The 56510-nt window shown below is 72.6% G+C and carries 50 protein-coding genes and 3 pseudogenes (2 of these 53 cut by a window edge); 34 read left to right on the top strand and 19 right to left on the bottom strand.

Translation table 11 applies throughout. From position 1 onward, the window contains the following. Together IPK37_00805 and IPK37_00800 are read left to right on the top strand one after the other, a co-directional pair. Nucleotides 1-952: the 3' portion of a tyrosine recombinase XerC gene (locus IPK37_00805; GenBank protein QQS01072.1), read on the top strand. It extends 68 nt beyond the left edge of the window; 952 of the gene's 1020 nt are visible here — the last part of the coding sequence; the start codon falls outside the window, past its left edge; its stop codon occupies nucleotides 950-952. Nucleotides 953-1103: 151 nt separating this feature from the next. Beyond that, entirely contained in the window at nucleotides 1104-1796 is a 693-nt protein-coding gene (locus IPK37_00800) for a DUF3152 domain-containing protein (GenBank protein ID QQS02585.1), read from the top strand. Nucleotides 1797-1855: 59 nt separating this feature from the next. On the opposite strand, the gene IPK37_00795 is transcribed toward IPK37_00800, so the two are convergent. Together IPK37_00795 and IPK37_00790 are read right to left on the bottom strand one after the other, a co-directional pair. Beyond that, nucleotides 1856-2464 carry a M23 family metallopeptidase gene (locus IPK37_00795; GenBank protein QQS01071.1) on the bottom strand — a complete coding sequence of 203 codons (609 nt, stop codon included), beginning with the start codon at nucleotides 2462-2464 and terminating at the stop codon, nucleotides 1856-1858. 148 nt (nucleotides 2465-2612) lie between these two features. Next, nucleotides 2613-3773, bottom strand: a complete 1161-nt coding sequence (locus tag IPK37_00790) for an aminotransferase class I/II-fold pyridoxal phosphate-dependent enzyme (GenBank protein QQS02584.1) — start codon at nucleotides 3771-3773, stop codon at nucleotides 2613-2615. Between the two features lie 304 nt (nucleotides 3774-4077). On the opposite strand from IPK37_00790, the gene rpsB reads away from it, so the two are divergent. The 5 genes from rpsB (at nucleotide 4078) to IPK37_00765 (ending at nucleotide 8459) form a co-directional block, all read left to right on the top strand. Further along, nucleotides 4078-5073 carry a 30S ribosomal protein S2 gene (gene rpsB, locus IPK37_00785; protein ID QQS01070.1) on the top strand — a complete coding sequence of 332 codons (996 nt, stop codon included), beginning with the start codon at nucleotides 4078-4080 and terminating at the stop codon, nucleotides 5071-5073. Between the two features lie 46 nt (nucleotides 5074-5119). Continuing rightward, the gene (locus IPK37_00780) at nucleotides 5120-5950 is read left to right on the top strand and encodes an elongation factor Ts (GenBank protein ID QQS01069.1); all 831 of its coding nucleotides are present in this window, start codon (nucleotides 5120-5122) and stop codon (nucleotides 5948-5950) included. A gap of 202 nt (nucleotides 5951-6152) precedes the next feature. Continuing rightward, nucleotides 6153-6875 (top strand): UMP kinase, encoded by a 723-nt coding sequence (locus IPK37_00775; GenBank protein QQS02583.1) that lies wholly within the window; start codon nucleotides 6153-6155, stop codon nucleotides 6873-6875. Between the two features lie 131 nt (nucleotides 6876-7006). After that, nucleotides 7007-7564 (top strand): ribosome recycling factor, encoded by a 558-nt coding sequence (gene frr / locus IPK37_00770; protein ID QQS01068.1) that lies wholly within the window; start codon nucleotides 7007-7009, stop codon nucleotides 7562-7564. A 49-nt stretch (nucleotides 7565-7613) separates the two neighbouring features. After that, complete coding sequence (locus IPK37_00765) at nucleotides 7614-8459, top strand: phosphatidate cytidylyltransferase (GenBank protein ID QQS01067.1); 846 nt, start codon at nucleotides 7614-7616, stop codon at nucleotides 8457-8459. A 103-nt stretch (nucleotides 8460-8562) separates the two neighbouring features. Here the strand turns inward: IPK37_00765 and IPK37_00760 are convergent, their stop codons facing one another. Next, nucleotides 8563-9324 carry a hypothetical protein gene (locus IPK37_00760; protein QQS01066.1) on the bottom strand — a complete coding sequence of 254 codons (762 nt, stop codon included), beginning with the start codon at nucleotides 9322-9324 and terminating at the stop codon, nucleotides 8563-8565. Nucleotides 9325-9389: 65 nt separating this feature from the next. Between IPK37_00760 and rlmN the strand changes: the two genes are divergently transcribed. Next, nucleotides 9390-10568, top strand: a complete 1179-nt coding sequence (rlmN, locus tag IPK37_00755; protein ID QQS01065.1) for a 23S rRNA (adenine(2503)-C(2))-methyltransferase RlmN — start codon at nucleotides 9390-9392, stop codon at nucleotides 10566-10568. Here the strand turns inward: rlmN and IPK37_00750 are convergent. After that, the gene (locus tag IPK37_00750; GenBank protein QQS01064.1) at nucleotides 10544-11494 is read right to left on the bottom strand and encodes an EamA family transporter; all 951 of its coding nucleotides are present in this window, start codon (nucleotides 11492-11494) and stop codon (nucleotides 10544-10546) included. The genes rlmN and IPK37_00750 overlap by 25 nt on opposite strands. Before the next feature lie 91 nt (nucleotides 11495-11585). On the opposite strand from IPK37_00750, the pseudogene IPK37_00745 reads away from it, so the two are divergent. Further along, a pseudogene (locus tag IPK37_00745) lies at nucleotides 11586-12597 on the top strand (LysR family transcriptional regulator). Between the two features lie 69 nt (nucleotides 12598-12666). Continuing rightward, entirely contained in the window at nucleotides 12667-15585 is a 2919-nt protein-coding gene (locus tag IPK37_00740) for an FAD-binding oxidoreductase (protein QQS01063.1), read from the top strand. Here IPK37_00740 and IPK37_00735 read toward each other — a convergent pair. Then, nucleotides 15575-16144, bottom strand: coding sequence for a hypothetical protein (locus tag IPK37_00735; GenBank protein ID QQS01062.1), 570 nt, complete (start codon nucleotides 16142-16144; stop codon nucleotides 15575-15577). The genes IPK37_00740 and IPK37_00735 overlap by 11 nt on opposite strands. 547 nt (nucleotides 16145-16691) lie before the next feature. Here IPK37_00735 and IPK37_00730 point away from each other — a divergent pair. Next, nucleotides 16692-18608, top strand: a complete 1917-nt coding sequence (locus IPK37_00730; protein QQS01061.1) for a propionyl-CoA synthetase — start codon at nucleotides 16692-16694, stop codon at nucleotides 18606-18608. A gap of 84 nt (nucleotides 18609-18692) precedes the next feature. Here the strand turns inward: IPK37_00730 and IPK37_00725 are convergent, their stop codons facing one another. Both IPK37_00725 and IPK37_00720 read right to left on the bottom strand, forming a co-directional pair. Further along, nucleotides 18693-18932, bottom strand: coding sequence for a DUF1684 domain-containing protein (locus IPK37_00725; protein QQS01060.1), 240 nt, complete (start codon nucleotides 18930-18932; stop codon nucleotides 18693-18695). After that, nucleotides 18929-19165 carry a hypothetical protein gene (locus IPK37_00720; GenBank protein ID QQS01059.1) on the bottom strand — a complete coding sequence of 79 codons (237 nt, stop codon included), beginning with the start codon at nucleotides 19163-19165 and terminating at the stop codon, nucleotides 18929-18931. The genes IPK37_00725 and IPK37_00720 overlap by 4 nt, the downstream gene beginning before the upstream one ends. A 51-nt stretch (nucleotides 19166-19216) precedes the next feature. On the opposite strand from IPK37_00720, the gene IPK37_00715 reads away from it, so the two are divergent. Then, nucleotides 19217-20512 (top strand): hypothetical protein, encoded by a 1296-nt coding sequence (locus tag IPK37_00715; protein QQS01058.1) that lies wholly within the window; start codon nucleotides 19217-19219, stop codon nucleotides 20510-20512. Nucleotides 20513-20533: 21 nt separating this feature from the next. Here the strand turns inward: IPK37_00715 and IPK37_00710 are convergent, their stop codons facing one another. Then, entirely contained in the window at nucleotides 20534-20707 is a 174-nt protein-coding gene (locus IPK37_00710; protein ID QQS01057.1) for a hypothetical protein, read from the bottom strand. A 278-nt stretch (nucleotides 20708-20985) separates the two neighbouring features. Here IPK37_00710 and IPK37_00705 point away from each other — a divergent pair, with 278 nt between their 5' ends. The 10 genes and pseudogenes from IPK37_00705 (at nucleotide 20986) to IPK37_00660 (ending at nucleotide 31237) form a co-directional block, all read left to right on the top strand. Continuing rightward, complete coding sequence (locus IPK37_00705; protein QQS01056.1) at nucleotides 20986-21282, top strand: hypothetical protein; 297 nt, start codon at nucleotides 20986-20988, stop codon at nucleotides 21280-21282. Continuing rightward, complete coding sequence (locus IPK37_00700) at nucleotides 21282-22532, top strand: WXG100 family type VII secretion target (GenBank protein ID QQS01055.1); 1251 nt, start codon at nucleotides 21282-21284, stop codon at nucleotides 22530-22532. The genes IPK37_00705 and IPK37_00700 overlap by 1 nt, the downstream gene beginning before the upstream one ends. Further along, nucleotides 22529-23416, top strand: a complete 888-nt coding sequence (locus IPK37_00695) for a hypothetical protein (GenBank protein ID QQS01054.1) — start codon at nucleotides 22529-22531, stop codon at nucleotides 23414-23416. Before IPK37_00700 ends, IPK37_00695 begins: the two co-directional genes overlap by 4 nt. Further along, entirely contained in the window at nucleotides 23404-24627 is a 1224-nt protein-coding gene (locus IPK37_00690; GenBank protein QQS02582.1) for a 1-deoxy-D-xylulose-5-phosphate reductoisomerase, read from the top strand. The genes IPK37_00695 and IPK37_00690 overlap by 13 nt, the downstream gene beginning before the upstream one ends. Nucleotides 24628-24707: 80 nt before the next feature. After that, on the top strand, nucleotides 24708-26063 hold the full coding sequence (locus IPK37_00685; protein ID QQS02581.1) for a site-2 protease family protein: 1356 nt from the start codon (nucleotides 24708-24710) through the stop codon (nucleotides 26061-26063). Nucleotides 26064-26142: 79 nt separating this feature from the next. Further along, nucleotides 26143-27306: a flavodoxin-dependent (E)-4-hydroxy-3-methylbut-2-enyl-diphosphate synthase gene (gene ispG / locus IPK37_00680; protein ID QQS01053.1), complete on the top strand. Its 1164-nt coding sequence runs from the start codon at nucleotides 26143-26145 to the stop codon at nucleotides 27304-27306. A 28-nt stretch (nucleotides 27307-27334) separates the two neighbouring features. Then, complete coding sequence (locus tag IPK37_00675; protein ID QQS01052.1) at nucleotides 27335-28180, top strand: GNAT family N-acetyltransferase; 846 nt, start codon at nucleotides 27335-27337, stop codon at nucleotides 28178-28180. Between the two features lie 371 nt (nucleotides 28181-28551). Then, entirely contained in the window at nucleotides 28552-29676 is a 1125-nt protein-coding gene (locus tag IPK37_00670; GenBank protein ID QQS01051.1) for an MFS transporter, read from the top strand. A gap of 43 nt (nucleotides 29677-29719) precedes the next feature. Next, a pseudogene (locus IPK37_00665) lies at nucleotides 29720-30834 on the top strand (IS3 family transposase). A gap of 79 nt (nucleotides 30835-30913) precedes the next feature. Further along, a complete protein-coding gene (locus IPK37_00660; protein QQS01050.1) occupies nucleotides 30914-31237 on the top strand; it encodes an MFS transporter in 324 nt (107 codons plus the stop codon). Nucleotides 31238-31355: 118 nt separating this feature from the next. Here the strand turns inward: IPK37_00660 and IPK37_00655 are convergent, their stop codons facing one another. The 4 genes and pseudogenes from IPK37_00655 to IPK37_00640 form a co-directional block, all read right to left on the bottom strand. Continuing rightward, complete coding sequence (locus IPK37_00655; GenBank protein QQS01049.1) at nucleotides 31356-32009, bottom strand: hypothetical protein; 654 nt, start codon at nucleotides 32007-32009, stop codon at nucleotides 31356-31358. Between the two features lie 53 nt (nucleotides 32010-32062). Next, nucleotides 32063-33856: a serine hydrolase gene (locus tag IPK37_00650; GenBank protein ID QQS01048.1), complete on the bottom strand. Its 1794-nt coding sequence runs from the start codon at nucleotides 33854-33856 to the stop codon at nucleotides 32063-32065. Between the two features lie 29 nt (nucleotides 33857-33885). Continuing rightward, the gene (locus IPK37_00645; protein QQS01047.1) at nucleotides 33886-34305 is read right to left on the bottom strand and encodes an SRPBCC family protein; all 420 of its coding nucleotides are present in this window, start codon (nucleotides 34303-34305) and stop codon (nucleotides 33886-33888) included. 35 nt (nucleotides 34306-34340) lie between these two features. Further along, nucleotides 34341-35521, bottom strand: a pseudogene (locus IPK37_00640) (ATP-binding protein). A 174-nt stretch (nucleotides 35522-35695) separates the two neighbouring features. Between IPK37_00640 and IPK37_00635 the strand changes: the two are divergent. The 3 genes from IPK37_00635 to IPK37_00625 all read left to right on the top strand — a co-directional run bounded on the left by IPK37_00635 (nucleotide 35696) and on the right by IPK37_00625 (nucleotide 39439). Beyond that, nucleotides 35696-36127 (top strand): hypothetical protein, encoded by a 432-nt coding sequence (locus IPK37_00635; GenBank protein QQS01046.1) that lies wholly within the window; start codon nucleotides 35696-35698, stop codon nucleotides 36125-36127. 66 nt (nucleotides 36128-36193) lie between these two features. After that, on the top strand, nucleotides 36194-37999 hold the full coding sequence (locus IPK37_00630; protein QQS01045.1) for a proline--tRNA ligase: 1806 nt from the start codon (nucleotides 36194-36196) through the stop codon (nucleotides 37997-37999). A 24-nt stretch (nucleotides 38000-38023) separates the two neighbouring features. Further along, the gene (locus IPK37_00625; protein QQS01044.1) at nucleotides 38024-39439 is read left to right on the top strand and encodes a Fic family protein; all 1416 of its coding nucleotides are present in this window, start codon (nucleotides 38024-38026) and stop codon (nucleotides 39437-39439) included. Between the two features lie 53 nt (nucleotides 39440-39492). Here the strand turns inward: IPK37_00625 and IPK37_00620 are convergent, their stop codons facing one another. Both IPK37_00620 and IPK37_00615 read right to left on the bottom strand, forming a co-directional pair. Continuing rightward, a complete protein-coding gene (locus tag IPK37_00620) occupies nucleotides 39493-39828 on the bottom strand; it encodes a hypothetical protein (GenBank protein QQS01043.1) in 336 nt (111 codons plus the stop codon). Nucleotides 39829-39974: 146 nt separating this feature from the next. Then, on the bottom strand, nucleotides 39975-40844 hold the full coding sequence (locus IPK37_00615; GenBank protein ID QQS02580.1) for an ArgP/LysG family DNA-binding transcriptional regulator: 870 nt from the start codon (nucleotides 40842-40844) through the stop codon (nucleotides 39975-39977). Nucleotides 40845-40936: 92 nt separating this feature from the next. Between IPK37_00615 and IPK37_00610 the strand changes: the two genes are divergently transcribed. The 4 genes from IPK37_00610 to IPK37_00595 all read left to right on the top strand — a co-directional run bounded on the left by IPK37_00610 (nucleotide 40937) and on the right by IPK37_00595 (nucleotide 44036). Further along, the gene (locus IPK37_00610) at nucleotides 40937-41518 is read left to right on the top strand and encodes an amino acid transporter (GenBank protein ID QQS02579.1); all 582 of its coding nucleotides are present in this window, start codon (nucleotides 40937-40939) and stop codon (nucleotides 41516-41518) included. A 66-nt stretch (nucleotides 41519-41584) separates the two neighbouring features. Beyond that, nucleotides 41585-42412, top strand: a complete 828-nt coding sequence (locus IPK37_00605) for a LamB/YcsF family protein (protein QQS01042.1) — start codon at nucleotides 41585-41587, stop codon at nucleotides 42410-42412. Beyond that, nucleotides 42412-43047: an allophanate hydrolase subunit 1 gene (locus IPK37_00600; GenBank protein ID QQS01041.1), complete on the top strand. Its 636-nt coding sequence runs from the start codon at nucleotides 42412-42414 to the stop codon at nucleotides 43045-43047. Before IPK37_00605 ends, IPK37_00600 begins: the two co-directional genes overlap by 1 nt. After that, nucleotides 43044-44036 (top strand): biotin-dependent carboxyltransferase family protein, encoded by a 993-nt coding sequence (locus IPK37_00595; GenBank protein QQS01040.1) that lies wholly within the window; start codon nucleotides 43044-43046, stop codon nucleotides 44034-44036. Before IPK37_00600 ends, IPK37_00595 begins: the two co-directional genes overlap by 4 nt. Before the next feature lie 67 nt (nucleotides 44037-44103). On the opposite strand, the gene IPK37_00590 is transcribed toward IPK37_00595, so the two are convergent. Further along, a complete protein-coding gene (locus IPK37_00590) occupies nucleotides 44104-45429 on the bottom strand; it encodes a guanine deaminase (protein ID QQS01039.1) in 1326 nt (441 codons plus the stop codon). A 1-nt stretch (nucleotide 45430) separates the two neighbouring features. Then, complete coding sequence (locus IPK37_00585; GenBank protein QQS01038.1) at nucleotides 45431-46864, bottom strand: purine permease; 1434 nt, start codon at nucleotides 46862-46864, stop codon at nucleotides 45431-45433. A 334-nt stretch (nucleotides 46865-47198) separates the two neighbouring features. Between IPK37_00585 and IPK37_00580 the strand changes: the two genes are divergently transcribed. Continuing rightward, a complete protein-coding gene (locus tag IPK37_00580; GenBank protein ID QQS02578.1) occupies nucleotides 47199-47963 on the top strand; it encodes a TSUP family transporter in 765 nt (254 codons plus the stop codon). Nucleotides 47964-48022: 59 nt separating this feature from the next. Here the strand turns inward: IPK37_00580 and bluB are convergent, their stop codons facing one another. Further along, a complete protein-coding gene (gene bluB / locus IPK37_00575; GenBank protein ID QQS01037.1) occupies nucleotides 48023-49825 on the bottom strand; it encodes a 5,6-dimethylbenzimidazole synthase in 1803 nt (600 codons plus the stop codon). 91 nt (nucleotides 49826-49916) lie between these two features. After that, nucleotides 49917-51851: an alpha-amylase family protein gene (locus tag IPK37_00570; protein QQS02577.1), complete on the bottom strand. Its 1935-nt coding sequence runs from the start codon at nucleotides 51849-51851 to the stop codon at nucleotides 49917-49919. Between the two features lie 148 nt (nucleotides 51852-51999). Here IPK37_00570 and IPK37_00565 point away from each other — a divergent pair, with 148 nt between their 5' ends. The 4 genes from IPK37_00565 (at nucleotide 52000) to IPK37_00550 (ending at nucleotide 55259) form a co-directional block, all read left to right on the top strand. Further along, a complete protein-coding gene (locus IPK37_00565) occupies nucleotides 52000-53400 on the top strand; it encodes a ferric reductase-like transmembrane domain-containing protein (GenBank protein ID QQS02576.1) in 1401 nt (466 codons plus the stop codon). Between the two features lie 134 nt (nucleotides 53401-53534). Next, on the top strand, nucleotides 53535-54062 hold the full coding sequence (locus tag IPK37_00560; protein ID QQS02575.1) for an FMN-binding protein: 528 nt from the start codon (nucleotides 53535-53537) through the stop codon (nucleotides 54060-54062). 17 nt (nucleotides 54063-54079) lie between these two features. Further along, the gene (locus tag IPK37_00555; protein ID QQS01036.1) at nucleotides 54080-54904 is read left to right on the top strand and encodes an FAD:protein FMN transferase; all 825 of its coding nucleotides are present in this window, start codon (nucleotides 54080-54082) and stop codon (nucleotides 54902-54904) included. A 16-nt stretch (nucleotides 54905-54920) separates the two neighbouring features. After that, nucleotides 54921-55259 carry an MmcQ/YjbR family DNA-binding protein gene (locus IPK37_00550; GenBank protein QQS01035.1) on the top strand — a complete coding sequence of 113 codons (339 nt, stop codon included), beginning with the start codon at nucleotides 54921-54923 and terminating at the stop codon, nucleotides 55257-55259. Nucleotides 55260-55270: 11 nt separating this feature from the next. On the opposite strand, the gene IPK37_00545 is transcribed toward IPK37_00550, so the two are convergent. After that, nucleotides 55271-56510 carry the 3' portion of a thioredoxin domain-containing protein gene (locus IPK37_00545; protein ID QQS01034.1) on the bottom strand. 776 nt of this gene lie beyond the right edge of the window, so only the last 1240 of its 2016 coding nucleotides appear in the window; the start codon falls outside the window, past its right edge; it ends in the stop codon at nucleotides 55271-55273.

Here is a 56510-nt window from a genome sequence, read left to right as displayed (position 1 = left end):
AGCAGTGAGCGAGGCGCAGATCGTGCAGCCGGGGGACGGCCCGCCGGCGCCCTGGGCGGAACAGGTGGCCGACTTCTGTCGGTACCTGGCCCTGGCTGCCAACGCCTCGCCGCACACGGTCCGCGCCTACCGTGCGGACCTGCGCTCGCTGGCCGAATTCGCCTGGCGACATGACGTCCTCACGCCCGACGCGGTGTCGGTGCGGGTGCTCCGGGCGTGGCTCGGCGAACAGTCCGGCCAGGGGGCGGCCCGCGGCACGATCGCCCGGCGGGCGGCGTCCGCCAGGGCCTTCTACACGTGGGCGCGTCGGACCGGGCTGGTCGAGGTCAACCCCGCCGAGCGCCTGGCCGCCCCCAAGCGCCACCGCACCCTGCCCGGGGTCCTGAAGGTGGACCAGGCCGGCGCCCTGCTCGACCTGGCCGAGGTCGCGGCCGACGACAACGACCCCCTGCACCTGCGCGACCTGGCGATGCTCGAGCTCCTCTATGGGTCGGGCATCCGGGTGGGGGAGTTGACCGGACTCGACGTCGACGACATCGACCTCGACCAGCGACTCGCCCGCGTGCTGGGCAAGGGCGGCAAGCAGCGCACCGTGCCGTTCGGCGTGCCCGCCAGGGCCGCGGTGGCCGACTGGCTCCGCCGCGGTCGGCCCCGACTCGCCGCGCCGGCGTCCGGGCCCGCGGCGTTCCTGGGGCGGCGCGGCGGCCGCATCGACCAACGGGAGGTCCGCCGGGTGGTGCACGCGCTGCTCGCCCACCTGCCGGACGCCCCGGACCTCGGCCCGCACGGGCTGCGCCACAGCGCCGCCACCCATCTGCTCGAAGGCGGGGCCGACCTGCGCTCGGTGCAGGAGCTGCTGGGGCACGCGAGCCTCGGCACCACCCAGATCTACACGCACGTCTCGCCCGAGCGGTTGAGGAGGTCCTATGAGCAAGCCCACCCCCGGGCCTGACCGCGACCGTCCCGACCTGCTCCGGGCCGTCCGGCGGCTCGGGCCGTGGACCACGGGGAAGGCGCTCGCGACGACCTCGGCGGGCCTCGTGCTCGTCTCCGTGCTGGCGTCCGCCGTGGGGTGGGGGCGCACCGAGCCCGCGCTGGCCGGTATGTCGAACCCCGCGACGTCTACCTCGGTGGCGGCGCCCAGCACCGCGCCCGTATCCCCGTCGGCGAGCACCACCGCACCGGCAGCCACCAGCAGCGCCGGGCTCGCCAGCCGCCCGGCGACATCGGCGACCGCCGTCCCCACCAGGGGCGCCGGCACCACCCGCGTGCTCACCGTCCCGGGGTCGGACTCGGCGGCCCGGGGGCGCACGGTCCGCTACACCGTCGAGGTCGAGGACGGGGCGGGGGTGGACGAGGCGAACTACGCGCACGTGGTCCACGACGTCCTGACCGACCGCCGCGGCTGGGAGACCCAGGACAACGTGCACTTCGTCAACGTCTCACCCGAGCAGGCCGCCGCCGGCGAGCACGTCGACGTCCGCGTCACCCTCGCCAGCCCCGACACCGTCGACGAGATGTGTGCGCCGATGGACACGGAGGGCCAGGTCAGCTGCAACAACGGCGAACGCGTGGCGCTGAACTCGCTGCGCTGGACCCAGGGCGTGCCGTACTACCCCGACGATCTGCTGCATTACCGGATCTATCTCGTCAGCCACGAGGTCGGGCACGCCATCGGCCACGACCACGAGACGTGTGCCGGCCCGGGCCGGCCCGCGCCGGTGATGCTCCAGCAGACGCTCGGCCTGGACGGTTGCACGCGCTATCCCTGGCCCGTGCCGGGCCAGGAGCCCTGACCACGCCCGGCCAGGCGCGTGACCGCTCCCCGAAAGGGGCGTTAACCGGCCGGGTTGGGTCAGCGCATCGGCAGCAGGATCGGTGGGGCGGCGTCGAGAAGCCGCAGCGGGTCGACGTACGTCTCGCCCCGCCGCGCGCCCCAATGCAGGCAGGTCGGGGTGGGGCAGTCATGCCCCGCCTCCACCGTGCCGATGATCTGACCTGCGGAAACGGTGGTCCCCTGGGTCAGGGTGGAGAGCACCGGCTCGTACGTCGAGCGGATCCCGCCCGCGTGGTCGATCGAGAGAACCGGCCGTCCCGTCACCATGCCCCTAAACGCCACCACCCCGGCGGCGGGGGAGCGGACCGCCGCACCCGGCGCGGCCCGCAGGTCCACGCCCCGGTGGCCCGGCAGCCACGGTTGGGCCGGTGCGTCGAAGGCTCGGACCACGGCGGGGCGCGGTGTCAGTGGCCACGCCCACCGCCCGGTCTCTGCCGGACGGGCCGACGGCGCGGCCGTCTCGGGCGGCGCGTCGATCGGGTGGACCGCAGCGAGCTCGCCCGCCGGGATGCGGGCCGAGGCAGGAGCCGGGACAGGATCGGCCGCCGGCGGGCGCGTCACGGCCCAGGCCGCCGGGCCCGCGAGCAGCAGCGCGCCGGCCAAGACCAGAGCGGGCGCGTGGGGCATGCCGTCAGCCTGCGTGCGACGTACGGTGTCGCGGGCGAACCCGTCGCCCGCCTGTGGAACGCCGGCGACCGGGACCGGGGTGTGGACGAACCCGCCGCGCTCTCACCGCTCCGGCCTACCCATCAGGCCGCTGCGTCAGGCCGCTGCGTCAGGCTTCTGCGCGGAGCGCCCCCAGCCGGCGGATCCCCTCCCGGAGCACGTCCTCGCGCTTGCAGTACGCGAACCGCACCAGCCCGGGCGCCACCGACGGGTCGTCGCAGAAGGCCGAGACGGGGATCGCCGCCACCCCGACGCGCGCGGGCAGCTCGCGACAGAACGCCTCCGCGCCGCCGCCGCCGACGGGTCCGGCGTCCGCGAGCAGAAAGTAGGTGCCCTGGCCGCCGAGCGGCGCCAAGCCCACCGCAGCCAGCCCCTCGGCCAGCAGATCCCGGCGGCGCCGCAGGCTGGCGGTGAGCTCGGCGTACGCGTCGTCCGGCTGACCCAGGCCCACCGCGACGGCGGGCTGGAAGGGGGCACCGCCGGTGAAGGAGAGGTACTGCTTGACCGCCGCCACGGCCGCCACCGCCGCCGCCGGGCCCGTCAGCCAGCCCACCTTCCAGCCCGTGACCGAGAACGTCTTGCCCGCCGAGGAGATCGTCAGCACGCGCTCGGCCAGACCGGCCAGGGTCGGATCGGTGCGCGCGAGGGCGGCGAGGGGCACGTGCGGCACGTCGTACGTCAGGTGCTCGTACACCTCGTCGCAGATCACCCAGCAGCCCGCCGCCAGCGCGACGGCCCCGATGGCCGCCAGCTCGGCGGGGGAGAACACCTTCCCGGTCGGGTTGTGCGGGCTGTTCAGCACGATGGCCCGGGTCCGCGGCCCGACGGCCGCGCGCAGGGCGTCGACGTCGAGTTCGAGCCCCGGAAAGGCGAGCGAGACCGTACGCCGGGTGGCGCCGGCCATCGCGACCGCGGCCGCGTAGGCGTCATAGGACGGCTGAATGAGGACCACCTCGTCCCCCGGCTCGCACAGCGCCAGCAGCGTCACGGCCATGGCCTCGGTGGCGCCGGCGGTGACCAGCACCTCCTCGTCGGGGTCGACGGCCAACCCGTAAAACCGCTCCTGGTGCGCGGCGATGGCCGCGCGCAGCACGGGGGCGCCGACCAGCGGCGGGTACTGGTTCTCGCCCGCCTCGATCGCGGCCACCGCGGCCGCGAGCACCGGCGCCGGGCCATCCTGGTCCGGGAACCCCTGGCCCAGGTTGACCGCGTCGTGCTCGACCGCGAGCCGGCTCATCATGGTGAAGACCGTCGTCCCGAACTCGCGCATCCGCCCCACCAGCACCGGCTCCATGTCGGTGAGATTAGGCGATTGGGTGCGCGGGCGGCCCACCCCGTACGATGGGGGCACCGCCACGGCTCGCCGGGGTGGAATTCGCGTGCCCACTCACCCGTCTGACGAGGACACCCTCCGAAACGGGGGCGCAGCGCCGCAGTCCGGTCGCCCGACCAGCGTGTTCACCTCCGTGTTTCACGATAGGGCCCCGGTGGCGCCGCGTCGGGGGCACCAGGGGCACCGCCGCACCCCCGCGGTCGGCGCCGACAACTGGAACCAACGAGAGGCAGACCTCGGCATGGCCGTCGTCACCATGCGCCAGCTCCTGGAGAGCGGCGTCCACTTCGGGCACCAGACCCGTCGCTGGAACCCGAAGATGAAGCGCTTCATCATGGCGGAGCGCAACGGGATCTACATCATCGACCTGCAGCAGTCGCTGACCTACATCAACGACGCGTACGAGTTCGTCAAGCAGACCGTGGCCCACGGCGGCTCGGTGCTGTTCGTCGGCACGAAGAAGCAGGCCCAGGAGCCGATTGCCGAGCAGGCCACTCGCGTGGGGATGCCCTACGTCAACCAGCGGTGGCTCGGCGGCATGCTCACCAACTTCAACACCGTGCACAAGCGCCTGTCGCGGCTCAAGGAGCTCGAGGAGATCGACTTCGACGACGTGGCCGGCAGCGGGCGCACCAAGAAGGAGCTGCTCGTCCTGCGTCGCGAGAAGGAGAAGCTCGAGCGCACGCTCGGCGGCATCCGAGACATGAACCGGGTGCCCTCGGCGGTGTGGATCGTCGACACCAAGAAGGAGCACCTGGCGGTCACCGAGGCGCGCAAGCTCCGACTGCCGGTCATCGCGATCCTCGACACCAACTGCGACCCGGACGAGGTCGACTACAAGATCCCGGGCAACGACGACGCGATCCGCTCCGTCACGCTGCTCACCCGCGTCATTGCCGACGCCGTGGCCGACGGTCTCATGACCCGCAGCCAGGTCCGCGCCGGCGAGGGCGAGGGGGCCCCCGTGGCCGACGAGCCGATGGCCGAGTGGGAGCGCGAGTTGCTCGCCGGTGAGCAGGCGGCGGCCGCGACCGACGTCGAGACGGGCCCGACGTCGGTGGCCGAGGCCGCCGACGAGACCGCAACCGCGGACGTGGTCGACCCGGCCGAGGAGGCCGCCGTCGCCGAGGCCACCGAGGCCGCCGCGGCGGAGGTCGCCGGAGTGGACCCGGTCGCGGCCAACGCGCCCGCCGTCGACGCCGCGATGGCGTCGGACGACGCCGCGGCGCAGGGCTGACCCGCGCCGCTTCAGACCTTCCGCATCGAACAGATAGGGAAATCGCATGGCGAACTACACCGCCGCTGACATCAAGGCGCTCCGCGAGGCCACGGGCGCCGGGATGATGGACGTCAAGAAGGCCCTCGAGGAGGCCGACGGCGACGCCGCCAAGGCCACCGAGATCCTGCGCGTCAAGGGCCTCAAGGGGGTCACCAAGCGCGAGGGTCGCTCCGCGAGCAACGGCCTGGTCACCGCCAAGGTCGACGGAGGCGTCGGCACCCTCGTCGAGGTCAACTGCGAGACGGACTTCGTCGCCAAGGGCGCCAAGTTCATCGAGCTCGCCGACAGCGTGCTGCAGGCCGCCGTCGCCAGCGGCGCCAAGAGCACCGACGAGCTGCTCGCGGCGACGATCGACGGCAAGCCCGTCAAGGAGGTCCTCGACGACGCCAACGCGACCATCGGGGAAAAGATCGAGGTGCGCCACATGGCGCGCGTCGAGGGCCCGAAGGTCGTCAGCTACCTGCACAAGACCAGTCCCGACCTGCCCGCCCAGATCGGCGTCCTGCTCGGCTACGAGGGCGACGACGCGGCGGCCAAGGACGTGGCGATGCACATCGCGGCGTTCTCCCCGACCGTGCTGACGCGCGAGGAGATCCCGGCCGAGACGGTCGAGAACGAGCGGCGGATCGCCGAGGCGACGGCCCGCGAGGAGGGCAAGCCGGAGCCGGCGCTGCCCAAGATCGTCGAGGGTCGCGTCAACGGCTTCTTCGCGGAGAACGTGCTGCTGGAGCAGAAGTTCGCCAAGGACCAGAAGAAGACCGTGCAGCAGGTGCTCAAGGACGCGGGCGCGCAGGCCACCGGCTTCGCCCGGCTGCGCGTCGGCCAGGGCAGCTGACCGGCCGCACCGGCCCAGGTCCAGCGCCACGACGGGAGCCCGTCACCCGGCAGGGTGACGGGCTCCCGTCGTCGTGCGGTGGCACCCGCCCTCGTCAGGCCGCTTTTCGCGGTCGGTGGCGGTTATGCGAGGATTCCACCGACCCCGGTTGGCCCCATGAGGAGGCTTTGTGACGAACCCGAGCAGCACCGACATCAGCGAGATCCCCTCCGCACCGCGCTACCGCCGGGTCCTGCTGAAGCTGTCCGGGGAGGCGTTCGGCGGGGGCGCCATCGGCGTGGATCCCGACATCGTCAAGGGCATCGCCCGGCAGATCGCCGACGCCGCGAAGACCGGGGTCGAGGTCGCCATCGTCGTCGGCGGCGGCAACTTCTTCCGCGGCGCCGAACTGCAGCAACGCGGCATGGACCGGGCGCGGGCCGACTACATCGGCATGCTGGGCACCGTGATGAACTGCCTCGCCCTGCAGGACTTCCTGGAGAAGCAGGGCATCGACACGCGGGTCCAGACGGCGATCACGATGGGCCAGGTCGCGGAGCCCTATATCCCGCGGCGGGCCATGCGGCACCTGGAGAAGGGCCGCATCGTGATCTTCGGGGCCGGCGCCGGCATGCCGTACTTCTCCACGGACACCGTCTCCGCCCAGCGCGCCCTGGAATGCCGCTGCGACGCCGTCCTCATGAGCAAGAACGGCGTCGACGGGGTCTACGACGCCGACCCCCGCAAGAACCCCGACGCGCACAAGCTGGACCGGGTGACCTACTCCGACGCGCTCAGCCAGGGCCTCAAGGTCGTCGACGCGGCGGCATTCAGCCTCTGCATGGAGAACAAGCTCCCCATGATCGTCTTCGGCATGAAGGGGGAGGACACGATCCGCCGCGCGCTGCAGGGCGAGCTGATCGGCACCGAGGTGTACGCCGGCTGAGCGGGCCCCGGCCATCGCAATCTCTGACACGATGAGCCCCAGGCCCGCGTGCGGCGGGGGTCGGCCCGGTCACCTGGTCCACCGTACGGCGGACCAGGTGACCGGCCGAGGAAGGACGACGAGGAGCAGCCATGCTGGACGAGACGATGTTCGAGGCCGAGGAGAAGATGGAGAAGGCCGTCGAGGTCGCGAAGGAGGACTTCGCGGGGATCCGGACCGGCCGAGCCAACGCCGGGATGTTCACCAAGCTCCTCGTCGACTACTACGGCGCACCCACCCCCCTGCAGCAGCTGGCCAGCTTCCACACCCCGGAGGCGCGCACCATGCTCATCACCCCGTTCGACAAGGGGTCGATGCACAACATCGAGAAGGCGATTCGGGACTCCGACCTCGGGGTCAACCCGAGCAACGATGGCAATGCCATCCGGTGCGTCCTGCCCGAGCTCACCCAGGAACGGCGCAAGGACTACATCAAGATGGCGCACCGCAAGGGTGAGGACGCCAAGGTCTCCATCCGCAACATCCGGCGCCACGCCAAGGACGCCATCGACAAGCTCATCAAGGACGGCGGCATCGGCGAGGACCAGGGAGTGCGCAGCGAGAAGGAACTCGACGCCCTCACCAAGAAGCACACCGACCTCGTCGACACCCTGCTCAAGGGCAAGGAATCCGAGCTCCTCGAGGTGTGAGGACGCGACCCGGACGCCACGACACGCCACGACGCGAACCCTGTCCTCGATGACCCAGGCGCACCCGGCGCCCGCGAAGGCGCCCAAAGCCGGCCGCAACCTGCCCGTCGCGATCGGGGTCGGGTTGTTCCTCGGCGCGCTCATCCTCGCCAGCCTGTTCCTCGTGCGATGGGGCTGGGTCCTGCTCTACACGGTCGCCCTGCTGGTCGGCGTGTTCGAGCTGCGCCGCGGCTTCGCCGAGGGCAAGGTGAAGCTGCCGTACATCCCGTGCCTCATCGCCACCGCCGTCATGGGTCCGGCCGCCTTCCTCGGCGGCGCGGGCGCCCTGCTGCTCACCATGGCCGGCACCCTGCTCCTGTTGGTCCTGTGGCGCGCGGCCGGCGGTCTCGACGGCGCCGCTCGAGACGTCAGCGCCGGAGCGTTCACCGTCGGCTACGTCCCCTTCCAGGCCGCGTTCACAGCGCTCATGCTGCACGACGCCGCCAACGGCCCCACCCGCGTCCTCGTCTTCGTGATGATCACGATCGCCAGCGACATCGGCGGGTACGCCGTCGGAGTGCTCGCCGGCAATCACCCCATGGCACCCTCGGTCAGTCCCAAGAAGTCCTGGGAAGGGTTCGCCGGTTCGACCGCCACGTGCGTAGCCGTGGGCGCGATCGCCGTCCCGGCGATGCTCGGCGGTACGTGGTGGGCCGGCGCCGTCATGGGCTTCGTCGTGGTCTGGCTCGCCACGCTGGGCGACCTCGTCGAATCCATGATCAAGCGCGACCTCGGCGTCAAGGACCTCGGCCGGATCCTGCCCGGCCACGGCGGCATCCTCGACCGGATCGACAGCCTGCTCGTGGTCGCGCCGATGGCGTGGCTCATGTTCACCCACCTGCTGCCCCCGAGCTGACGGGCGCTCCTCGTCAGTCCTTGGGCTTATCGGTGGCCTTCCTCGGACTCCGCTGCGGGCGCCCCCTCGCTGCGCTCGGGGCCACCCTCCGCTGCGTCCTTCGTCAGTCCTCTTCGACCAGGGCGGTCAGGGCCGCCGGCACGTGGATCTCGATGCCCTCCGACGACTGGCGCGTCAACTGCTCCCACTGGTCCAGGCGGGGCCCCCGCGCCCAGTAGACCTCCGGGCTAATCCCCGGGTCCGCGTCGTCAAAGCCGTTCCGGGTGAACGCCGCCATCGGCCCCAACGCCATGATCGACTCCAACCCGTCGATCGTGCGATAGGCCAGATGCTGCCCATCGGGCACCGCGACGGCCACCCCCCGACGGACATCCACCCCGGGTTCGAGAAACGCCAACACGCTGGGCAGGACCAACGCCAAACTCGACGTCGCCGACCCCCGCCCGTGCGCGAAACAGAACCGGAGCCCGTCCTGGGCCTTGACCTCCCGGCGATGCAGCCCCGGCCCCACCAGGCCACGCAACTGCTCGCGCCCCAGGTCGACCAGGTCGCTCGGCGATCCCAGCCGGCTCACCTGCTCGGTGGGCGGCAGCATCACCCGGTCTCCCAGATCGAGGGTCAGCACCTCCACCACCCCGGGCGCCACGGCCCGCAGGTGCGGCAACCCCTCCACCGTCGGCAGCGAGTCGACCGACACCAGCCGAAGCCGCAGACCGTCCCGCAGCGCGGCATCCCCCCGCGCCCGCCGGTCGTCCACCCCCTGGCCGTCGGCGTCGTCGCGATCCGCCGAGCGGTCGCCGGCATCGCGCGGGTCACCGGAACCGCCCGAGGCGAAGGCCCGGCGCAGGAAGTCCCGCAGGCCCATGGCATCCCCTCTCGATGGCGCCCACAATAGGCGTCGCCGACCCGGGCTGACAGACTGGGAGCACCATGAGCTCGACCGCCAGCCCCGCCCGCCGCCCCGAACCAGGCCAGCTGACCTTCTCCGCCCCGGCCCGCACGATGCCGCCGACGCACCTCGCCGATCTGGACATGCCCGGCCGCAAGGCGGCGGTGGAGGCCCTCGGCCAGCCAGGCTTTCGCGCCAGGCAGCTGTCCACCCACTACTTCGCCCACCTGAGCATCGACCCCGCGGCGATGACGGATCTGCCGAAGGCCGGCCGCGCCGACCTGGTCGAGGCGATGCTCCCGCCCCTCCTCACGCCCGTGCGCACGCTGTCCGCCGACGACGGCGCGACCCTCAAGCTCGTCTGGCGACTCCACGACGGCGCCCTCATCGAATCGGTCCTCATGCGCTACCCGCAGCGCGTCACGATGTGCATCTCCAGCCAGGCCGGCTGCGGCATGAACTGCCCGTTCTGCGCGACCGGGCAGGAGGGATTCACCCGCAACCTGTCCACCGCCGAGATCGTCGAGCAGGTCGTCGCCGGGGCGCGCCTCCTGCGCGAAGGTCAGGTCGGTGGGGGCGGCCGAGGGGAGGTCGACGGCGAGGGCGACACGGCCGCCGCGCTGCGGGTCAGCAACGTCGTCTTCATGGGAATGGGCGAGGCGCTGGTCAACTACACCCGCGCCATCGCCGCGATCCGCCGGCTGGTGGCGCCACCCCCCGACGGGCTCGGCATGTCGGCCCGCGGACTCACGATGTCGACCGTCGGGCTCGTGCCGGGCATCGATCGACTCGCCGGCGAGGGCATTCCCGTCACGCTCGCGCTGTCGCTGCACGCCCCGGACGACGAGCTGCGCGACACGCTCGTGCCGATCAACGTGCGCTATCCCGTCGACGCCGCTCTGGACGCGGCCCGCCGCTACTTCGACGCCACGGGCCGCCGGGTCAGCATCGAGTACGCCCTCATCCGCGACATCAACGACCAGGCCTGGCGCGCCGACCTACTGGGCGAGAAGCTCGCCGCTCGCGGCGCCGGCTGGGTGCACGTCAACCCCATCCCGCTCAACCCCACCCCCGGGTCCCGCTGGACCGCCTCGCGTCCGGGGGTCGAGCAGCAGTTCGTCGAGCGGCTCCGCGCGCACGGCATCACGACCACCGTGCGGGACACCCGCGGCAGCGAGATCGACGGGGCGTGCGGTCAGTTGGCGGCGACGACCGCCTGAGTCGCGCCGGTCGCCGGAGTCGGATCGGACGTCGTACGGCGTACCCGGGCACCGCCGGAGCCGATCAGCACCCCCGCGATGACGAGGACGGCGCCCACCAGTTCCGCCGCGGCCGGCCGCTCACCCAAGGCCAGCGCCGCCACGCTCATCCCCACCACCGGAACCAGCATCGAGAACGGGGCCACGACCCCGGCCGGGTGGCGGGCCAGCAGCCACGTCCACAGCCCCGACCCCACGACCGTCGCCAGGAGCACCGTGTAGAGCAGCCCCAGCCACGCGGGCAGCGCCGCGGCGGTGCCGGCGGCGCGCAGCGCGACGCCGATGCGCGCCGGACCCTCGACGGCCAGCGACAGCGCGAGCATCGGTAGCGGCGGCACGACCGACATCCACAGGGCCAGGCGCAGGGGCTGCGCCGGCGCGGCCTGCCGGCTGGCGAGGTTCCCGAAGGCCCACCCCAGTGCCCCGGCGAGCACCAGCACGAACGGCCACGGCGAGGCGGTCGCGGCGCGGGCCATCCCGACCACGCCGAGCCCGGCGACGGCCACCGCGACGCCCACCCCTTGGCGGCGGCGCACCGGCTCCGCCAGCAGTAGGGCGCCCAGCACCAGCGTGAAGGGCCCCGAGGCCTGCAACACCAGGGACGCCAGCCCGGCCGGCATCCCGGCTGCCATACCCGTGTAGAGGAACGCGAACTGGGCGACGCCGAAGCCGAGTCCGTAGCCGAGCAGCCAGCGGGCCGGCACCAGCGAGCCATCGGCACGGGTGGGGCGAGGGACGAAGAGGAGCGTCGGCACCGCGAGCAAGGCGAACCGGATCGCGGCGCACAGCAACGGGGGGAATGTCTGCAGCGAGGCGTGGATGGCCGTGAAGTTGACGCCCCACAGGATCGTGACGACGGCGGCGAGCAGGCGGTGGCGGGTCGACATGACCCGAGCATGACTGACCGGGATTAGTCAGCACCAGTTCATTGTGATATCGGTGAAGTGAAGCTGCACTTCACTGTGCTTCACTGGTCGGATGGAGGTCCGGCACCTGGAGTTGCTCCGCGAGCTGCGCGATCGAGGCACCCTGGCCGCCGTGGCCCGGGCCACCCATCGCACCCCCTCCGCGGTGAGCCAGCAGCTCAAGGCGGCCGAACGAGCCGCCCACACCCGCCTGGTCGAGCCGGCCGGACGTGGGCTGCGGCTCACCGAGGCGGGCCACCTCCTGGCGGACCGGGCCGTCGAGGTGGCGACCCTGCTGGCGCACCGACGCGCAGCTGTCGGACCTGCACACCGAGCCCGTCGGCACCGTCCGCATCGCCGGCCTGCCGAGCGCGCTGGAGGCGCTGTTGCCGACCGTCCTCACGCGGCTCGCGGAGGAGGACTCCGGGCGCAACCTCCGTGTCGAGCTGGCCGAGGAGGACGTCGCCGAGCACGCCTTCGCCGCCCTGTCTGCCGACCACGACATCGTCGTTGCGCACACCCTGGATCCGTCGCTGGCCGCCAGTGGCGAGGCCACCGCCAACGCCACCGGCAACGCCACGCAAGACCGGGCCCGCGGGCGCGGCCGGCCGGCCAAGCCCGCCGGGCTCGTGCGACACACCCTGGCTCGGGAAAGCCTCGACGTCGCGCTGCCCGCCGGCCACCGCCTGGCGCGGCGGGCCGCCCTGCGCGCCGTCCACCTGGTCGGCGAGCCCTGGATCGGGGTGCCGGAGGGCTATCCATTCGACCGGGTGCGGCGTGGCGTGGAGGCCGCCACGGGGTACACGATCGAGCCCGTCATCCGGCTGCGCGACAACCACCTGGTCGCCGCGCTCGTGAGCGCCGGGCACGGCATCGCGGTCCTGCCGCGGTTCACGACTCCGCCCCGGTCGGGACTCGTGACGCTGCCGCTGCTCGACGTACCGTCCCGGCGGTTCGTCGTCGCCCTGGTGCGGCCCGATCGTGCCGAACGCGCCGCGGTGCGCGTGGTTCTCGCCCTCCTGGCCGACGCCGGTCGGAGGGCCGAGGCGCGCCATGCTGAGGCGGGTGGACCCCGCCGGGGCTAGGCTGGCCGCCTCCCCGCGCGCCCGCCGGCGCCCGCTGGCGCTCGCCGACTGATCACCCAGGAGGTCGCCATGACCGTGTCCACTTCCCAGCCCAGTTCGACGACGGCCCCGGCGGCGGCCCCCCGTCCGGCGTCCTTCGACGCGGTGGAGCGCGAGCTGCGCACGATCCTCGGCGAGGCCCAGGTCAAGACGAGGCCCCTGGACCTGGCCCGGATGAGCCACGACGCCAGCCACTTCCTGCTGCGGCCCCAGGCGGTGGTCGTCGCGCGGAACGGCGACGACGTCGCCTCGGCGCTGCGGGTGGCCACGCGGCACGGCGTACCCGTCACATTCCGCTCCGGCGGGACCAGCCTGTCCGGCCAGGCCGGCACCGACGGGGTGCTCATCGACACCCGGATGAACTTCCGCGGCATCCACGTCCTCGACGACGGCGCCCGAGTCCGCTGCCAGCCCGGCGCGACCATCCGGGCCGTCAACGCACGCCTCGCGCCGCATCGGCTCGCCCTCGGCCCCGACCCCGCCTCCGAGATCGCCTGCACCGTCGGCGGGGTGGTCGCCAACAACAGCTCGGGCATGGCCTGCGGGACGACCGCGAACACCTACCAGACCCTGGACGGCCTGCGGTTCGCGCTGCTCAGCGGGACGGTCGTCGACACCAGCGAGGCCGATGCGGACGCGCGTTTCAAGCACGACGAGCCCGCGCTGTGGGAGGGGATCGCGCGGCTGCGGGATCGGATCCGCGGCAACGACGACTCGGTACGCCGCATCCGGCACCAGTTCTCGATGAAGAACACGATGGGCTACGGGCTCAACAGCTTCCTCGACCACGACGAGCCGGCGCAGATCCTGGCCCACCTCATGGTCGGCTCCGAGGGCACGCTCGGCTTCATCATCGCGGCCACCTTCCGCACCGTCCCCGTCTACCCCCACGCGGCCACCGCCCTGCTCGTCTTCGACGCGATCTCGCACGCGACCGACGCGCTGCCGGCCCTCATCGACGCCGGCGCCCGCACCGCCGAGCTCATGGACGCCGCGAGCCTGCGGGTCGCCCAGGCGGGCGCCAAGGTGGTGCCCCAACTGGTCGGACTGGACGTCCGGGCACACACGGCGCTGCTCGTGGAGCTGCAGGAGGAGCAGCACGACGCGCTCGCGGAGCGCCTAGCGAGCGTCGAGCCGCTCGTGCGCGGGCTCGGTGGGCTGGCCGCCCCCGGCGTCTTCACCACCGACCCCGGCGAGCGCGCCACGGCGTGGCACGTCCGCAAGGGGCTCTACACCGCCGTCGCCGGCGCCCGGCCCACCGGCACGACCGCCATGCTGGAGGACCTCGTCGTGCCGATGCCGGCGCTGACCGACACGGTGCGCAATCTGGCCGACCTGTGTGCCCGCCACCGCTACGAGGAATCGGTGATCTTCGGGCACGCCCGCGACGCGAATCTGCACTTCATGATCACCGCCGATCTCGCCGACCCCACCCAGGTCGACCGCTTCGCCGCGTTCACCGAGGACATGGTCGACCTCGTGCTGGACGCGAATGGCTCGCTGAAGGCCGAGCACGGCACCGGGCGAATCATGGCGCCGTACGTGCGGCGCCAGTACGGCGACGAGCTGTACGCCGTGATGGTCGAGCTCAAGGCCCTGCTCGACCCGGGCGGCACGCTGAACCCGGGCGTCATCATCTCCGACGATGCGACGGCGCACCTGAAGAACCTGAAGGTCAGCGCTCCGGTGGGGGTGCCGCCCGAGGAGGCCCCCAACGTCGACAAGTGCGTCGAGTGCGGCTACTGCGAGCCGGTGTGCCCGAGTCGCGACGTCACGACGACCCCGCGGCAGCGGATCGCGCTCATGCGCGACATGGCCTCGGCCGGCGAGGCGGAGCGGGCGGCGATCGCCAAGGACTTCGGGTACGACGCGGTGGACACCTGCGCCGTGGACTCGCTGTGCCTGCTCAACTGCCCCGTCGCCATCGACACGGGCAAGCTCATGAAGACCCAGCGCGCGGCCCGGCAGAACGCCACGAGCGAGGAGGTCGGCCGGCTGCTGGCCGTGAACTGGGGCAAGGCCCTCACCCTGCTGCGCGGGGGAGTGGGCATCGCGGACGCCGTACCGCCCGCGGTCCTGACCGGCGCCACCGGCGCCGCCCGCACCGTGCTGCCCACCGACCTCGTCCCGCTCGTGGGTGACGACCTGCCCGGACCGGGGGTGAGCCGCCGTACGGCGTCGCGGCACGAGCCCGGCGACGTGGTGCTGTTCCCGTCCTGCATGGGCGAGCTGTTCGGACCCGCCGGCGAGGGGGTGCTGGGCCGAAAGCCGATGGGCGGGGCCGCGTTCGCGTTCCTCACGCTGTGCGACCGCGCCGGGGTGGCGGTGACGCTGCCGCGCGGGGTCGAGGAGCGCTGCTGCGGCACGGTCTGGCGCAGCAAGGGCATGCGGCAGGGGCTGCATGCGATGGCGGTGCGGACGGCGCGGACGCTGCTGGAGGCCAGCGACGAGGGCCGCCTGCCGGTGGTGACGGAGGCCAGCTCGTGCAGCCATGGCCTGCACGAGCTGGTCGAGGACCTGCGGCACGCCGGGGAGGGCCCGCTCGCGGATCGACTCGCGAGCGTCCGGACCATGGACGCCGTACGGTATGTCGCCGATCATGTGCTGGACAAGCTGACGACCCGGCGGACGCTCTACTCGATGGTGGTCCACCCGACCTGCTCGGATCGGCACGCGGGCGACGTCGAGGCCCTCGTGGCGGTGGCGAATCGGTGCGCCACGACCGTCGTGGTCCCCACCGACGCCGGGTGCTGCGGCTTCGCCGGCGACCGCGGGATGTTGCACCCGGAACTGACGGCGGCCGCCACGCGGGCCGAAGCCCGCGAGGCGACCACGCGTCCGTACGACGCCTACGTCTCGACCAACCGCACCTGCGAGATCGGGATGACCCGGGCGACCGGGCACACCTACCGGCACGTGCTGGAGGTCCTGGAGGAGGTCACGCGGTAGCGGCGCCCGCCTTGCGCGCGTGGCTGAAGCCGAGCAGGGCCAGCAGCAACAGGACGGCGCCCCCGATGAAGGCGACGACGGAGGCGATGCGGGCGATGGTCCCGATGGTGCCGAACGCGTACGCCGTGAGGAGCATGCTGCGCAGGGCGTCACCCTGGAAGAGCGACTGCTTCAGCTCCAGCAGCTTCTTGGCCTCGTCGGCCTTCGCCGGGTCCTTGGCGGCCGCGGACTGGGCGCTGCTGACCTCGCTGTAGGTCTTGCCGGCGGAGGACTTGTTCATGTGGGCGAGGGTGTAGTGGTCGGCGTACGCCTTGGCGGCCGGACCGTTGTCGAGCGGCTGGCCGGCGAAGGGGCGCAGCTCGGCCTTGTCGGAATCCTTTTCGAGGCTGTCGATCGCCTGTCCCTGTGGCATCGTGATGCGCTGGGCCGAGAGCTGATCCGAGACCGTGCCGCTCGCGAAGTTGGCCGCCCAGGTCAGCAGACCACCCGCGATGAGCAGAACAATTGCCAAGATCGCTCCGGTGCTGGAGAGCAAAAGGTCGAGGGTCTTCCGTGGCATGGGTGGCTCCTGGGGTCTGACCCGGCGGGTAATCCGGGGTTCACCCTTAAAGTGCAATATTCAACTACGGAACTCGCCAGGACTTTCGTCCCGGAATTGTTCGCGCGTTGTGCGCAACGGACTGGGCTGGGTTGATGCGGGGCGGCCGACCGGCCGCACGGGCCAACTCGTTTCCGTCCTGTGTCGATTTCGTGATCGAGGCCGGCCGCGAGATTTGTGACAATAAGGGCGACCGTGGGGGAACTGCGGTCCGTGAGCCACGACGCCGTCCGCCGACTGTAGGGGGTTGGCGACGCCGGCGGCGTGAGCGCCGAGCGCGATGGGCCTCGGCGTGCACAGGGGAAGCGCCGGCGCGGGATTGTAGGGGTCCCGCGCCGGCGCGGCTGTGGCGAACCGCCAGGCACCCGTCACCTCGCGAGACACCGACATCGTGGGGTGAACGCCCATCCGTCGCCCGGAGCGACCGTCCGCCGAAACGAGCGTCCCTGGGACAAATTGGTGGCGCGCATCACAGGACGCTCGCGACGGGCTCCGACATCATTCCCCCATGACTACCGGCGCATACGCACAAGTCCACGCCTCAAGTGCCTCGGATCCGGCCGGCTTTTGGAGCCAGGCGGCCGAGGTCGTCGATTGGATCAAGAAGCCGACGATCGTCCTTGACGACTCCCGCCCGCCGTTCTATCGGTGGTTCGCCGACGGGACGCTCAACACCTGTTACAACGCGCTCGACCGCCACGTCATCAACGGACGGGGCGAGCAGGTCGCGGTCTACTACGAGAGCCCGGTCACCGGCACCTCCGCGCAATACACCTACGCTGAGGTGCTGGAGAAGGTCGCCAAGTTCGCCGGCGTCCTGCGCTCGCTGGGCGTCGAGAAGGGCGACCGCGTCGTCATCTACATGCCGATGGTCCCCGAGGCCCTCATGGCGATGCTCGCGTGCGCCCGCATCGGCGCGATCCACTCCGTGGTCTTCGGCGGATTCGCCCCCGCGGAGCTGGCCGCGCGCATCGAGGACGCGACCCCGAAGGTCATCATCGCGGCGAGCTGTGGCATCGAGCCCAGTCGCGTCATCCCCTACAAGCCGTTCCTCGACCAGGCCATCGAGCGCAGCTCGCACAAGCCGGACCACGTGGTCATGCTGCAGCGCGAGCAGAGCCCCGCCGAGATGGGCGAGCGGGACCTCGACTTCACCGAGCTGATGAACAGTGACGCCATCGAGCCGGCCGAATGCGTCGAGGTGGCCGCCACCGACCCGCTGTACATCCTCTACACCTCCGGCACCACGGGGAAGCCCAAGGGCATCGTGCGCGACAACGGCGGGCACGCGGTCGCCATGGCATGGTCGCTGCCGAACCTGTACGGCGTAGGCGCGGGCGAGACGTTCTGGGCGGCCAGCGACGTCGGATGGGTCGTCGGCCACAGCTACATCGTCTACTCGCCGCTGCTGGCCGGCGCCTCGACGGTCATGTATGAGGGCAAGCCCGTCGGCACCCCGGACGCCTCGGCGTTCTGGCGGGTCATCGAGAAGTGCAAGGTCGCCTCGCTGTTCACGGCGCCCACCGCGTTCCGGGCCATCAAGAAGGAGGACCCGGAGGCCAAGCTGCTGGAGGGCCACGACATCAGCAGCATGCGGCGGCTGTTCCTGGCCGGCGAGCGGCTCGACCCCGACACCTACCACTGGGCGCACAACATCCTCGGCGTACCGGTCATCGACAACTGGTGGCAGACCGAGACCGGCTGGCCGATCGCCACCAACCCGGTCGGCGTCGAGGAGCTGCCGGTCAAGCCGGGCTCGCCCTCCGTGCCGACCGTGGGCTACGACGTCCAGGTGCTCGACGAAAAGGGCGATCAGGTCCCGGCCGGCACCGAGGGCTCGATCGCGATCAAGCTGCCCATGCCCCCCGGCACGCTGCCGACGCTGTGGCAGGACGACGCGCGCTACGTCAGCAGCTACCTGTCGGCGTACGAGGGCTATTACCTCACCGGTGACGGCGGTTACATCGACGAGGACGGCTACATCTACGTCATGGGCCGCACCGACGACGTGCTCAACGTCGCCGGTCACCGCCTGTCCACCGGTGCCATCGAGGCGGCCCTGGCCGGTCACCCGCAGGTCGCCGAGTGCGCCGTCATCGGCGTCGCCGACCAGATGAAGGGCCAGGTGCCGCGCGCGTTCGTCGTCGTGAAGTCGGGCGTCGACGTCACGGATCCGGCGGTGGCGGAGAAGCTGAAGTCCGAGCTCGTCCAGCGGGTCCGCGACGAGGTCGGCGCGGTGGCCGCGCTGAAGATGGTCGACGTGGTCATGGCGCTGCCGAAGACGCGGTCCGGCAAGATCCTGCGCAAGACCATGCGCCAGATCGCGGACGGCCAGGAGGCGCAGGTCCCCAGCACGATCGAGGACGCGAGCGTTCTCGACAAGCTGCGCCCGGTCTTGCGGCCGGGGCAGGGCACGGTCGAGTGACGCGGTAACGCGCGCCGCCCACCGGGCGGGGGGAGGGCCGGTACGACGAGTCGTCGTACCGGCCCTTCAATGTCCCCGGAGCCGTCAGTGGCCGCCCTCGGAGTGGAACCGCACCCGCTTCTCCCCGCCGCGGATCGGCGCCGCGATGCGGTTCTGCGGCGGCGGGACCGGGCAGGAGTAGAAGTAGCTTAACCCGCACGGCGGGATGAACGCCCGGTTGAAGTCGAGCGTCAGGTGACCGCCCTCGGGGGGCAGCGGCAACTTCAGGAAGCGCCCCGGCGCGTAGCTCTCGGAGCCGGTGGTGCCGTCGGCGAAGACGATCACCAGGAGCCCGGAGTCGGCGAACGCCAGCAGCTCGTAGTCCAGCGCAGGACCTCCGGCTCGTCGTTGCCCAGCAACGGCGCCAGCAACTCCCGGGCGTAGTCCGCGAAGGCCTCCGAGGAATACCAGCCCAGCAACAGCCGGGACGGCCCGACCTCCTGCAGCACCCGCACGGACACCGCCCGGGCGCTCGTGGCGGCGATGAGCGCGGCCTGCCGCGCCTCGGCCAACGTCACGCCGATGCCCCCGACGTCGCGCTGGGGGGAGCCGATCCCGACGGCGATGCGATGCCCCGGCGGGGGCTGGCGCAGGTCCTCCTCGATGCGCCGGGCCAGCTCCCGGGCGTGGTCGGGCCCGGGCTCGGCGTCGGCGACCTGGCGGACGTGCTGGCCGAACTGGTCGCGCTGGAGCCGGCGGCGGCGCGGGCCCGGGCGGTCACGGTGACCCGATCGGGGCCGAGCGCCGCGATCGTGACCCCCGCGGTGTTGGAGCCCACCGCCTGCGTGCGCCTGTTCCCGACGGAGGCCGAGACGGCGCCGCCGATGGCGGGCTGGCCGACGGAGCTTCGGGAGGCCGTGGGGGGCCACGTCTACTCGTGCGCCGGGGGGCACACGTTCGATGGACGTCCCTCGCGCGGCGTCGACGGCGCCGAACTGGATCGGGTGGCGCGGCGGCTGCGCGCGGGCGGCATCGGGGCGGCGGCGATTACCGCGGTGTTCTCCCCGGTGAACAACGCCGACGAGATCGCGGCGGCGGCGCGGCTCGCACTCGGCGTACCGGGCCTGCGGGTCAGCCTGTCCCACGAGATCGGCACGATCGGGCTGTTTGAACGCGAGAACGCGACGATCCTCAACGCGGCGCTGGGGGCGCTGGCCGAGCGCACCGCCATCGCGACGACCGCGCAGGTGGCCGCCGCGATTCCCGGCGCGCGCGTCTACCTCGCCCAGAACGACGGGACCGCGGTCGAGATGACGTTCGGCCGCCGCTACCCCGTGCTGACGCTCTGGTCCGGCCAGGCCTGCTCGATCCACGGGGCCGCCGTTCTCAGCGGGCACCCGGACTGCGTGGTCGTGACCGTCGACGAGCGGGGCGGCACGGTGGGGGTGGCCCAGCGCGGGCTGGCCCGGCAGACGCCGTACGACACGGTCGCGGCCGGCATCCCGGTCAGCCTGCGCCGCGCCGAGACGGTGCCGGTGGCTGCTCCCGAGGATGCCGCCGCCCTGGATCGGGCGGTCCGCGCCGTCGACCCCGGGCGGTCACTTCCGGTGGTGCTGGTGGGCCCGCAGGTACGTCGGGTGCCGGAGCGATTCGAGGCCATCAGGCTGGCGTACGGCACGGTCGCCGCGGCTGTCGGCGCCGCCCGAACCCGGATCGGCGGGGTGGTGGACCGCATCGTCTCCGGCGACGCGGGCGCGCGGGCCGCGGCGACCCGGGAGGCCGAGTCGCTCGCCCGCCAGCGCGCGGTGCTGGCCGGCGCGCTCGACTCCTCGGTGCACGTGGTCGAGACGGAGGAGTTGCCGGTGGGCTACCTGCCCGGGGACGTGGTCCGGCTCCGGGTCCAGGCCATCGGCGGGCTGGACTGAGGCCGGCGGCCCCGCCGGCGATCAGCCGCGCTGGGCCTTCTTCGCCCGGGCCTCGGCGATCTTGGCCTCGCGCTCGGCGTACAGCTTGCGCGTCGGGTCCTCGGAGCCCAGCTGCGCCGGCCCGAAGAACGTCATGGCGATCTTGCGCAGGCGCCACCCGATCCGGTAGCCCAGGCTCAGTCCGTCGCTGCTCATGCGTGGTCCTGTCGTCGGGTCGCCGCGACCCTCGGGGGTCGCCACGACGATGCTCGGTGCCGCGGAGGTGAACGAGTGTTCGCGTGTTCACGTCCAGACTCAACGATACCCCGGGGGGCACTACCGCACGGTCCTGCCGAAGGGACCAGCTCGTCCACATCCCCCCGGCTCCGCGCGCTCGTCCACAGCCGGCGCGCGGCCCGGCGCCGGCCGGAACCCGCAGCTGGTGTCCTAGGCGGCGACGCCGGCCGCCCGCGCCGGCGCAGAAGGGGGTCGGCATGGTCTCGGCACGAGTCGACACGGGGTCCATCGAGGACGCCGCCCGCGCGGTGAGCCGGTCCGGTGACCGATGCGCGCTCGACGTGGCCGTCGTGGCGGCCGGCTTCGGGCAGGTGGCCGGCGGGGTGATGGATCCCGGCCTGGCGGGAGCCGCCGGAGGCGCCGCGCGCCGGTGGACCGAGGCGGTCTCGGCTTGCGCCCAGGCGGTGGGCGTCGTGGGCGGCGGGCTGAGCCTGGCCGGCCGCTCCTACGACTCCGTCGAGGGCGCCACCACGATGACCTTTGCGAGGAGGTGATGAAGGTCATCGTCGGCTCGCCGACGCTCGTCCGCTCCGGCGCCGAGCGGATCGCGCAGGCCAGCAAGGAGCTGACCGAGACCGGCGGGGCGCTCGCGGGCGCCGCCGGCAGCATCACCGGCACCTGGTCGGGCCCGGCGGCGGTGGCGTTCGGCGGCGCGGCGCAGCGGACGGAGCAGGCCTGCCGCCGGACCGGGGCGCGTCTGGCGGAGGTCGCCGACGCCGGCACGCGGTACGCCGAGCGCCTGCAGGACGCCCAGGACGAGCTGGCTCGACTCTCCCAGCGGGAGCTCCGCCTCGGCGAGGAGGAACTGCTGCTCCGGGTCAAGGCGGCCGCCACGGCGCCGGTCGGCGTCGACCAGCCCGAGCTGGCCGACGTGGCGGCGGCGCGAGACCGGGTCTGCGCGGCCGCGGAGGAGATCGTGCGGCGGCACGAGCTCGAGCGGGCCGCCTTCGAGGCCGCCCTGACGGCACCCCCGCCGCTCGGCACGCTCGGCGAGGTCGCCGGGATGCCCGCGCCGGATTGGACCTTCCTCACGACGCTCAACGACAAGGTGGGGGAGGGCACGTCGCTGGTCAAGAAGACCAGGGCGACCGTGGACGCCTTTCGGGCGCGGGCCGCCATCGCGGCCATCGGGCGCGAGGCGATGCCGCTGACCGAGGCCGCCGCCGCCGAACTGGCCGGAGCGGAGCAGAAGCTGGGCGCGGCCAGCAAGGTCTTCACGGGGCGACCCGTGCCGGGTGCCGAGGCCGCCGGCCTGCTCGACCGGTTCGCGGTGCTCAAGACGGTCGGTGGCCGCATCAACCTGGGCATGACGGCCTGGGAGGGCTTCGGCGACTTGATGAACGGCGACCCCGAGCACCCGGGGTTCCGGGACGTGGCCACCCGCGTGGCGGGCGCCGCGGGCGGGGTGGGCGCCGTGGTGCTCCTGGCCTCGGCGGCCAACCCCGTGGGCATGGCCCTCGTTACGGGATACGGTGCCTACAAGCTCGGCACCTGGGTCTACGACCACCGCGACGACATTAAACGGGTGGCCACGAACGCCTGGAATCGGGTCGCACCGGCCGCTGCGGCCGGCCGGGATGCCGTGGCGGGGAAGGCCCGGGTGGCGGGTCGGGCCGTCGGAGACGCGGTGAGTCACGCGGCCAGCGACGCGGGCGCCGCGGTCCGGGACACGGCGGCAGAGGTGGGCGACCGGATCGGCGCCGGGCTGCGGGCGCTGGTGCCCCGGCCGCGGTTCGGCTGGTGAGCGCCGTGCCGAGCGGCGCGGGTCGGCTGGTGAGCGCCGTGCCGAGCGGCGCGGGTCGGCTGCTGCTCACCCTGACCGACGAGGAGATCCTCGCGATCGACGGTGCGGACCAGGGAGTGGTGAGCCTGCCGTACCTCGACCGCATCGACGCGACCGCCCGGGACATCGCGCGCTCCACCGCGCTGCGCAGCCTGTTCGCGCGGGCCCTGCTCCGCTATGCCGACGAGCCGCACGACGATGCGGGCCGGGCCCCCGGCCCGGGCGAGCGCGTCGTCGCGGTGGCCCCGGACCTGGCGTGGATCCTGGCCGTCCGGCGCGAGCCGGACGCCGTGCTGGCGGCGCAGCGGATCGTGGCGGGGCGGCCCGGCGGGGCGGGCGGTCCCCACCAGGGTCCGGACGTGCTGATGCGGTACGTCCACGCCGTCGGGGAGGAGGTGCTGGTCGAGGACGTCTCGCCCTCGGGCGTGCACCGGTTCGTGGCGGCGCCGCGGTCCGCCCTGGCCGAGCTCATGAGGGCCTATCTCGTGGCGGATTATGGCCGGCCGAAGGACGGTGCCAAGGACAAGGTCCAGGAAGGGGCCGAGGAAGGGTTCGAGGGGTGGCCGCCCGAGGTCGTCCCGGCCCGGGACGGCGCCGCGGTCCTCGGCGGGGTGCATCTCGTCGCCGAGCTCGTGGTCCGGCACGACGACGCCCCGGTGCGCACGTCGCACACGGCGTACGTCTATCCGCACGTTGCCTACGTCGGCGCCGCCGCCCTGGACGACCCGGCCGCCGCCGTCCTGACTCGGCGGGACCCGGCGACCCTCGGGGACTGGGCCGTGGCGCTGCTGGCCGAGCCGGCCCGTGCGGCTGTGGGCGGGGGTGCGCGAGAATCGGCGTCGTGAGCACTCCCCGCGACGTCGTCATCCTCGGCTCCACCGGCTCGATCGGCACCCAGGCGTTGGACGTCATCGGCCGCAACCCGGACCGCTTCCGGGTCGTGGCACTCGCGGCCGGGGGCGGCGGCCTGGCCCTGCTGGCGCGCCAGGCCGTCGCCTTCGAGGTGCCGCTCGTCGGGGTCGCGCACGGCGGCGCCGACGTCGTGGCCGCCGCGGTCGAGGGGGCCGCGCGGGAGGCCGGCCGCCCGACGTACACCCCGCAGATCGTCACCGGCCCCGACGCCGCGACGCAGGTCGCCGCCGCGCCGTGCGACGTCGTCCTCAACGGGATCACGGGGTCGGTCGGCCTCCTGCCGACGCTGGCGGCGTTGCGCGCCGGTTCGACCCTCGCGCTGGCCAACAAGGAGTCGCTCATCGTCGGCGGCCCCATCGTCAAGGCCGCCGCCCGCCCGGGCCAGATCGTGCCCGTCGACTCCGAGCACTCCGCACTGGCGCAGTGCCTGCGGGGAGGCCGGGCGGAGGAGGTACGGCGGCTCGTCGTCACCGCCTCCGGCGGGCCGTTCCGCGGCAAGCGCAAGGAGGAGCTGTACGCCGTGACGCCCGAGCAGGCCCTCGCCCACCCGACGTGGGACATGGGCCGCGTGGTCACCACCAACTCGGCGACCCTGGTCAACAAGGGCCTGGAGGTCATCGAGGCGCACCTGCTCTTCGACATCGGCTTTGACGCGATCGACGTGGTGGTGCACCCGCAGTCGATCGTGCACTCGATGGTGGAGTTCACCGACGGCTCGACCCTCGCCCAGGCCAGTCCGCCCTCCATGCTCATCCCCATCGCGCTGGGGCTGGCGTGGCCCGAGCGGGTCCCCGACGCCGCCCCCGGCTGCGACTGGACCACGGCGCAGAGCTGGGACTTCGAGCCGCTGGACGACGAGGCGTTTCCGGCCGTGGGCCTCGCCGTGCAGGCGGGTCGGGCGGGCGGCACCTTCCCGGCCGTGTACAACGCCGCCAACGAGGAGTGCGTCGACGCCTTCCACGAGCGCCGGATCGCCTTCCCCGACATCGTCGACACCGTCGCCCGCGTCGTCGGCGACTGGGCCGACGCCCCCGCCAACCCGCGCGCTGGCGGGAGTGAATCGGGCGCGCTCGACGTTGACCAGGTGCTGTCCGCCGAGCGGTGGGCCCGCGCGCGGGCCCACGAGGTGCTTGGGATCGGGTAGCGCCCGCCGAAAGGCAACTGGGAGAACGATCCCGGCACCCAGCGTGGCCGGGGAACCGAAAGGGGCCACCGCCCGTGCTCATGTACGTCGTCGGCGTGTTGATCGTCGCCCTGGGCATCGGCGCGTCCATCGCGCTGCACGAGATCGGGCACCTGGTGCCCGCCAAGCGGTTCGGGGTGAAGTGCCCGCAATACATGATCGGGTTCGGGCCCACGCTGTGGAGCCGCAAGATCGGCGAGACTCAGTACGGGCTGAAGGCCATCCCGCTGGGCGGCTTCGTCAAGATGATCGGGATGTTCCCGCCCAAGCCCGGCGATCCGCCCGGGGTGGTGCGCCCCTCCAGCACGGGGCGCTGGTCGGCGATGATCGACGACGCGCGCACGTCCTCGATGGAGGAGATTGAGCCCGGCGAGGAGCACCGCGTCTTCTACCGGCTGACGACGCCGCGCAAGCTGGCCGTGATGTTCGGCGGTCCGCTGATGAACCTGCTCATCGCCACGCTCATCATCACCGGCATCGTCACCCTCTACGGCCGCCAGGTCGAGGCGGACGGCGGGCGCATCGGCACCGTCGTCCAGTGCGTGCGCCCGGTCACCGGGACGGCCGCGGATGCAACCGCCTGCACCGCCGCGGACGCGCCCTCGCCGGCGGCGGCGGCCGGGCTGCGACCGGATGACGTCATCGTCGAGATCGCCGGGTCCCCGGTCGCCAAGGCGGCCGACGTCTCGCGCCTCGTGCGACCGAACGCGGGCAAGCCCATCCCGGTGGTCGTGACGCGCGCCGGCGAACGCGTGTCGCGCACCGTGACCCCGATCGCCAACCAGGTCCCCGAGCTCGACGCGGACGGCGTGCCCCGCAAGAACGCAGACGGCAGCATCGCCATGACGACCGCTGGCTACATCGGCACCTCGACCGGGCAGAACACGGTGCTGCAGCGCCAGAGCATCACGCAGGCCCCGGCCATCGTCTGGGACGGCGTCAAGCAGACGGCCGGCGTCGTGTTGCGGCTGCCGGAGAAGGTCGTGGCCGTCGGGCAGGCCGCCTTCGGCCCGGGGGAGCGGGCCGCGGACAGCCCCATGTCGGTCGTCGGCGTGGGTCGCGTGGCAGGCGACACCGCCAGCACCATGACGTTCATGGGAGTCCGGCTCGCCGGGCCGGTCGACCTCGCCGTCATCCTCCTGATGCTGCTGGCCAGCCTGAACATCGCGCTGTTCGTCTTCAACCTCATCCCGCTCATGCCGCTGGACGGCGGTCACATCGCGGGTGCCCTGTGGGAGGGGCTACGGCGTACCGTCGCCCGCCTGCGCGGTGCTCCCGACCCGGGGTACGTCGACGTCGCGAAGGGGCTGCCGCTCGCGTACGCCGTCGCGACGCTCCTCATCGGCATGTCGGTCCTGTTGATCTACGCGGACCTCGTCAAGCCGGTCCGGCTCTGAACCGCCGGAGCGCTCGGACGTCGCGGCGAGGGGGCCACCCGTGGCGACGGGCGGCAGTCGGCGCTGGAATACTGGGCGCATGACCGTCGATCTCGGCATGCCGTCGGCTCCCGCCGCTCCGCCGCTCGCCCCGCGCCGCCCGTCCCGCAAGATCCGGGTCGGATCGGTCGAGGTCGGAGGCGACGCCCCGGTCTCCGTCCAGTCGATGACGACCACACTGACCTCCGACGTCAACGCCACCCTGCAGCAGATCGCGGAGCTGACCGCGGCCGGCTGCGACATCGTCCGGGTCGCCTGCCCCAGCCAGGACGACGCCGACGCCCTCGGAGAGATCGCCAAGCACTCCCAGATCCCGGTGATCGCGGACATTCACTTCCAGCCGAAGTACGTGTTCGCGGCCATCGAGGCCGGTTGCGCCGCCGTCCGCGTCAACCCCGGCAACATCCGCGAGTTCGACGACAAGGTCAAGGAGATCGCGCAGGCGGCCCGGGACTATGGCACCTCGCTGCGGATCGGCGTCAACGCGGGCAGCCTGGACAAGCGCCTGTACGCCAAGTACGGCGGACCCACCCCCGAGGCGCTGGTGGAATCCGCCGTCTGGGAGGCGGGGCTGTTCGAGGAGCACGACTTCCACGACTTCAAGATCTCGGTCAAGCACCACGACGTACCGACGATGATCCGCGCCTACGAGCTGCTCGCCAGCAAGGGCGACTGGCCGCTCCACCTCGGCGTGACCGAGGCCGGCCCGGCGTTCCAGGGCACGATCAAGTCGTCGGTGGCCTTCGGGCACCTGCTGGCCGAGGGCATCGGCGACACGATCCGGGTCTCGCTGTCGGCGCCGCCGGTGGAGGAGGTCAAGGTCGGCAACCAGATCCTGCAGTCGCTCGGGTTGAAGCCGCGCAAGCTGGAGATCGTCAGCTGCCCGAGCTGCGGACGCGCCCAGGTCGACGTCTACACCCTGGCCCAGCAGGTCACCGCAGGGCTGGAGGGGATGACCGTCCCGCTGCGGGTGGCCGTCATGGGCTGCGTCGTCAACGGACCGGGGGAGGCGCGGGAGGCCGACCTCGGCGTGGCGTCGGGCAACGGCAAGGGCCAGATCTTCGTCCGCGGCGAGGTCGTGAAGACGGTGCCCGAGAGCGAGATCGTCGAGACGCTCATCGAGGAGGCCATGCGGCTGGCCGACGAGATGGGCGAGCCGGCCGGTGACGGCGGCGCGGGCCCGACGGTGACGGTCGGCGGGTGACCTGCGCCCCGCACGCAGGGGGCCGCTCGTGAGACCCTTCGCCGGACGCGTCGTCCGGTACGTCGGCGAGGCCGACCGGGCTGCGGCGCTGGACCTGTGCGCCCGAGATCCGTTGGCGAACTGCTATGTCGCCGCCCGCATCGGGGAGGTCGACCTGGATCGCTCGCGGTCCCTGCTCGGGCACTACCCCGGGGGGCGGCTGGAGTCCCTGTGCTGGGTGACGGCGAACGTCATCCCGGTGGAGTGCGGCCCCGACGCCGCCACGGCCTTCGCGGACCGGTTGCGGCGCGTGCAGCACCAGTACTCCTCCATCTTCGGCCCCGCGCTGCAGGTGGCGCTCCTCTGGGACGACCTGTCGGCCAGCTGGCGGCGGCCGCTGGAGGTGCGGGCGCGGCAGCCGCTCATGGCCATCGGTCCGGACGACCCGCTCGGGGTGGCGCCCGATCTGCGGGTGCGGCCCGCGGAGACGGCCGAACTGGACCGCCTCGTGCCGGCGGCGTCGGCGATGTTCACCGAGGAAATCGGTTACCCGCCCTACACCGATCGAGGCAGCGAGGTCGCCTATCGCAACGGGGTGCGTGGCCTGATCGCGCGGCAGCGGGCGTACGTGCTCGTGGAGGACGGCCGCATCCTCTCCAAGGCCGACCTCGGGTCCGTGGGGGTCGGCGCGGGCCAGATCCAAGGCGTGTGGGTGGACCCGGCGTACCGCGGCACGGGGCTCGCCGCCCCCGCGATGGCCAGGGTCGTCGAGCTCGCGCGTCGCGAGGTCGGGTGGGTCAGCCTCTACGTCAACGACTACAACACCCAGGCCGTGCGGACCTATCGTCGGGTGGGCTTCCAGGACGTGGGGCTCTTCGCCACGATCCTGTTCTGAGGCGCTTGCCCCAGCAACCACTCGGCGGGGCGCGGGAACCGTTGGGCGGACCGCTCGTCGTCGGCGGCGCTGCTTGACGTTCACGTCAACCTGCGCTGGCTGCCGCTGATCGATGAACATGCGTTCACTGCTTGCTGGCGTCAGCGCAGGTCAGCGACGCTCAAGTCGGTCGATCGGCGTCGCTGCCGTGGCGGGGGGGTCCCCTGTGCGCGCTGCGCCGAGCCGGCCCGAGCTCGTACGGCGGCCGGCGCGACGGTCCGCTCGGAGCGGATCTGTCAGGCCGCGGTCGATCCGCGGACAGCCACGCCTCGCCATCGGACGCTTACCCGCGCCCGCGCTGCCGCGCGCCCATCTTCAGGAGAGGCACCCACATGACGCCTGCCTCCCCGACCAGTCCCTCCGGGCCTGATCAGCCCGGATCCGCCACGGCGGCCCCCCACCGGGACGTGCCCGTGCACATGACCTTCGACGGGTCCGGCCACGAGATCGTGATGGACCCGCAGTACGGGCCCACGACCATCGACGGCTATGCGCCCGACGCCACGCCGACGCCCGGCAAGTTCCCGCTGCGGCCCGTGCTGGCGGCCACCGTGGGGCACGCGGTGGAGTGGTTCGACTGGACCATCTACTCGCTGTTCGCCGTGTACTTCGCCACCCAGATCTTCCCCTCCGGCAACGAGACCGCGGCGCTGTTGGCGACGTTCGCGACGTTCGCGGTCGCGTTCTTCCTGCGGCCCGTCGGCGGCTGGCTCATGGGCCGCTTCGCCGACATGGCTGGCCGCCGCGGGGCCATGATGCTGTGCGTCGCGCTGATGGCCGGCGGTTCGTTCGTGATCGGCGCGCTGCCGACGTACAACCAGATCGGCTGGGCGGCCCCCGCCATCCTGATCATCGCGCGCATCGCGCAGGGCATCGCCGCCGGTGGCGAGCTGTCCAACACCTCCGTCTACCTCTCGGAGGTCGCCCCGCCGGAGCCGCGCGGCCGGTACACCTCGTTCATGTACATGGGCACCGGCACGGCGCTCATCATCGCGACGGGCCTGGGCTACTGGCTCGCGAAGGTGCTGGACAAGACGCAGATGGCCGAGTTCGGCTGGCGCATGCCGTTCATCCTGGGCGGCATCTTCGCCCTAGTCGGCTTGTTCATGCGGAAGGACCTCAAGGAGTCCGAGCTGTTCGAGGAGCACGCCGCGAAGAAGATGGAGAAGATCAAGAACCCGCTCCTGACGACGCTGCGCCGCTACCCCAAGTCGGTGCTCCACGTGGTGGGCACGACGATGCTGTTCGCGGTCGTCTACTACACCTTCATCGGCGCGATCAACAGCCAGGCCGTCAAGACGTTCAAGGCCGACTCCGGCGACGTGTTCATGGCGATGACCATCGCGATGGTGCTGTTCATCGCCCTGCAGTACCCGCTGGGGCCCTGTCGGACAAGATCGGCCGCAAGCCGATGTTCCTCATGGCCTGACCCCGGTTGGTTGATCCAGGTTGAGTGAGAGTCTTGTGGCCCACGAGGTGGGCAGGAAGGCTCGACACGACATGGCATCGAGGAAGCGACACACGCCTGAGCAGGTTGTCCGTAAGCTCACCCAGGCCGACAGGATGTTGGCCGAGGGCAAGGAGGTCGCGGACGTCTGCCGCGAGCTCCAGGTGACCGAGGCGACCTACTACCGCTGGCGTAACCAGTTCGGTGGCTTGAAAGCCGACGACGCGAAGCGCCTCAAGGACCTCGAGCGGGAGAACGCGACGCTCAAGCGGCTGCTGGCCGACGCGGAGCTGGAGAAGGCTGCGTTGAAGGAGATCGCCCGGGGAAACTTCTGAGCCCGGAACGCCGGCGGGCGGCCGTCGCTCACCTCATGCTCAGCATGGGTGTGAGTGAGCGGTTCGCCTGCCGGGTGACCGGGCAAAACCGCACGACCCAACGACGGCCGCCCGCAGCGACGACGACAGGTGACCCCGACTGCGCTTTGCGCACCTGGCTGCGCGCCTGGTCCAAGAACCACCCTCGGCGCGGGTTCCGCAACGCCTACCACGACGCGCGAGCCGAGGGCTGGGCGGTGAACCACAAGAAGGTCCAGCGACTATGGCGAGAGGAAGGCCTACGCGTCCCGCAACGCCGCCGCCGCAAACGCCCGGGCATCTCCACGACCCCGAACCTGCCGACCGCCGATGCCCCGAACAGGGTTTGGGCCGTCGACTTCCAGTTCGACGCCACCACCGACGGCAAACCCATCTAGATCGCCACCATCGTCGACGAACACACCCGCGAATGCCTCGGCGGCCTGGTCGAGCGCAACATCACCGCAGACAACCTGATCGAAGAACTCGACCGCATCGCCGCCCAGCGCGGCTACCCGGCCGTGCTCCGCTGCGACAACGGGCCCGAACTCGCGTGCGTCGCGATGGCCCACTGGGCCCACGACCGCGTCGGCCTGCACTTCATCCCACCCGGCGAACCATGGCGCAACGGCTACGTCGAGTCCTTCAACTCCCGCATCCGCGACGAGTGCCTCAACATCAACATCTTCTGGAGTCTGGCCCAGGCCAGGGTCGTCATCGCCGACTGGAAGCAGGACTACAACACTCGCCGACGCCACAGCTCCCTCGGCTACCAGCCGCCAGCGGTCTACGCTGCTGGATGCACCCACCGATGAAAGATCGACTCTCACAAGGCCTGGATCACTTCTCGGGGTCCCGCCACTCATCTTCACCGGCTTCTTCACCGTCGCGATGGTGCCGCTGTCGAGCCTGGTCAGCAACAGCTTCCCGAAGCTGGTGGCGCTCTACTGCATCGGGTTCGCGGTGTTCGCGTTCGCCAGTGCGATCATCCCCGCGGTGATGGCCGAGCTGTTCCCGACCGAGGTGCGCTCGACCGGAATCGGCGCCTGGTACAACATCACGGTCGCCATCTTCGGCGGCATGGCGCCGTACGTCATCACCTGGCTCGCCGACGCCAAGATGGCGGACAAGTTCTACTGGGTCGTCTCGGGCGTCGCGCTGGTGGCGTTCCTCATCGTCCTGACAATGCCGGAGACCAAGGCCAAGCGCCTCGACTGAGGGGCAACTGACGACGAAACGCAGCAAGGAAGGGGTACGGCGAGTGCGGTAGGCCACCGCGCTCGCCGTACCGTCGTTTTCCCCTCAGCTCAGCGTGGCGAACGGACCGCAGCCCGGTTCATCGAGGCCCACCGACGCGCCGCCCGCGCCCATGCGGCCCGGCCCGGCGTACGAGCTCGCGGGCGAACGAGGCGGTGCTGTGCTCGACGGCGCGACGCCGCAGCTCGTCCAGGAGGTCGGCGACAAGGGCATCGTCGGAGCAGAGCACCTCGAGCCCGGCACGGTCCCGGCCGTACCGCGGGCTCGCTCGTCGCTGCAGGGCCGCGACGGGAACGTCCCGATAGCGGAAGAGGCGTACGCCGAAGCTCACCACGGCCCGCTCCCGGTCGGGGCCGACCGCGAGGTTCTGGTAGTCGACCTGGCCGACGGGAGTGGCACCCATGCCGTATCGCCTCGAGGCGACCAGGTCGCCCAGGGAGTGGTGGTAGCGCATGTCACCGCCGCCGACCCCGATGACGGTGGCGGCGGGGTCGCGCCCGGCGATGTCGGCGAGGGCGATGTCGAGGTCGACGTACCGGTGGCCCTCGATCTCCTCCTTCGTCACGGCGAGGGAGTCGGCCGGGACCCCGAGGTGCGCACTGAGCGTATCGGCCAGCGAGGAGTCCAGCCCCGCCCCGCGGGCCTCATGGATGGCGTCGAGTAGGTCACCCAGCCCGGTCAGGATCTGCGTGATGGTGGCGGCGGAGCCGCCCGTGTCCCCGAGTGCGGTCATGTCCGCGAGAGTAGCCAGCGCCGCTGGCGGGGGCTGCCGAATTTTGCGCCGGGTCAGACCGCCTCCTGGAAGGCGTGCAGCAGGGGCCACATCGTGGCGCCCAGTTCGACCTGGGTCAGCAGGATCGCGATCGTGCCGGTGGCGGGATCGATGAAGAAGTCGGTGCCCTGGCCGCCGGTCCAGCCGTAACGGCCGACGTGGGGACCGCTGGTCTGGATCGCGACGCCGTACCCCCACCCCGTGCCCTCCCAGAAGCCTGGAAAGAAGCTCTCCGGGCTCTTGGCCTCCGGCGCGACCTGGTCGCTGGTCATCGCGCGCACCGATTCCGGGGCCAGCCAGGCGCTTCCGTCGGGAAGCCGCCCGTCGGCGCGGAGCATCCGGGTGAACCGGTGCAGGTCGGCGAGCGTGGCGAGCAGTTCGTTGTGCGAGACGTCGACCGGGGGCGGCCCGACCCAGATCCCGCCGCCGGCGGCCGGTTCGGTCTGGACGAGGGCCCCGTCGTCGTGCCGGTACGCCGGGGGCAGCCGGTGGGCCTTCGCCGGCGGGACCCAGCACACGGTGTCGACCATGCCAAGAGGCCCGAACACGTCCTCGGCTAGATGCTCCTGGAGGGGTCGGCCCGCCACCCTGCTCAGCAGGATCCCCAGGATCGCGAACGAGTGGTGGTAGCGGAATCCCTCGCCCGGCTGATGCGCCAGGGGCAGCGTCGCCAGCGCGGCGAGCCATTCCTCGGCGCCGGTGGTCACCGGCTCGGGTCCCGCCTCGACGCCGGCGGCGCGCATGGCCAGGCCGTACGGCGTCGCCCCGGTGACGTCCATGCCGTAGCCGGAGCCGTTGGTCAGCAGGTCGCGCACCGTGATGGCGCGCGTGGCGGGCACCGTCTCTGTCAGCGGCCCGTAGGGGGCGCGCAGGACGCGCCGGTCGGCGAGCTCGGGGAGCCACCGGTCGACCGGGTCGTCCAGCCGCAGCCGCCCGGCCTTGATGAGCCGCAGCGTGGCGGCGGCGGTGATCGGCTTCGTCATCGATTGGATGCGCACGATGGCGTCGGGGTCGGCCGGTGGCCCGTCGAGGGCCCACGAGCCCACGGCGTACGTCTCGGTCTGTCCCGCCCGGTCGACCAGCGCCAGCCCGCCGGGAATCACCCCCTGCTCGACCGCCTCCGCCAGGACCTGCTGCGCCGTCATGACCGCTCCCCTCGAGTCGCCCCTGTTGCCGGTGACCACTCTGTCAAAGACCTCCGACAGCGCCCGGGTCCGCGCGCGGGGGCAGCGCATGGGTTGGGGCTGGGACTGGGATCCCAGCACACCCCGGACCATCGCGATGTACTCCTCCATCGCCGCGTCCGAGGCAGCCTGGTCCCCGTCGAGCAGCGCCTCGAACAGCAGCCCCCGGCCGACGGCGGTCGAGAGCCGGGCGAGCACCCGGACGCGCGCGGGATCGATGAGGTCGGCGTACGCTCTCGCAAACGCAGCCTCCGTGCGCGGGGCCAACTCCGTGCGCAGCGGCTCGGCGTAGGCCAGCCCCTGCATCGCGTGCGCCGCGAGCTCGAAGAACAGCGGGCCGAACGCCGCGGCCTCGGCGCGGACGGCGCGCCAGTTCTCTCGGCCGCGCTCGAAGGGGTCCCCGTCCGCGGCGGTGAGGGCGTCGACGCGTGCGCTGTCCCCGGCAACGACGGCCTGGATGACGGCGGCGAGGAGGTCGTCGCGGGACCCGAAGTGGTAGTGCAGCATGCGTTGGCTCGTGCCGATCGCAGCGGCCAGGGTGCGCAGGCTGGTGTCCCGTACGCCGTGGCTGGCGTAATAACCGATCGCCGCGGCCAGCAGGCGGTTTCGGGTGTCGGTGGGCATCGGGCGCGCCGCTCGTCGGGCCCCGCGCCTCAGCGCCGCTCCGCCAGCCGGGCGAATGTGTCCGCCTCGCGCTCGACGTACGCCCTGCCCTTTCCGGCGAACAGCCGACGCACCACACCCCCCATCGGACCCGACCAGCCGAACGCCAGTTCCAGCACCGAGCCCGCGCCCCGCGGCTCGACGCGGTGCCGCGCCGTGCTGACCAGCCCCGGCGATCGCGCCACCCAGGTGAAGCCCGTGCCGGGCTCCCAGTGCGTGATCTCGTACGTCGTGGGGGGCAGGCCTGGCTGCCTGACTCGGTAGCGGCTGCCGACGCCGGCCGGCTCCTGGCCGCCGACGTGTCGGATGGCGGTGACCGTCGGCAGGTGGTCGGCCCAGCGATCGAGGTCGGCGACCACGGACCACAGGGCAGCGGGAGAGGCGGCGGACTCGGCGGCGGCGCGGATCATGTATCAAACGATACATTCGGAAAGCTATCGGTCAGCTATTCCGAACCCGACGTTCGAAGCCATCGGATGAGATCGCTGTGGCCGACGACCTGCACTCCGTCCGCCGGGTAGCCGGGTCTGCCTGTATCGGGGTGGACGACGAACCGGTGCGGCACCTGCAGATCCGCGCAGGCCCGATAGAAACCGGGCCCCAGGACCGGCGATGTCGACCGCTTGATCTCGATGGCGACGTGGGGCCTACCCGACGCCGTCAGGACCAGGTCGATCTCGTCGCCGCGCGTCGTCCGGTAGTGGAACGGGCGCAGCTGGGTCGCGTTGATCACGGTCTCCACGACGAAGCTCTCGTAGCTCGGTCCCGCGGCCGGATGGCTGAGCAGGGCGTCCACGCTGTCGATCTCCAGCAACGCGTGCAGCAGCCCGGTGTCGCGGACGAAAACCTTCGGGGATTTGGTCATGCGCTTGCCGGTGTTGGCGTACCAGGGCAGGAGTCGGCGAACGAGTCCGAGGTCGGTGAGGAGATCAAGGTAGGACGTGACCGTGGGACTGCTGATGCCCAGTCCCGTCGCCAACCGCGAGGCGTTGAGCAACCCGCCGCTAGCGTGCGCGACCATCGTCCACAGACGACGGAGCGTCTCGGATGGAATCCGCGGCGCGAACATAGGGACGTCGCGCTCGAGGTAGGAGCGGATCAGATCCTCCCGCCAGCGCAGAGAGGCGCGGTCCGAACCTGCGGTGAGGCTGTCGGGGAAACCGCCACGCAGCCACAGTGTGTCTGCGCTGATCCCAGCGGTGGCGGCCTCGTCGAGGTTGATCCCACCCAGGTCGAGATGGGCGACGCGACCGGCCAGGCTGTCCGAAGACAGGTGCACCAGATCTAGGGAGGCGGACCCCAGGAGGAGAATTGTCCGGTTCGGAATTCGGATCGGCGGTTGTCATCGATGACGCCACGGAGGATGTCGAACAGCTCCGGGGTGCGGTGGACCTCGTCCAGAATCACCAATCGTGGCGCCTGGGACCGCAGGTAGGCGTCGGCGTCGTGGAGACGGCGTCGGTCGGCGGGGCGTTCCAGGTCGAGGTAGGTGGCCTGTCTAGGCAGCGCCTCCGCCACACCTCTCGCGAGCGTCGTCTTGCCCACCTGCCGTGGTCCGAGCAGGACGACGGCCGCCGATTCGCCGAGGAGCTGACGGAGCTCGTCGGCTGCTCGGCGGGGGATCATGAGCAAATCTTAAACGAGCTTTTAGATTTTCACGCGTCCCGCCGCAGCGCTGTCTCGGCTGTTGCGTCGACGCTCGCCGGGGCCGGACCCGAGCGTCCGGATCTGGATAGGGTTGGCGGAGCGGGCCCGACGTGGTCTTGCGGCGAGTTCTCCTCCTGTTGAAAGGCGCCCGACGTGTCCAGCCTGTCCGAGATCCTCACCACTCCCGAGAAGGCGCCGGCCGCCGTCACGACGCTGAGCGGCGTCGTCCAGGACGAGGTCCAGAGCAAGTCCGGCATCGGCGGCATGGCCCTGAAGGCGGGGTTCGCGGCGGCGACGAAGATCCGCCCCGACCTGGTGCCACACGCGGTTGAGCGGATGCTCCCCGACTTCGCCGAGAAGCTGGACCCCTACTGGCAGGGCCGGGGCGCCCAGCCGTTCGGTGAGCACCTGCGCGCCCACGAGGCGCAGGTCACCGACGCCTTGCTCGCCGTGACCGACGAGCGGGTCGAACACGCCCGCCCGGCCATCGGCAAGATTTACAGCGGCCTGCGGCCCAAGGCCGCCGCCCACGTCCGGGACGCGCTGCCGCGGCTCGGCGCGGCCATCGAGTCGCTCGCGGACTAACCGGTACGGCGGGGGCGGGCGCGGCCGATATCCTGCGGGGGTCCCTCGACGCCCAAGGAGTTTCCGGTGACCGTCCTGCGCCTGTCCAGCCTGTTCCTGCGGACCCTGCGCGAGGACCCGGCCGACGCCGAGCTGCCTGGCCACCGGCTCCTGGTCCGCGCCGGGTATATCCGCCGCGCCGCGCCGGGCATCTACTCCTGGCTGCCGCTGGGGCTGCGGGTGCTGCGCAAGGTCGAGGTGATCGTGCGCGAGGAGATGGACGCGATCGGCGCCCAGGAGCTGCTCTTCCCCGCGTTGCTGCCTCGGGAGCCCTACGAGGCGACGGGCCGCTGGACCGACTACGGCCCCAACCTGTTCCGGCTGAAGGACCGCAAGGACACCGACATGCTCCTCGGCCCCACGCACGAGGAGATGTTCACGCTCGCGGTCAAGGACCTGTACTCCTCCTACAAGGACCTGCCGCTCGCGCTCTATCAGATCCAGACGAAGTACCGCGACGAGGCCCGCCCGCGCGCCGGTCTCCTGCGCGGCCGCGAGTTCGTCATGAAGGACTCCTACAGCTTCGACATCGACGACGCGGGGCTGCAGGCCAGCTACGACGCCCACCGCGCGGCGTACATCCGCATCTTCGACCGGCTCGGCTTCGACTACGTCATCGTGCAGGCGATGTCCGGCGCGATGGGCGGGTCGGCCTCCGAGGAGTTCCTCGCGATCGACCCCAACGGCGAGGACACGTTCGTGCGATGCGACGCGAGCGGGTACGCCGCCAACGTCGAGGCCGTTCAGGTGCCCCAGGCGCCTGCGGTGGCCGCGGACGTCGTGGCCGCGACGCCTCCGGCGACCGAGGTCGACACCCCCGACACCCCGACGATCGACACCCTGGTCGCCGTGCTCAACGAGGCGCATCCCCGCCACGACGGCCGGCCCTGGACGGCGGCCGACACCCTCAAGAACGTCGTGGTGATGCTGCGCTCGGGGGACGGCAGCCGTACGCCGCTCGTCGTGGGCCTCCCCGGCGATCGCCAGGTCGACCCCAAGCGCCTGGAGGCGCAGGTCGCGCCGTACGAGCTCGACGACTTCGCCGAGGACGACTTCAAGAACTGGCCGGCGCTCGTCCGCGGCTACATCGGCCCGGCCGCGCTCGGCCCCAACGCCGAGCTGGCGGAGGACGACCCGCGCCGGATCCGGTACCTGCTCGATCCCTCCGTCGCCGAAGGCTCCTCATGGGCCACCGGCGCGAACAAGTCCGGCGTTCACGTCGTCAACCTCACCTACGGGCGGGACTTCCGGGCGGACGGCGTGATCCAGGGCGCGGAGGTCCGCGACGGCGACCCCAGCCCCGACGGGGCCGGCACCCTGCGTACCGCCCGCGGCATCGAGATGGGCCACATCTTCCAGCTCGGCCGCAAGTACGCCGACGCCCTCGGCCTCAAGGTCCTCGACGAGAACGGCAAGCTCGTCACGGTGACGATGGGGTCCTACGGGATCGGGGTGTCCCGGGCGGTCGCCGCGGTGGCCGAGGGGACGCTCGACGAACTGGGCCTGTGCTGGCCGCGGGGGCTGGCCCCGGCGGACGTCCATGTGGTCGCGACGGGCAAGGACGCCGCGGTGTTCGCCGCGGCCGCCGAGCTCGTGGACGCGATGGCCGCGGGTGGTCTCGACGTACTCTTCGACGACCGCGTGAAGGTGAGCCCGGGCGTGAAGTTCATGGACGCCGAACTCATCGGCGTCCCCACGATCGTCGTCGTCGGCAAGGGCCTGGAGGCCACGCCGCCGGTGGCCGAGATCAAGGACCGCCGCACGGGCGAGCGCCGCGAGGTTCCCGTGGATGCCCTGGTGGACGCCGTGGTGGCGGAGGTCCGGGCTGGCTGACCGTCCGGCCGTAGGCTGGTCGGCATGGCCGAGGGTTACGTCCCGTTCCCGTCGTTCGCTGGATGGGTGACGACGTACGACGGCTCGCTTGTCGATGAGGTCACCGCGCAGCTGCAGAACGCACGGCGGGCGTTCGGCGATGTGGCTGCAGACCGGGCCGTTGAGGTGGCGTCTCGCTATGCCGCCGTGGACACCGGCGCGATCGAGGGCCTCTATGCCACCAGCCGTGGTTTCACCCGCACCATTGCGGAGCGCTCGGCCAACTGGGAAGCGGCCCTGAAGATGCACCCCGAGGCCGAACACCACATCTGGGACGCCCTAGCCGGATATGAGTTCGTGCTCGACGCCGTGACGCAGAAGCATCCGATCACCCAGGCCTGGATCCGGGATCTGCACGCCGTCCTGTGTGCCTCGCAGGCGACCCACGACGTCTTCGTGGAGGTGGCGGGCCGACTGCACCGCGAGGCCCGCCCGCTGCCTAAAGGGGCCTACAAGACGGCGCCGAACTTCCCGACGAACCCTGATACCGGCGCGATGCATCACTACGCCCCCGTCGACGACACAGCTGCCGAAATGGCGCGGCTGATGGACGAGCTCACGTCGCAGGAGTTTCTGGACGCACACCCGCTGGTCCAAGCCGCTTACGCCCATTACGCCTTCGTGTGCGTGCATCCTTTCGCGGACGGCAACGGCCGCGTGGCGCGGGCGCTGGCCTCGGTGTTCCTCTACCGTCGGCCGGGGATACCGCTGGTCATCTTCGCCGACCAGACCCCCGCCTACCTCGACGTCCTCGCGGCCGCGGACGGCGGACGTCCCGAGGCGTTCGTCACCTTCGTTGAGCAGCGTGCGATCGACGCGGTCAACCTGGTCCTCGCCGAGGTCTCGAGCGGAGGCGGCTCGGGAGCCGAGATTGCCGCCGCACTTCACGACGACGGCCGTGGCGGCAGCAGCCTTCCGCGCATCGAGCTTCTTGCCGGCAGGCTGGCGGGATGTATCCGTGACGCAGTGGAGTCAAGCCTGCCCACGCTGTCCCTGCCCCCCGAGATCGTCCTTGCCGTGGGCAGGTCTGGTGTAGGCGGGCCGTTGCCGCCGGGATGGGGACGGTTCGTCGATCGCTCTGTGCCCGGAGGGCTAGGCACTCGGATCGACTTGAGCTGGTCATCGGCGCCGTCATGCTCGGTTTGGCTGCAACTCGATGCAGCAGCCAGGGAGCCGCAGAGAGGACCCCGAGACCCGGCCGATCAGACGCTTATTGCCGTAGCGGCGGCTGGCAGCCGAGGAACTGGCGCATTGTGGGAGGTTCGACCTCGCGAGATCCATCCGGCGATCTCACAAGCGTTCGAGTTGCGGGTCCGGGCCTGGGTTCGGGGGCAGCTGCAGCAGCTGAGTGCCGAGCTGGCGGAGAGGATCCGCGAGTTCCGAGCGGAGCCAGGCCGATGAGGCGGCTGGCGGCGCGTGGGGGGTTAGCCGGGCGCACCACCCGGGCGCTTGAGTCAGAGCAGCTCCAACAGCTGCACCAGCAGGATCATGCCGGCAATCGCTAAGGCACCGCCGACGACCTGCGTGTGGATGACGTGCCAGAGGTCGGCGAGGTCGACGCGCAGCGTCGAGGGTTCCTGGGCGAGGCGATCGACGGAGCGCCGATAGGCACGGGCCGACGCGGCGACGCCACCCGCGATGAGGAGGCCGGCGGGCCAGAGGGCCTCGCTGAGCGCCAGGAGCAGGCCGACGGTCACCGCCAGGTAGGTGCGGCCCCACAGACGGTCGTGGCCGTAACGATGGCTGATCAGGGACACCGACGCCGAGGGCGGCGTCGACGCGACGCGCATGGTTCCGCCTCCTCTCGCGGGGCGTGAACCTGGGGCCGCGCCCCGCGCTCGCCGTACGTCGTTCGCTGCCGCCGACCCGGGAGGTCGGCGACGGAACGGTCCTCACCGAGTTCGACGAACGGACAACGTCATTGGTTCCCAGCGGCTTAGCCGTCCGCGGACCGTGCCGCGGCGACGACGGCGTCGGTGAGTCGGTCCAGCGCGGGACTGTCGAGCTTCCACCGGTGCCAGTACAGCCGCCGCACCACCGCAGCCAGGCCCGGGACCGGCACAAGCCCCGCGCCCTTGGGGACCTGGGCGGTCGGCAGCATGCCCCAGCCGAGGCCCGCCCGGACCGCGGCGACGAACGCCTGCGAGTTCGGGATCCGCGGGCCCGCCACGTCCGTGGGCACACCGGCGGCGCGCAGGGCCCGATGCTGGAGATCGTCCTTGTCGTCATAGCGCAGCGCGGGGAGGCGCGTCAGGTCCGGGGCCGCACCGGCCGTGGTGTAGCGCGCCAGGAGATCGGCCCGGGCGTACGGGCGGTACGTCATCTGCGCCAGCGCCACCGCGCGGCAGCCGGGCACCGGCCTGGCGTGCGTCGAGACCGCGGCCAACGCCACGCCCTCGCGCAGCAGCGCGGCGGTGTGTTCCTCGTCGTCGACGTGGAGCCTGAGTCGTACGCCGTGCCAGGTGGCCGCCTCGACGAACACGGCGGGAAACCACGTCGCGAGCGAGTCGGCGTTGACCGCGACCGGCAGGTCGATGGCCACCCCGGGCTCCTGCGGGCCCGCGAGCTGCACGCGCATCTCCGCGTCGAGCAGCGCCACCTGACGGGCGTAGCGCAGCAGAGTCCCGCCGGCCGCGGTGAGTTCGCTGGGGGTGCCCCGCCGGACGACGACCTGGCCCACCGCGCGCTCCAGCGCCTTGACGCGCTGGCTCACCGCGGACGTCGAGATGTGCAGGCGGACGCCCGCACGCTCGAAGCTGCCCGCGTCCGCGACGGCGGCGATCGTCGCCAGCTGCTCGGCGCTGATGAAGCTCATCTTCACAGGCTACAACTTCTTGATGTTTCGCTTAACCCGCGGGCGGGCCTAGCCTTGCCGGCGTGACCACGTACCTGCTCGGCCTGTCCACCGGACTCGCGCTCATCGTCGCGATCGGCGCCCAGAACGCGTACGTCCTGCGCCAGGGCATCCGCCGCGAGCACGTGGGCCTGATCGTCGCGATCTGCGCCGTCTCCGACCTGCTCCTGATCGGGCTCGGCACGGTCGGGATCGGCGCGCTCGTGACGTCGGCTCCGACCCTCCTGCAGGTGCTCCGGTGGGGCGGCGTGGCCTACCTGCTGTGGTTCGCGGTCACGGCGTTCCGCTCGGCCGCCACCGGCGGCAGCCTGACCGCGGCGGGTGGGCCGCAGCGCGTCTCCGCCCGGCGGGCCGGCCTGGTGGCGGCCTCGCTGACGTACCTCAACCCGCACGTCTACCTCGACACCGTCGTGATGGTCGGCAACCTGGCCAACCAGCAGGGTGCGCTGCGGTGGGCGTTCGCCGGGGGCGCGGGGACGGCGTCGGTCGGATGGTTCACGAGCCTCGGGTACGGCGCGCGGGCGCTCGCGCCGCTGCTGGACCGGCCCGGCACCTGGCGCGCGGTGGACATCGGGGTGGGGGTGGTCATGCTCGCGGTCGCGGCCCGGCTCGCGCTGGGCGGCTGAGCGCCGGGGGCGGCCAACTGCGGCAGGGCTGGCTGGCCTGCGCCATCGGCGGGCAGGATGGAGCCCATGCGCATCGACCTCAACGCCGACGTGGGGGAGTCGTTCTCCCGGTGGACCCTGGGCGACGACGCGGGGCTGGCGCCGGTGCTGTCGAGCATGAACGTCGCCTGCGGCTTCCACGCGGGCGACGCGTCCGTGATGACCGCGACGGTGCGGCTGGCCAGCGAGCACGGGTTGGCGATCGGCGCCCACGTGGCCTACCGCGACCTGGCCGGCTTCGGGCGGCGGTTCATCGACGCGGACCCCGACGACCTGCGGGCCGAGGTGCGCTACCAGGTCGGAGCCCTGCAGGCGATCGCGGCCGCCGAAGGGATGACCGTGACCTACTGCAAGCCACACGGGGCGCTCTACAACACGATCGTCGACCACGAACGTCAGGCGCGGGCGGTCGTCGAGGCGCTCGCCGGCCTGGCGGAGAACGGGTCGCCCCTCACCCTGCTGGGCCTGCCGGGCTCCCTGGCGCTGCGGTACGCCTCGGAGGCCGGGCTGCCCATGGCCGCGGAGGCATTCGTCGATCGGGCCTATGCCGCGGACGGGACGCTCGTGCCGCGCTCGCAGCCCAGCTCGGTGCTGCACAACCCGGACGCCGTCGCCGCGCGGGCGGTGCGCATGGTCACCGACGGCGTGGTCGACGCGATCGACGGGACGGCCGTGCACTTCCGGCCGGCGTCGCTGTGCGTGCACGGGGACAGCCCCGGCGCCGTCGGCATGGCCCACGCGGTGCGGGCGGCGCTGGAGCAGGCCGGGGTCGACGTCGGCCCGTTCGCCCCGGCCCCGGTCCCGGTCCCGGTCCTGGGCCGGATGTCGGCCCCGGCAGCCGACCCCGCGCCGTGATGCGGGTGCTGCCCTGCGGCGCGGACGCCGTCCTGCTCGAATTCGCCGATGGGGCGCAGGCGCTCGCCTATCGCGCGGGACTCGCCGCGGCCCCCTTGACCGACGTGGTCGAGGTGGTGCCCGGCGCCCGCACCGTGCTGCTGCGGGCGCGAAACCCTGCGGCCGTTCCGGGGGTGGTGGCGGCCGCGCGGGGCGTCGTCCCGCGTCCGCTGGGCGCCGTTGACGCGCCCGACGCGCCCGGAGCGGGCAACGCGGGGGAGGTGACGGTGCCGGTGACGTACGACGGGGAGGACCTGCGCGACGTCGCCGACCTGCTCGGGCTGAGCCCCGAGGGGGTGGTCGCCCGGCACACCGAGCTGACCTGGACCGTGGCGTTCTGCGGGTTCTCGCCGGGATTCGCCTACCTCACCAGCCCGGACGCCGGCTGGGTCGTGCCGCGGCGGGAGTCGCCCCGCACCCGGGTGCCGGCGGGGTCGGTGGGATTGGCGGGGGAGTACTGCGGCTGCTATCCCACCGCCAGCCCCGGCGGGTGGCAGCTGATCGGCCGGACGGAGGCCCCCTTGTGGGACGTCGAGCGGGATCCGCCGGCCCTGCTGCCGCCGGGCACGCGGGTGCGCTTCGAGGCGGTGCGATGAGGCTGCGGGTCGTCGATCCGGGGACGCGGACGCTGGTGGAGGACCTCGGCCGCGGCGGCCTCGCCAGCCTGGGCGTCAGCCCCTCCGGCGCCGCCGACCGCGGCGCGCATCGGCTCGCCAACCGGCTGCTCGGCAACGACGAGGGCGCCGCGACGCTGGAGGTCCTGCTGGGCGGGCTGGTGGTGGAGGCCGAGTCTCCGGGAGTGATCGCGGTCGCCGGGGCGCCGGTTCCGCTCACCGTGGGGGATCGGGCGGTGCCGTGCGAGGCGGCGGTGTACGTCGGCGCCGGGCAGCGCGTCCGGCTCGGCCGCCCCCCGAGCGGGCTGCGGTCGTACGTCGCGGTGGCCGGGGGTATCGCCGCCGCTCCGGTGCTGGGCAGCAGGTCCGCCGACACCATCGCGGGGCTGGGACCCGCGCCCCTCGCGGCGGGGGACGTGCTGGAGAGCGGGGCTGCCCACCCGGCCGACGCGGCCTCCTTCGGCGCGGGCGGAGCGGCCGGGCACGACGGCCAGACTGCGGCGTTGTTGCTGGCAAACGCCCATCGGACGGCTTCCGACGGGGAGCCGCGGCTCACCGCGACGTGGGGGCCGCGGGCGGACTGGTTCACGGCGGAGGCCCGGGAGCTCTTCCCCCGAACCCGCTGGGAGGTGACCGCCGACGGCGACCGGGTCGGGGTGCGTTGCGCGGGGCCGCGGCTGGAGCGCGCGGCGGATGGCGAGCTGGCGAGCGAGGCCACCGTGCGGGGCAGCGTGCAGGTGCCCCCGTCGGGGCAGCCGGTGATCTTTCTCGCCGACCACCCGACCACGGGCGGCTATCCGGTGATCGCGGTCCTCGACGAGGCCGCGACCGACCTGGTGGCGCAGCTGCGGCCCGGGGAGACGATCCGGTTCGCCGTCCGCTGGCCCGCCTACGCCACCGACCTGCTCTGGGGGCAGGACGACCGAAGTCATGGCAGAACGACCCAGGCTTCCGCCGCACCATCACCCTGACCAGCGGTTTTTCTCCAGGCGGGCGGTGTGAGCGCCGCGATCTGGTAGCGGTTCGGTCGCCCCGGCGTCAGTCGGCCGGCAGGGCCACCGCGGGTTGCCCGCCCACCCACACGGCCGCGACGTCGGCGGGCGTGCCCTGGGCGAACAGCGTCGCCAGCGCGTCCTGCGCCGAGTCGGCGTGGCGCAGCCCGACGGCCAGCGTCGAGTCGGCCGCGGGGCGCCACCACACGGCGTCGAACTCCCGGCCGACCTCGAAGTCGCCGGTGCGTGCCGCGAGCCCGAGCGCGTCGGCGCCCGCCGCCGTGGCGAGCCGGAGCAGATCCGCCGCGGTCAGCCCGAAGCGGCGGTCGGGTGGGGTGAGCTGCTGGGCGAAGTAGGCCTGCAGGCCCTCCTTGGCCAGGCAGAAGCCCGTCCCGCCGCCCACATCCGAGCCCAGGGCGACCCGGACGCCGGCCTCGGCGTGGTCGCGGAACCGGAACAGGCCGCTGCCGAGCGCGGCGTTGCTCGTCGGGCAATGCGCCACAGCCGACCCGGCGTCCGCCTGGGCGGACAGCTCGCGGGGGCGGGGGTGGACGTCGTGGGCCAGCACCGTGCAGGGCCCGAGCAGGCCGTGGTCGGCGTACACCCCGACGTAGTCCGCCGAAGCCGGGAAGGCCGCCGCGACCCCGGCGATCTCGGCCTCGTTCTCGTTGACGTGGCTGGTGACGTACGCCCCGGGGGTGTCGGCTGCCAGCTCGCCGCACGCGTCGAGGAGGGCCCCCGAGCAGGAGAAGGCGAAGCGCGGGGTGACGGCGTACCGCAGCCGCCCCGCCCCCGCCCCGTGCCAGCGCTGGGCCAGCTCGGCGCCCTCGGTGAGCGCCCGGTCCGGCGTCGTGAGCAGGTCCGCCCGCAGCGCACGATCCGAGACCACGAGCCCGGACGTGATGCGGAGCCCGGACGAGGCGGCGGCCGTGAAGAACTCGTCCATCGCCCCGGCGTAGTGCGACCCGAAGACGAGGGCCGAGGTGGTGCCCGCGCGGACCAGCCCTGCGAGGAAGTCCGCGGCGACGCCGCGGGCGTACGCCGAGTCGGCGAGCCGCGCCTCCTCGGGCAGGGCGCACTGCTCCAGCCAGTCCAGGAGCGGCCGCCCGAGGCCGCCGATGACGCGGACCTGGGGGTAGTGCACGTGGGTGTCGACGAACCCCGGCAGCAGCAGGCCCGGACGACAGTCGACGACGGGTTCGTCGGGATGCGCGGCGAGCAGCGCGGCGGCGGGGCCGCGCGCGGCGATCACGCCGTCGCGCACCAGGAGCGCACCGTCCTCCTCGACCCGCAGCGTCGTCGGCTCGAGCCAGGACGCGCCCCCCGACGCGCCGGCCGGCGTGTCGAGGAGCGCGCCTCGGAACAGGGTCATCTCACTCGCCGGGGGCGGACTCGTACGAGCGGGCGGTCGCGTCGGCGATCGCCTCGTCCGCGGTGTGCCGCTGACCACCCGTGTGGTGGAAGATCAGGTTGAGCAGGATCGCGCAGAGGCTGCCCAGGGTGATGCCGGAGCCGAAGATGATCTCGGCCCAGCTCGGGACGACCTTGGCGACGTTGGGCTGGATGGTGACCAGCATGGCCAAGGCCAGCGAGGTCGCGACGATGACGATGTTGCGGTCGTCCTTGAAGTCCACCCGGGTCAGCGTCTGGATGCCGACGACCGCGACCGTCGCGAACATGGCCAGGGCCGCGCCGCCGAGCACGTGGTGCGGGATGCCCGCGACCAGCGCGCCAGCCTTGGGCAGCAGGCCGAGGACGATCATGATGGCGCCCGCACTGGCCACGACCCAGCGGGACTTGATCCGGGTGAGCCGGACGAGGCCGACGTTCTCGGCGAAGCAGGTGTAGGGGAAGCTGTTGAGCACGCCGCCGAGCGTCGTGGCCAGGCCATCGGCGCGCAGGGCCCGCGCGATGTCCTCGGACTCGATCTTCTTCTCGACGATCTCCCCGGTGGCGAAGACGTCGCCGGTGGTCTCCACCGCGGTGATGAGCATGACGACGACCATCGAGACGACCGCGGCGAAGGCGAACTTCGGGATCCCGAAGTAGAACGGGGTCGTCACCCCGACCCAGGACGAGCTGGCGATCGCGTCGAAGTGCGCGTCGCCGAGCAGCCATGCGACCAAGGTGCCGCCGACCAGGCCGAGCAGGACCGCGATGGTGCCCAGGAAGCCCTTGAAGAAGCGCTGCAGGAACACGATGAAGAGGAGGGTTCCGACGGCGTACAGGATGCTACGCACGGCGATCTGGTCGGCGGGCACGCCGATCTGGACGAAGTTCCGGTTGGGGTCGGGGGCGGCCATGATCGCGTCGTTGGCCGCCACGGGGAGCAGGGCCACCCCGATGATGGTGATGACGCTGCCGGTCACGACCGGCGGGAAGAACCGGATGAGCTTGGCGAAGTACGGGGCGATGAGGAAGGTGAACAGGCCCGCGACGATGACCGAGCCGTAGATGTAGGGCAGCGACTCGCGACCCCCGCCCTGCGACAGGCCGATGGCGATCATCGGCGACACGGCGGTGAAGGTCACGCCCTGCAGCAGGGGCAACCGGACGCCGACCTTCCAGAACCCGACCGACTGGATGATCGACGCGATCCCGCACGTCAACAGGTCGGCGTTGATGAGGTGGATCAGGGTCTCGGTGTCCAGGCCGATCGCGCTGGCGAGCAGGATCGGCACGATGACCGCGCCCGCGTAGAACGCGAGGACGTGCTGCAGGCCGTAGATGGCCAGCTTCGCCGCCGGCAGCACCTCGTCGACGGGGTGGACCCCGGACGCGGGCGCCGGCTCGGCAATAGTGCTCATAGGAGTGCCTTCCGAGAGGGGTATCGCGAGAACTCTGGCGTGGGTCTCGAAGACCGGCCAGGGACTTAGGTCGCCTATCGGCGGGGTGGTCGCGGCTGCTGGTTCCCCCACAGGATGGCCGCTCAGCCTCGGTGGGCGCCGGAGACTCGCGGAAGTCGTTGGGCCTCAGGAGGGCCCGGCGGCGGCGAGGAGACGCCGGCACCGCTCCGCCAGGAACGGCCGATGTCTGACCAACGCTGGGCAAAGTCTCCTTCCCACGTCTGGCGGTGGTCGCCCAGAGACCCGCCCCGCCGCTGACTATGGTGTCCGGGTGGACGAGGCCTCCCTGGTGACCATGGCGATCCTGATCGCCGCCGCCTTTCTCGCGGGATACGTCGACGCGGTCGTGGGCGGCGGCGGCCTCATCCAGCTGCCGGCGTTCGTGGTGGCGTTCCCGCACGCCGTACCGGTCCAGCTCCTCGCCACCAACAAGCTCGCCTCTGTGTGCGGGACAGCGGTGAGCTCGGCCACCTACCTGCGCCGGGTGAAGCCGGACCTGCGGACGGCGCTGCCGCTGGTGCTGGGCGCGCTGGCGGGATCGGCCGCGGGTGCGGTGATCGCGGCGCACATCCCGAAGGCGGCGTTCAACCCGCTGATCCTCGCGGTGCTCATCGGGGTCGGGGCCTACACCCTGCTCAAGCCATCCCTCGGCCAGGTCCAGGCGCTGCGCCACACCGGCCGCCGGCACACCGCCGGCGCGGCCGCGATCGGCCTGGGCGTCGGGGTCTGGGATGGGGCGCTCGGCCCCGGTACCGGCTCGTTCTTCGTGTTCCTGCTGGTCGGCGTCCTGGGCTTCGCGTTCCTGGAGGGGACCGCGCTGGCCAAGCTCGGCAACCTGGCGACCAACATCGCGGCCCTGGTCGTGTTCGTCGCCGGCGGCGCGGTGGTCTGGAAGATCGGCCTCCCGATGGGGTTGGCCAACGCGGCGGGCGGCTACCTGGGCGCGCGCACCGCCGTCGCCCGCGGCCACGGCTTCATCCGCGCCGTGTTCATCCTCGTGGTCTCCGCGTTCATCGTGAAGATCGGGTACGACGTGCTGCGCCAGTACGGCGTGCTCTGACCGCCCCCGTCGTCGGGAGAACGATGGCGCCCGTCATCGACCGACGACGTCGCCCCTGCTCAGGACGACGATGCGGCGGGGGCTTCCTCCCGTCGCGTCCGGGCCGCGACCCGGCGGACGCGCAGGCCCTGCAGCAGCAGGCTCGCCGCCAGACACGCCCCGACCCCCTCGCCGGCGCGCAGCCGCAGGGCGAGCAGCGGTTCCAGCCCGAGCTCGCGCAGCACCAGCGCGTGGGCGCGTTCCCTGCTGCGCTGCCCGGCCACGAGGTAGGCGTGCACGGCGGGTTCCAGCGAGCGCGCCAGCAGTGCCGGCACGCTGGTTGCCAGCCCGTCCAGGACCACGGCCGCCCTGCCCTCCGCGGCGCCGAGCACGACCCCCACCAGCACGGCGAACTCGGGGCCGCCCAGCCCCGCGAGCAGGTCCTCCGCATCGACCGGCACGTCGCCGCCCGGAAGCCGCCCCGCGTCCCGCAGGCGGGCCAACCCATCGGCCACCACCTCGACCTTGCGCGCCAGGATCGCCGCGTCGGCCCCGGCGCCGAGGCCGACGGCGTCCTGCGGGTCAGCGCCCAGCACCGCGCAGGTCAGCGCGGCCGCCACCGTGGTGTTGCCGACCCCCACCTCGCCGAGGATCACCAGCCCGGTGGTCGCAGCCCGCCGCCCGATGTCGCGGCCGGCGGCCACCAGTCGCCGCACCTCGGCGTGCGGCAGCGCGTCGGTCGTCGCCAGATCACCACGCCATACGTCGGGAGCCGGGCGCAGATCCGAGCTGCCCGGCACGGGCGGCCCGGCGACGCCGGCGTCCACCACCACGCAGGCCAGTCCGGCGCCGGTCGCGGTCGCCGCGCCCACGCCGACCCCCGCCACCGACGCGGCCAGGACCTCGCGGGTGACGGACACCGGGTACGCCGAGACGCCCAAGGCGGCCACCGGATGGTCGGCGCCGACGAGAACCAGGGTGCCGGTCGTGCTGGCCGCGGCGCCGGCCGCGACCACGCGATCCAACGCCCGATCGAGGACGCCGAGCGAACCGGGCGGCGAGAGCAGGTCGTCGGCGCCGTCCGTCGCCGCCACGACGTGGGCCTGATCCGGCGCCTTGACGTGGTTGGCGGGCGCGACCGGGTCCGCCTCGCTCGGCCAGCGATCGGCCAGGATCACCTCGTCGAGCGGGAGCCGCTTGCTCCAAGCGGCGCGTTGCAGGCCGGGCTCCGGGGGTCGCTCGTCCGGCCAGCCGAGGCAGAGCCAACCGAGGGTCTCCACCCCCGGCGGCAACTGCAGCAAGCGGGCCAGCTCGTCCGGGCGGAACAGGGTCACCCAGCCCATGCCGAGGCCGAGCGCTCGGGCGGTCAGCCACATGTTCTCGATAGCACACGCACAGGACCACAGGTCCGCGTCGGGGAACGTAGCGCGCCCCAACACCCCCGCGGCGGGGGTCCGCCGATCGCAGGCCACGACGATCCCCAGCGGCGCCTCGCGCAGCCCCTCCAGCTTGAGGTCCAGCAGCCGCTGGGCCCGATCCGGCGCGAACGTGGCGGCCTGTTCGAGGCGCAGCGCATCCGCCATGGCCGCAGCCCGGTCCCGGGTGGCGGGGTCGGTCACCACGACGAATCGCCACGGCTGGCTGTGTCCCACGGACGGTCCGAGGTGGCCGGCCTCGATCACCCGGCGGAGCAGCTCGTCCGGGACGGGATCGGGGCGATATCGGCGGATGTCGCGCCGCGCCGCCACGACGCGCGCGAGATGCTCGGCCACCTGATCGCCCATCGCCCAGCCGTCCGGCGCGTCGGCCCGATCCCGGGCGCTCGTCGTATCGCCGATCAGGGGGACGGGGCGACGCCAGCGCGTGGGAGCTTCGGAGGACATCCCTTCAACCTAGTCCCCGGGCCTCGCCCGCGCGGCCGACGAGGGGACTCGGGGCTGGTCACCGGCCCCTTGCGGGCTTCGGGTCGCCCGGTCAGCTCACCGCGTCGGGCGAGACGAGCCACCACGCGGCGTACGGCGGCAGCCACACCCGGCCGTCCGCGCCCGGCTGGACGCCCTGCCCGGTGAGGGCGTCGACCGCACGGTCCAGCCCGAGCGCGGCCAGGCGCGCCCCGGAATGGAACCGCCACTCGGGGGTGACGTTGTAGAGCTGCAGCATCACCCCCAGGGGGTGGGTGCGCCGCACCGGCAGGACGCCGTTGTCGTGCAGCTCGTCGATGGCCGTGGGCACGCCCGCGTGGAGGTGAGGCAGCGACCGGCGCACCTCGGCGAGCCGCACCAGATCGGTGAAGGCGCAACCCTCGCTCGACGTACGGTCGTGGCGCAGCGCCACCCGACCCGGATCGAGCCGCGGCCGCCCGGCCCACCGGTTGTCGTCCTCGTGGCCCGGCTCGGCCGCCCAGTCGGGATCGTTTGGGGTGGCCAGCTCGTCGCCGCTCCACAGCACGGGGATCCCGCCCCAGCCGTAGATGATCGCGTGCGCCAGCCGCAGCGCCTTCAGGTCCAGCTCGGCGGCGTGGATGTCGTGCCAGTACTCGTCGTTCTCCAGGCCGATGAGGCTGGCCGCGGTGCCGCTGATCCGCCGGTCGTCCGTGGCGGGGTTGTGCTGGAAGACCAGGCCGCGGGCGCGGGAGGCGGGGAAGTTGCCGGAGTACCAGTCGGACAGGAACCGGCGGTGCGCCGGGCCGTCCCAGCCGATCGCGGCGCAGTCCTCGTCGGAGATGGCCCAGCCGATGTCATCGTGGCAGCGCAGGTAGGTGATCCAGGCCGTGCCGGTGGGCAGCGCCGGCAACTTGGCCAGCGAGCGGGCGGCCAACCGCGCGTCCTTGGTGGCCAGGGCGGACCAGATCTGCACCATGAGGCTGTTGTGATAGGCGAGCTCGCTCACCTTGCCGGTCCACCGGCCCTGGCCCAGATAGGCGACGAGCTTGCTCGGCGCGACGATGGCCTCGGCCTTGAACGCCGTGGCCGGCGCCACGATTCGGGCCACGGCCCGCAGGATCTGCGTCAGCGAGTGGACCTCCGGCTGGCCCTGGCAGTCGGTCCCCATCCGCTTCCACAGGAACGCGATCGCGTCGAGCCGCAGCACCTCGACCCCGGCGTTGGCGAGGTCGAGGACGATCTGGGCGAACTCGATCAGCACGTCCGGGTTGGCCCAGTTGAGGTCCCACTGGAAGGCGTTGAACGTGGTCCAGACCCAGGCGGCCAGCTCGTCGTCCCAGGTGAAGTTGCCGGGCGCGAAGTCGGGGAAGACCTCGGGCAGGCTCGCCTCGTAGGCATCGGGCAGCTCGCGGTCGGGGAAGGTGTGGAAGTAGGCGCGGTAGCGGTCCTCGCCGGCCCGCGCGCGCTCGGCCCACTCGTGCTCGCGGGCCACGTGGTTGAGCACGAGGTCGAGGACCAGGCTCATGCCGCGGCCGCGCAGCGCCGCCGTCAGGTCCGCCAGGTCGGCCATCGTGCCCAGGTCGGGACGGATCGTGCGGTGGTCGGCCACGGCGTACCCGCCGTCGTTGTCGCCCTCCCGCGGCCGCAGCAGCGGCATGAGGTGCAGGTACGTCACGCCGAGCTCGCCGAGGTAGTCCAGCCGGTCGGTGACGTCGGCCAAAGTGCCGGCGAACCGGTCGGCGTACGCGGCGTAGCCCACCATCGCCTCGCTCCCGAGGCGGTCCGGCCGCAGCAGGCGCTCGTAGTCGAGGGCGCGCAGCTCGGCAGACCGTACGGCGTGCGCGGCCCGCGCCACCGACTCCAGCCGGGCCGCGACCCCATTGGCGGTGGCCTCGTCGTACACATCCCGCAGCCCCGTCAGGACGTCGGGCCACCAGCGACGCAGCCGGGCCTCGAACTGGGCCGCGTCGTGATCCGTCGTCTGGCCCGCTGTCTCGGGTGCCGCCATGGCCCCATCGTGCCGCATCCCCGGCCGGCCGCGGACGCCACGGCTCACAGGAAGGGCACAGGCTCCTCTGAACTGTCCCGACGGCCAGGCCACCGACGGTAGAGACATGACCACGAGCACCATCGACGCCGGCGAGACGAGCGGACTGCGCATGTCGACGCCAAGCATGGCCACCGGCCGCGACGACTCGCCGTCCGGTCGCCCGCTGCCCGCCCCCGCCGTACCCCGCTGGTGGGGCGAGCTCTCCTGGGCGCTGACCTGGGCGAGCCTGCTCGTCGTGGCGGGGCTGTGGCTGGCGAACGGGGGCGTCACCGGCGTGACCAACGTCGCCGACGCCTGGACCTCGATGGGGCGCCTCACCGGCCTGCTGGCCAGCGACCTGCTGCTGATCCAGGTGCTCCTGATGGCGCGGATCCCGTTCGTGGAGAAGGCGTTCGGCCAGGACGAGCTCGCCGCGATCCACCGGCAGGTGGGCTTCGGGTCGTTCTCGCTCATGCTGGCGCACATCGCGATGATCCTGGTGGGCTACTCCGGGGCCTCGCTCGGCGCGCTGTGGCCGACCTTCTGGCAGGTCACCACGACGATGCCCGCCATGCTGATCGCCCTGCTGGGCACGCTCTGCCTGGTGATGGTGGTGGTCACGTCGATGCGCGCCGCCCGGCGCCGGCTGCGCTACGAGTCCTGGCACCTCATCCACCTCTACGCCTACCTCGGCTGCTTCCTCGCCCTGCCGCACCAGCTGTGGACCGGCCAGGACTTCTTGGCCTCGCCGCTGGCTACGGCGTACTGGTGGGGCCTGTGGGGCGCGGCCGTCGCCGCGGTGCTGACCTACCGCGTCGGGCTGCCCGTGCTGCGCAACCTTCGGCACCGGCTCGTCGTCGCGCAGGTGTCGCCCGCGGGCGGCAACGTCACCACCGTCACCGTGACCGGGCGCGACCTGGACCGCCTTCCCGCCGCGGGCGGGCAGTTCTTCCAGTGGCGCTTCCTCGACGGGCCGGGCTGGACGCGCGCGCACCCGTACAGCGTCTCGGCCGCCCCCGATGGCCGCAGCCTGCAGATCAGCGTCGCGGATGTGGGGGACGGCAGCCACCGCCTCGCGACGCTGAAGCCCGGGACGAGGGTGCTGATCGAGGGCCCGTACGGGCGCCTGCACCAGGGTGCCCGGACGCGGCAGGGCGTCCTCCTCCTGGCCGCCGGGATCGGCGTCGCCCCGATGAGGGCCCTGATGGAATCCCTCGATGCCCAGCCGGGCGACCTCACCCTGATCTACCGGGTCTCTGACTTCGCCGGCGCGCCCCTGCTCGCGCAGGTCGAGGCGTCCGCCGCTCGGTGCGGCGCCCGCTTGATCGTGCTGGACGGGCACCGGGTTGTGGAGCGCCCCTCCTGGCTGCCCGCCGCGTGGTCGCACCTCACCGACGAGGCGGCCCTGCGCCACCTCGTGCCCGACGTGGCCGAGCGGGACGTGTTCCTGTGCGGCGGCAACGCCTGGATGGACGCCGCGCAGGCCGCGGCCCGCGGCGCGGGTGTGCCCGCCGAGCGCATCCACGCCGAACGCTTCGCTTACTGACCGCTGCCCTTGTGGCCTTACCCCCATTCGATCCGCCTGAGAAGGACACCACCGTGAGCACCACCGAGAACTCCACCCGCAATCCCGCCGCGGACGAGCAGCCCAGCCACCTGCGGCGCAACGTCCTCGTCGGCATGAGCACCCTGTCCGCCGTCGTGCTGGCGATGGGCTACCACACCAGCCTCCACGCCCAGGGCGCCGGATCCGCGACCGCGTCCGCCAGCACGAGCGTTGCGGGGACGTCGCCCGCGGTCGGCAGTGCCGCCGGGGGCGGCACCGCGGCGGGGAGTACCTCCAGCTCGACTGGCGGTACGTCGGCGGGGGCCGGTACGTCGGCGGCGGCCGGCGCCTCGGGCGCCGCGGGCGGCGCAGCGACCACCCTGAGGGACGGCACCTACACCGGGACCTCCAGCTCGACCCGGTGGGGACCGGTACAGGTGCGGATCGTGGTCTCGGGCGGCAAGATCACCAGCTCCCAGGCGGTCACCTATCCGACGGCCAACAACAAGGACGTGCAGATCAACTCCCGCGCCGTCCCGACGTACAACAGCGAGGCCGTCCAGGCGCAGTCGGCCGACATCGACGCGATCTCCGGGGCGACCGTCACGTGGCAGGGCTACACGGCCTCGCTGCAGTCGGCGATCGACCAGGCGCGGGCCTGAGGCCGAGGGAGCGACCGATGACCGCCGGACCCGCCGATCTGCCCGTCTTCGCCCCACCGCCGCCGGCCCCCGGGGCGCTTGTGGCTGGGGCGCCGTCGCCGTACGTCGCCGCCCACGTCGAGCACCTCATGGGGATGCCGATCAGCATCCACGTCCGGGGGCCGCAGGCCCGCTCGGCCGCGGTGACGGCGGCGGTGCGCGCGGCGTACGACGACCTGGCCTGGGTGGATGCGACGTTCTCGAAGTGGCGGCCGGACAGCGAACTGTCCCGGCTGCGGCGCGGCGAGCTCCGCGTCGAGGACTGCTGCCCGCAGCTGGCGGAGGTCCTGGCCCGGTGTGCGGCGTACGAGGCGGAGACCGGCGGGGCGTTTCTGAGCCGGCTTCCCGACGAGGCGACCGGACAGTGGCTGATCGACCCGACGGGGCTGGTGAAGGGCTGGGCCATCGGGCGCGCCGCGGCGATCCTGGCCGCGGCGCCCGCGATGGCCGGGCACGCCTGGTGCGTCAACGCCGGGGGCGACATCGCCGTCGGTGGCGTGGACGCCTCGCCCGGCGGGGATCGACCCTGGCGGCTGGGGATCGAGAATCCGGACGTGCCGGGGGAGATCGCCCAGGTCGTCGAGCTCCGGGCCGGGGCGCTCGCCACCTCCGGCTGCGCCGCGCGCGGCGCCCACCTGGTGGACCCGGCGACGGGGGAGCGGCGCTACCGGCGGGGCTCGGTCAGCGTGATCGCCCCGGACATCGTGGACGCGGATGTGTGGGCGACGGCGCTGTTCGTCGGGCCGGCCGAGCTGGAGCAGCGGGTCGCGGACCGCGAGGGCTGGCGCGTCATCCGGCTCTGAACCGAGGATGGGGGACATGACGAGCCCGATGCGTGACTATGCCCTGGCCAAGCCCGGCGCCTGGCCCGACGAGCCCTGGGAGGGCGACACCGTCGCCAAGGTGGGGGCGAAGATCTTCTGCTTCCTCGGCGAGCAGTCCGTGACGGTGAAGTGCGGCAAGGGTCGCGAGGAGGCCGACGAGTGGCTGGCCCGCTACCCCGCGGAGGCGTCCGTGTCGGCGTACATCGGCCGGCACGGCTGGAACGTGCTGCGCCTCGACGGGGCGATCCCGCGTGACGAGATCGAGGAGGCCATCGACGACTCGTACGCCCTGATCGTCGCGACGCTGCCCAAGAAGGACCGCCCTACCTCCTGACCCTGGGCGCGTCAGCTCCGGAGCTGGGCCGCCAGCTCGGCCGCATCCGTCGCGGGGGCGTGGCAGGCGAAACCGCGACAGACGTACGCCGTGGGGGCGCCGTCCTTCAGGGGGCGGTCGGCGAGCAGCGCCCAGCCGGGCGCGTCGGGGCGACCGACGGCGAGGACCAGGCCCGGGGAGCGGGCGGCGCGGGCGGCCTCGACCAGGGCTTGAGTCGCCGGGTCGGTCGGGTCGTCGGTGACGATGGCGACTTCCAGCGGTCCGGCCGCCACAGCCTCGGCGACCGTGAGGGCGTGGCCGGCGAACCGCGGGTTGCGGCGGGCCACGTCGGCCATCGACGCCAGCGCGGCGTGGGCCCGGTCCAGGTGCTCGACCGAGCCGGTCAGCGCGCCGTACGCCAGCAGCGCCCCGGCGAGGCTCGACGTGCCGCAGGGTTCGGCGTTGTCGCCGTCCTCGCGCGGCCGCAGGACCAGCGCCTCCCCGTCGTCCGGGGTGTCGTAGAACCCGCCGTCGTGCGCGCCGAAGCGCGCGATCGCGGTCGCAAGGAGGTCGCCGGCGGCGGCCAGCCAGCGGGCCTCGCCGGTGGCCTGCGCCAGCGCGACCAGTCCCGCCGCGAGGTTGCCGTAATCGGTGGCCACCCCGGCGGATTCGCCGACGACTCCGGCGCGGGAGGTCCGCCGGAGTCGGCCACCCACGTGGTGGACCTCCAGCAGGTGGCTCGCTGCCGCGCGCGCCGCGTCGACGTACCGCGGTTCCGCCAGCGCGATCCCCGCCTCGGCGAGCGCTCTGATGGCCAGGCCGTTCCAGGCGGTGACGACCTTGTCGTCGCGGGCGGGTTGGGGGCGCCGGTTCCGCGCGGCGAGAAGGCGAGCGCGGGCCGCGGTCCACCAGTCGGCCTCCTCGCCGGGGGTCGGCTCGCGGCGCAGCTGGAGCGTGGAGGAGCCGTGCTCGAAGGTGCCCGTCGCGGTGACGGACAGCAGCTCGGCGGCCCGCGCACCGTCGGCCGCCCCGAGCGCCTCGGCGAGCTGCGCCGGCGTCCAGGCGTAGGTCAGCCCCTCGATCCCGTCGGTGTCCGCGTCGAGCGCGGAGGCGAAGGCCCGCTGCGGCGTACCGAGGTCTCGGATCAGGAAGTCCGCGGTTTCCCGGGCGATGCGGGCGGCCAGCGAGGAGCCGGACGCGCGATGCCAGCGCGCGTAGGTGCCCAGGAGCAGGGCGTTGTCGTAGAGCATCTTCTCGAAGTGCGGCACGACC

Origin of the sequence: Austwickia sp. (assembly GCA_016699675.1) — a bacterium.
Taxonomy (GTDB): domain Bacteria; phylum Actinomycetota; class Actinomycetes; order Actinomycetales; family Dermatophilaceae; genus Austwickia.
This window is presented reverse-complemented; position numbering and strand designations above follow the sequence as displayed.

Bases quoted from the DNA above. Each gene is read 5' to 3' on its own strand.
- IPK37_00800 (QQS02585.1), top strand. From the start codon at position 1,104: ATGTCGAACCCCGCGACGTCTACCTCGGTGGCGGCGCCCAGCACCGCG.
- IPK37_00795 (QQS01071.1), bottom strand. From the start codon at position 2,464: ATGCCCCACGCGCCCGCTCTGGTCTTGGCCGGCGCGCTGCTGCTCGCG.
- IPK37_00790 (QQS02584.1), bottom strand. From the start codon at position 3,773: ATGCGCGAGTTCGGGACGACGGTCTTCACCATGATGAGCCGGCTCGCG.
- rpsB (QQS01070.1), top strand. From the start codon at position 4,078: ATGGCCGTCGTCACCATGCGCCAGCTCCTGGAGAGCGGCGTCCACTTC.
- IPK37_00780 (QQS01069.1), top strand. From the start codon at position 5,120: ATGGCGAACTACACCGCCGCTGACATCAAGGCGCTCCGCGAGGCCACG.
- frr (QQS01068.1), top strand. From the start codon at position 7,007: ATGCTGGACGAGACGATGTTCGAGGCCGAGGAGAAGATGGAGAAGGCC.
- IPK37_00765 (QQS01067.1), top strand. From the start codon at position 7,614: ATGACCCAGGCGCACCCGGCGCCCGCGAAGGCGCCCAAAGCCGGCCGC.
- IPK37_00760 (QQS01066.1), bottom strand. From the start codon at position 9,324: ATGGGCCTGCGGGACTTCCTGCGCCGGGCCTTCGCCTCGGGCGGTTCC.
- rlmN (QQS01065.1), top strand. From the start codon at position 9,390: ATGAGCTCGACCGCCAGCCCCGCCCGCCGCCCCGAACCAGGCCAGCTG.
- IPK37_00750 (QQS01064.1), bottom strand. From the start codon at position 11,494: ATGTCGACCCGCCACCGCCTGCTCGCCGCCGTCGTCACGATCCTGTGG.
- IPK37_00740 (QQS01063.1), top strand. From the start codon at position 12,667: ATGACCGTGTCCACTTCCCAGCCCAGTTCGACGACGGCCCCGGCGGCG.
- IPK37_00735 (QQS01062.1), bottom strand. From the start codon at position 16,144: ATGCCACGGAAGACCCTCGACCTTTTGCTCTCCAGCACCGGAGCGATC.
- IPK37_00730 (QQS01061.1), top strand. From the start codon at position 16,692: ATGACTACCGGCGCATACGCACAAGTCCACGCCTCAAGTGCCTCGGAT.
- IPK37_00715 (QQS01058.1), top strand. From the start codon at position 19,217: ATGCCCCGGCGGGGGCTGGCGCAGGTCCTCCTCGATGCGCCGGGCCAG.
- IPK37_00710 (QQS01057.1), bottom strand. From the start codon at position 20,707: ATGAGCAGCGACGGACTGAGCCTGGGCTACCGGATCGGGTGGCGCCTG.
- IPK37_00705 (QQS01056.1), top strand. From the start codon at position 20,986: ATGGTCTCGGCACGAGTCGACACGGGGTCCATCGAGGACGCCGCCCGC.
- IPK37_00700 (QQS01055.1), top strand. From the start codon at position 21,282: ATGAAGGTCATCGTCGGCTCGCCGACGCTCGTCCGCTCCGGCGCCGAG.
- IPK37_00685 (QQS02581.1), top strand. From the start codon at position 24,708: ATGTACGTCGTCGGCGTGTTGATCGTCGCCCTGGGCATCGGCGCGTCC.
- ispG (QQS01053.1), top strand. From the start codon at position 26,143: ATGACCGTCGATCTCGGCATGCCGTCGGCTCCCGCCGCTCCGCCGCTC.
- IPK37_00670 (QQS01051.1), top strand. From the start codon at position 28,552: ATGACGCCTGCCTCCCCGACCAGTCCCTCCGGGCCTGATCAGCCCGGA.
- IPK37_00655 (QQS01049.1), bottom strand. From the start codon at position 32,009: ATGACCGCACTCGGGGACACGGGCGGCTCCGCCGCCACCATCACGCAG.
- IPK37_00650 (QQS01048.1), bottom strand. From the start codon at position 33,856: ATGCCCACCGACACCCGAAACCGCCTGCTGGCCGCGGCGATCGGTTAT.
- IPK37_00645 (QQS01047.1), bottom strand. From the start codon at position 34,305: ATGATCCGCGCCGCCGCCGAGTCCGCCGCCTCTCCCGCTGCCCTGTGG.
- IPK37_00625 (QQS01044.1), top strand. From the start codon at position 38,024: ATGGCCGAGGGTTACGTCCCGTTCCCGTCGTTCGCTGGATGGGTGACG.
- IPK37_00620 (QQS01043.1), bottom strand. From the start codon at position 39,828: ATGCGCGTCGCGTCGACGCCGCCCTCGGCGTCGGTGTCCCTGATCAGC.
- IPK37_00605 (QQS01042.1), top strand. From the start codon at position 41,585: ATGCGCATCGACCTCAACGCCGACGTGGGGGAGTCGTTCTCCCGGTGG.
- IPK37_00600 (QQS01041.1), top strand. From the start codon at position 42,412: ATGCGGGTGCTGCCCTGCGGCGCGGACGCCGTCCTGCTCGAATTCGCC.
- IPK37_00595 (QQS01040.1), top strand. From the start codon at position 43,044: ATGAGGCTGCGGGTCGTCGATCCGGGGACGCGGACGCTGGTGGAGGAC.
- IPK37_00590 (QQS01039.1), bottom strand. From the start codon at position 45,429: ATGACCCTGTTCCGAGGCGCGCTCCTCGACACGCCGGCCGGCGCGTCG.
- IPK37_00585 (QQS01038.1), bottom strand. From the start codon at position 46,864: ATGAGCACTATTGCCGAGCCGGCGCCCGCGTCCGGGGTCCACCCCGTC.
- IPK37_00580 (QQS02578.1), top strand. From the start codon at position 47,199: ATGGCGATCCTGATCGCCGCCGCCTTTCTCGCGGGATACGTCGACGCG.
- bluB (QQS01037.1), bottom strand. From the start codon at position 49,825: ATGTCCTCCGAAGCTCCCACGCGCTGGCGTCGCCCCGTCCCCCTGATC.
- IPK37_00570 (QQS02577.1), bottom strand. From the start codon at position 51,851: ATGCGGCACGATGGGGCCATGGCGGCACCCGAGACAGCGGGCCAGACG.
- IPK37_00565 (QQS02576.1), top strand. From the start codon at position 52,000: ATGGCCACCGGCCGCGACGACTCGCCGTCCGGTCGCCCGCTGCCCGCC.
- IPK37_00560 (QQS02575.1), top strand. From the start codon at position 53,535: ATGAGCACCCTGTCCGCCGTCGTGCTGGCGATGGGCTACCACACCAGC.
- IPK37_00555 (QQS01036.1), top strand. From the start codon at position 54,080: ATGACCGCCGGACCCGCCGATCTGCCCGTCTTCGCCCCACCGCCGCCG.
- IPK37_00550 (QQS01035.1), top strand. From the start codon at position 54,921: ATGACGAGCCCGATGCGTGACTATGCCCTGGCCAAGCCCGGCGCCTGG.